Source organism: Rhodococcus sp. P4_B6, from assembly GCF_056402215.1.
This window is the reverse complement of sequence record NZ_JBFUHV010000046.1, coordinates 1-57,671: the sequence shown is the minus strand read 5'-3', so window position 1 is coordinate 57,671 and position 57,671 is coordinate 1. Positions and strand designations below refer to the sequence as shown.

45 protein-coding genes, 1 pseudogene and 1 riboswitch (1 of these 47 running past the window's edge) are annotated in these 57,671 nt (G+C 66.8%); of the genes and pseudogenes, 25 read left to right on the top strand and 21 right to left on the bottom strand.

Translation table 11 applies throughout. The features are described from left to right. From AC1DWT_RS22220 to AC1DWT_RS22195, 6 genes are all read right to left on the bottom strand, one after another. A protein-coding gene (locus AC1DWT_RS22220; RefSeq protein WP_206012524.1) for an NADP-dependent oxidoreductase crosses the window boundary here: on the bottom strand, window positions 1-459 show its 5' portion. Its footprint begins 432 nt before the window's first position; only the first 459 of its 891 coding nucleotides appear in the window; its start codon is at window positions 457-459; its stop codon lies off the left edge, out of view. Window positions 460-618: 159 nt separating this feature from the next. Next, on the bottom strand, window positions 619-1,809 hold the full coding sequence (locus AC1DWT_RS22215; protein ID WP_206012523.1) for an epoxide hydrolase family protein: 1,191 nt from the start codon (window positions 1,807-1,809) through the stop codon (window positions 619-621). A gap of 58 nt (window positions 1,810-1,867) precedes the next feature. Next, complete coding sequence (locus AC1DWT_RS22210) at window positions 1,868-2,503, bottom strand: VOC family protein (protein ID WP_241031260.1); 636 nt, start codon at window positions 2,501-2,503, stop codon at window positions 1,868-1,870. A gap of 74 nt (window positions 2,504-2,577) precedes the next feature. Next, window positions 2,578-2,886, bottom strand: coding sequence for a hypothetical protein (locus tag AC1DWT_RS22205; protein WP_095863832.1), 309 nt, complete (start codon window positions 2,884-2,886; stop codon window positions 2,578-2,580). A gap of 109 nt (window positions 2,887-2,995) precedes the next feature. Further along, window positions 2,996-6,274, bottom strand: a complete 3,279-nt coding sequence (locus AC1DWT_RS22200) for a protein kinase domain-containing protein (RefSeq protein WP_095863833.1) — start codon at window positions 6,272-6,274, stop codon at window positions 2,996-2,998. A 422-nt stretch (window positions 6,275-6,696) separates the two neighbouring features. Beyond that, complete coding sequence (locus AC1DWT_RS22195; RefSeq protein WP_072941321.1) at window positions 6,697-7,074, bottom strand: ANTAR domain-containing protein; 378 nt, start codon at window positions 7,072-7,074, stop codon at window positions 6,697-6,699. Between the two features lie 470 nt (window positions 7,075-7,544). Here AC1DWT_RS22195 and AC1DWT_RS22190 point away from each other — a divergent pair, with 470 nt between their 5' ends. From AC1DWT_RS22190 to AC1DWT_RS22130, 13 genes are all read left to right on the top strand, one after another. Beyond that, window positions 7,545-9,200, top strand: coding sequence for an ABC transporter substrate-binding protein (locus tag AC1DWT_RS22190; protein WP_241031259.1), 1,656 nt, complete (start codon window positions 7,545-7,547; stop codon window positions 9,198-9,200). Between the two features lie 3 nt (window positions 9,201-9,203). Then, on the top strand, window positions 9,204-10,166 hold the full coding sequence (locus AC1DWT_RS22185; RefSeq protein WP_072941319.1) for an ABC transporter permease: 963 nt from the start codon (window positions 9,204-9,206) through the stop codon (window positions 10,164-10,166). A 12-nt stretch (window positions 10,167-10,178) separates the two neighbouring features. Then, the gene (locus tag AC1DWT_RS22180; RefSeq protein ID WP_206012522.1) at window positions 10,179-11,060 is read left to right on the top strand and encodes an ABC transporter permease; all 882 of its coding nucleotides are present in this window, start codon (window positions 10,179-10,181) and stop codon (window positions 11,058-11,060) included. Further along, window positions 11,057-12,733 (top strand): dipeptide ABC transporter ATP-binding protein, encoded by a 1,677-nt coding sequence (locus tag AC1DWT_RS22175; protein ID WP_206012521.1) that lies wholly within the window; start codon window positions 11,057-11,059, stop codon window positions 12,731-12,733. Before AC1DWT_RS22180 ends, AC1DWT_RS22175 begins: the two co-directional genes overlap by 4 nt. Window positions 12,734-12,767: 34 nt before the next feature. Further along, entirely contained in the window at window positions 12,768-13,172 is a 405-nt protein-coding gene (locus AC1DWT_RS22170; RefSeq protein ID WP_072941313.1) for a rhodanese-like domain-containing protein, read from the top strand. Between the two features lie 176 nt (window positions 13,173-13,348). After that, on the top strand, window positions 13,349-14,584 hold the full coding sequence (locus AC1DWT_RS22165) for an acyl-CoA dehydrogenase family protein (RefSeq protein ID WP_072941310.1): 1,236 nt from the start codon (window positions 13,349-13,351) through the stop codon (window positions 14,582-14,584). A 177-nt stretch (window positions 14,585-14,761) separates the two neighbouring features. Next, entirely contained in the window at window positions 14,762-15,667 is a 906-nt protein-coding gene (locus tag AC1DWT_RS22160; protein ID WP_072941308.1) for a LysR family transcriptional regulator, read from the top strand. A 104-nt stretch (window positions 15,668-15,771) separates the two neighbouring features. Continuing rightward, window positions 15,772-17,115 (top strand): NtaA/DmoA family FMN-dependent monooxygenase, encoded by a 1,344-nt coding sequence (locus AC1DWT_RS22155; protein ID WP_206015908.1) that lies wholly within the window; start codon window positions 15,772-15,774, stop codon window positions 17,113-17,115. After that, window positions 17,112-18,302, top strand: a complete 1,191-nt coding sequence (locus AC1DWT_RS22150) for an acyl-CoA dehydrogenase family protein (protein WP_083395854.1) — start codon at window positions 17,112-17,114, stop codon at window positions 18,300-18,302. Before AC1DWT_RS22155 ends, AC1DWT_RS22150 begins: the two co-directional genes overlap by 4 nt. Further along, window positions 18,299-19,642, top strand: coding sequence for an LLM class flavin-dependent oxidoreductase (locus AC1DWT_RS22145; RefSeq protein ID WP_206012520.1), 1,344 nt, complete (start codon window positions 18,299-18,301; stop codon window positions 19,640-19,642). The genes AC1DWT_RS22150 and AC1DWT_RS22145 overlap by 4 nt, the downstream gene beginning before the upstream one ends. Next, complete coding sequence (locus AC1DWT_RS22140) at window positions 19,642-20,976, top strand: NtaA/DmoA family FMN-dependent monooxygenase (protein WP_206012519.1); 1,335 nt, start codon at window positions 19,642-19,644, stop codon at window positions 20,974-20,976. Before AC1DWT_RS22145 ends, AC1DWT_RS22140 begins: the two co-directional genes overlap by 1 nt. Before the next feature lie 29 nt (window positions 20,977-21,005). Further along, window positions 21,006-22,055 (top strand): aldo/keto reductase, encoded by a 1,050-nt coding sequence (locus AC1DWT_RS22135; RefSeq protein ID WP_206012518.1) that lies wholly within the window; start codon window positions 21,006-21,008, stop codon window positions 22,053-22,055. Continuing rightward, on the top strand, window positions 22,055-23,095 hold the full coding sequence (locus AC1DWT_RS22130; protein ID WP_179377682.1) for an aldo/keto reductase: 1,041 nt from the start codon (window positions 22,055-22,057) through the stop codon (window positions 23,093-23,095). The genes AC1DWT_RS22135 and AC1DWT_RS22130 overlap by 1 nt, the downstream gene beginning before the upstream one ends. Before the next feature lie 215 nt (window positions 23,096-23,310). On the opposite strand, the gene AC1DWT_RS22125 is transcribed toward AC1DWT_RS22130, so the two are convergent. Then, on the bottom strand, window positions 23,311-23,574 hold the full coding sequence (locus AC1DWT_RS22125; protein ID WP_241031258.1) for a WhiB family transcriptional regulator: 264 nt from the start codon (window positions 23,572-23,574) through the stop codon (window positions 23,311-23,313). Window positions 23,575-23,768: 194 nt separating this feature from the next. Between AC1DWT_RS22125 and AC1DWT_RS22120 the strand changes: the two genes are divergently transcribed. The 4 genes from AC1DWT_RS22120 to AC1DWT_RS22105 all read left to right on the top strand — a co-directional run bounded on the left by AC1DWT_RS22120 (window position 23,769) and on the right by AC1DWT_RS22105 (window position 29,332). Beyond that, on the top strand, window positions 23,769-25,187 hold the full coding sequence (locus AC1DWT_RS22120) for a PLP-dependent cysteine synthase family protein (RefSeq protein ID WP_206012516.1): 1,419 nt from the start codon (window positions 23,769-23,771) through the stop codon (window positions 25,185-25,187). A gap of 130 nt (window positions 25,188-25,317) precedes the next feature. Beyond that, window positions 25,318-26,631 (top strand): MFS transporter, encoded by a 1,314-nt coding sequence (locus tag AC1DWT_RS22115; RefSeq protein WP_420855133.1) that lies wholly within the window; start codon window positions 25,318-25,320, stop codon window positions 26,629-26,631. 150 nt (window positions 26,632-26,781) lie between these two features. Further along, complete coding sequence (locus AC1DWT_RS22110) at window positions 26,782-28,065, top strand: NtaA/DmoA family FMN-dependent monooxygenase (protein WP_477922214.1); 1,284 nt, start codon at window positions 26,782-26,784, stop codon at window positions 28,063-28,065. Between the two features lie 37 nt (window positions 28,066-28,102). Continuing rightward, entirely contained in the window at window positions 28,103-29,332 is a 1,230-nt protein-coding gene (locus tag AC1DWT_RS22105; RefSeq protein ID WP_206012513.1) for an aminotransferase-like domain-containing protein, read from the top strand. 239 nt (window positions 29,333-29,571) lie between these two features. Here AC1DWT_RS22105 and AC1DWT_RS22100 read toward each other — a convergent pair whose 3' ends face one another. After that, a complete protein-coding gene (locus AC1DWT_RS22100) occupies window positions 29,572-30,075 on the bottom strand; it encodes a GNAT family N-acetyltransferase (RefSeq protein ID WP_206012512.1) in 504 nt (167 codons plus the stop codon). A gap of 319 nt (window positions 30,076-30,394) precedes the next feature. Continuing rightward, window positions 30,395-30,508, top strand: a riboswitch (SAM riboswitch). 59 nt (window positions 30,509-30,567) lie between these two features. Between AC1DWT_RS22100 and AC1DWT_RS22095 the strand changes: the two genes are divergently transcribed. Together AC1DWT_RS22095 and AC1DWT_RS22090 are read left to right on the top strand one after the other, a co-directional pair. After that, on the top strand, window positions 30,568-31,650 hold the full coding sequence (locus tag AC1DWT_RS22095) for an LLM class flavin-dependent oxidoreductase (protein ID WP_241031257.1): 1,083 nt from the start codon (window positions 30,568-30,570) through the stop codon (window positions 31,648-31,650). A 23-nt stretch (window positions 31,651-31,673) separates the two neighbouring features. Then, window positions 31,674-33,044, top strand: coding sequence for an NtaA/DmoA family FMN-dependent monooxygenase (locus tag AC1DWT_RS22090; RefSeq protein ID WP_477922211.1), 1,371 nt, complete (start codon window positions 31,674-31,676; stop codon window positions 33,042-33,044). A gap of 197 nt (window positions 33,045-33,241) precedes the next feature. On the opposite strand, the gene AC1DWT_RS22085 is transcribed toward AC1DWT_RS22090, so the two are convergent. The 6 genes from AC1DWT_RS22085 to AC1DWT_RS22060 all read right to left on the bottom strand — a co-directional run bounded on the left by AC1DWT_RS22085 (window position 33,242) and on the right by AC1DWT_RS22060 (window position 40,932). Then, window positions 33,242-34,912 (bottom strand): ABC transporter ATP-binding protein, encoded by a 1,671-nt coding sequence (locus AC1DWT_RS22085; protein ID WP_206012510.1) that lies wholly within the window; start codon window positions 34,910-34,912, stop codon window positions 33,242-33,244. Next, complete coding sequence (locus AC1DWT_RS22080; RefSeq protein WP_206012509.1) at window positions 34,909-35,871, bottom strand: ABC transporter permease; 963 nt, start codon at window positions 35,869-35,871, stop codon at window positions 34,909-34,911. The genes AC1DWT_RS22085 and AC1DWT_RS22080 overlap by 4 nt, the downstream gene beginning before the upstream one ends. After that, entirely contained in the window at window positions 35,868-36,818 is a 951-nt protein-coding gene (locus AC1DWT_RS22075) for an ABC transporter permease (RefSeq protein ID WP_095863850.1), read from the bottom strand. Before AC1DWT_RS22075 ends, AC1DWT_RS22080 begins: the two co-directional genes overlap by 4 nt. A 74-nt stretch (window positions 36,819-36,892) precedes the next feature. Further along, window positions 36,893-38,521 carry an ABC transporter substrate-binding protein gene (locus AC1DWT_RS22070; RefSeq protein WP_477922209.1) on the bottom strand — a complete coding sequence of 543 codons (1,629 nt, stop codon included), beginning with the start codon at window positions 38,519-38,521 and terminating at the stop codon, window positions 36,893-36,895. 171 nt (window positions 38,522-38,692) lie between these two features. Beyond that, window positions 38,693-39,823, bottom strand: a complete 1,131-nt coding sequence (locus AC1DWT_RS22065; RefSeq protein WP_072941279.1) for an acyl-CoA dehydrogenase family protein — start codon at window positions 39,821-39,823, stop codon at window positions 38,693-38,695. Continuing rightward, window positions 39,820-40,932, bottom strand: a complete 1,113-nt coding sequence (locus AC1DWT_RS22060; protein ID WP_477922206.1) for a rhodanese-like domain-containing protein — start codon at window positions 40,930-40,932, stop codon at window positions 39,820-39,822. The genes AC1DWT_RS22065 and AC1DWT_RS22060 overlap by 4 nt, the downstream gene beginning before the upstream one ends. A 451-nt stretch (window positions 40,933-41,383) precedes the next feature. Between AC1DWT_RS22060 and AC1DWT_RS22055 the strand changes: the two genes are divergently transcribed. Both AC1DWT_RS22055 and AC1DWT_RS22050 read left to right on the top strand, forming a co-directional pair. Further along, window positions 41,384-42,757 carry an NtaA/DmoA family FMN-dependent monooxygenase gene (locus AC1DWT_RS22055; RefSeq protein ID WP_206012507.1) on the top strand — a complete coding sequence of 458 codons (1,374 nt, stop codon included), beginning with the start codon at window positions 41,384-41,386 and terminating at the stop codon, window positions 42,755-42,757. Further along, the gene (locus tag AC1DWT_RS22050) at window positions 42,754-44,040 is read left to right on the top strand and encodes an acyl-CoA dehydrogenase family protein (RefSeq protein WP_206012506.1); all 1,287 of its coding nucleotides are present in this window, start codon (window positions 42,754-42,756) and stop codon (window positions 44,038-44,040) included. The genes AC1DWT_RS22055 and AC1DWT_RS22050 overlap by 4 nt, the downstream gene beginning before the upstream one ends. Before the next feature lie 66 nt (window positions 44,041-44,106). Here the strand turns inward: AC1DWT_RS22050 and AC1DWT_RS22045 are convergent. From AC1DWT_RS22045 to AC1DWT_RS22035, 3 genes and pseudogenes are all read right to left on the bottom strand, one after another. Then, window positions 44,107-44,670, bottom strand: a pseudogene (locus tag AC1DWT_RS22045) (sulfite exporter TauE/SafE family protein); the annotation flags it as partial. A gap of 179 nt (window positions 44,671-44,849) precedes the next feature. Continuing rightward, window positions 44,850-46,217, bottom strand: coding sequence for an NtaA/DmoA family FMN-dependent monooxygenase (locus AC1DWT_RS22040; RefSeq protein WP_206012505.1), 1,368 nt, complete (start codon window positions 46,215-46,217; stop codon window positions 44,850-44,852). 34 nt (window positions 46,218-46,251) lie between these two features. Beyond that, complete coding sequence (locus AC1DWT_RS22035; protein ID WP_206012504.1) at window positions 46,252-47,481, bottom strand: LLM class flavin-dependent oxidoreductase; 1,230 nt, start codon at window positions 47,479-47,481, stop codon at window positions 46,252-46,254. Between the two features lie 380 nt (window positions 47,482-47,861). Between AC1DWT_RS22035 and AC1DWT_RS22030 the strand changes: the two genes are divergently transcribed. After that, a complete protein-coding gene (locus tag AC1DWT_RS22030; protein WP_206012503.1) occupies window positions 47,862-48,971 on the top strand; it encodes an acyl-CoA dehydrogenase family protein in 1,110 nt (369 codons plus the stop codon). A 30-nt stretch (window positions 48,972-49,001) separates the two neighbouring features. Continuing rightward, complete coding sequence (locus AC1DWT_RS22025) at window positions 49,002-50,066, top strand: LLM class flavin-dependent oxidoreductase (RefSeq protein ID WP_095863858.1); 1,065 nt, start codon at window positions 49,002-49,004, stop codon at window positions 50,064-50,066. Window positions 50,067-50,195: 129 nt separating this feature from the next. On the opposite strand, the gene AC1DWT_RS22020 is transcribed toward AC1DWT_RS22025, so the two are convergent. From AC1DWT_RS22020 to AC1DWT_RS22005, 4 genes are read right to left on the bottom strand one after another with little or no spacing between them, the layout of a single operon-like run. After that, window positions 50,196-51,227 carry an aldo/keto reductase gene (locus tag AC1DWT_RS22020; RefSeq protein ID WP_072941267.1) on the bottom strand — a complete coding sequence of 344 codons (1,032 nt, stop codon included), beginning with the start codon at window positions 51,225-51,227 and terminating at the stop codon, window positions 50,196-50,198. A gap of 47 nt (window positions 51,228-51,274) precedes the next feature. After that, entirely contained in the window at window positions 51,275-52,501 is a 1,227-nt protein-coding gene (locus AC1DWT_RS22015; protein ID WP_206012502.1) for an acyl-CoA dehydrogenase family protein, read from the bottom strand. Beyond that, window positions 52,498-53,469, bottom strand: coding sequence for an LLM class oxidoreductase (locus AC1DWT_RS22010; RefSeq protein WP_206012501.1), 972 nt, complete (start codon window positions 53,467-53,469; stop codon window positions 52,498-52,500). Before AC1DWT_RS22010 ends, AC1DWT_RS22015 begins: the two co-directional genes overlap by 4 nt. Before the next feature lie 29 nt (window positions 53,470-53,498). After that, window positions 53,499-54,743, bottom strand: coding sequence for an LLM class flavin-dependent oxidoreductase (locus AC1DWT_RS22005; protein WP_206012500.1), 1,245 nt, complete (start codon window positions 54,741-54,743; stop codon window positions 53,499-53,501). Window positions 54,744-55,216: 473 nt separating this feature from the next. On the opposite strand from AC1DWT_RS22005, the gene AC1DWT_RS22000 reads away from it, so the two are divergent. Next, window positions 55,217-56,149, top strand: coding sequence for a family 2A encapsulin nanocompartment shell protein (locus AC1DWT_RS22000; protein WP_072941258.1), 933 nt, complete (start codon window positions 55,217-55,219; stop codon window positions 56,147-56,149). Further along, window positions 56,121-57,671, top strand: a 1,551-nt coding sequence (locus tag AC1DWT_RS21995; RefSeq protein ID WP_477922202.1) for an aminotransferase class V-fold PLP-dependent enzyme, incomplete at its 3' end; no start/stop codon positions are given. The genes AC1DWT_RS22000 and AC1DWT_RS21995, both read left to right, overlap by 29 nt.

Genomic DNA, 57,671 nt, shown 5'->3' with positions numbered 1-57,671 from the left:
GGCGGCTCCGGCGACGAGCACGTCGGATCCCGGAGTCAACTGCAGAGCATCGACGGCCTGCATCGCTGTCAAGCCGGGTAGGGGTAACTGGGCAAGGATGGCCGGGTCGACGTTTTCGGGGGCACGGGCAAGGGACGTCTCCGGGAGGCAGACGAACTCCGACCATGTCCCGTTTCCGGTGACGGCCGACGTCGAGGCACCAATGACCCGATCACCGGGCAGAAACCGGCCGGCATTCGGGCCCGTCTGTTTTACGGTGCCCACCAGGTCGTATCCGAGCGTGAACGGCGCAGTTCCCTGAGGTGTGATCATCCCGCTACGAATCTTCACGTCCGCGGGATTGATCGCCGATGCTTCGAGGGCGATGAGTACTTCACCCTCACCCGGACTGGGGACTGGAATATTTCGCACCTGGAGCACATCGATGTATCCAGGAGAATCGAACTGAACAGCGAACATGGTTCATACCTATTCTTGTGTGAAACGAGACGATGTCGGGCTGTGGCGCAGAGAACGCACGGCGTGGCCGCGCAGCCGGGGCGACCGGGAGGCTCGCAGTGAGCCACCCGGTCGCCCGCGGCAGGACGTGGGCCGGTGCACACGTCYGACGGCGCTCGGCTATCGAAGCGACCGCAGGCCCACGCGAATCTCTTCAGCCAGGAGCTGTGGCTGTTCCCAGGCCGCGAAGTGCCCGCCCTTGTCGAGCTTGTTGTAGTGGACGAGGTTGGGATACGCCTTCTTCGTCCAACTGCGCGGTGCCTGATAGAGCTCGTCGGGAAAGACGCTCACGGCAACCGGGATGGAGACGCCCCTGGTGGCGAGGAACGCCGGGGACGTGAGTTCCCAATAGAGCCGAGCTGCGGACACCGCGGTGTTCGTCAGCCAGAACAGCGTGATGTTGTCGAGGACGTCGTCTCGCGTCAGGCCTTCGGGCTGTCCGGCGAAGGCCCGGGCGATCAGCTCCAAACTCTTCGCGTCGTGGTCGAGCATGAACGTTGCCAGTCCGACGGGCGAATCCGTCAATCCGGTCAGTGTCTGTGGGCGCGTCCCCATCTCCACGGCGTAGCCGATGTGCTGGTAGAAGAATGCCAGCTGGTCGGAGGCGGCCTTTTCGTCGTCGGAGAGATCGGACGGCAGTGGGTTGCCGGTGCGGAGCGCCTGATCGATCTCGGGTGGAACCACGGAAGCCATGTTGGTGTGAATGCCCACCAGTTCCGGCGGCGCCTGCAGAGCCATCAGTTCCGTGACGATCGCGCCCCAGTCGCCGCCTTGAGCCGCGTACCGCGTGTATCCGAGGCGCTTCATCAGCTCGATCCAGGCGCGTGCGATGCGGTCGAGGCCCCAGCCGGTGGTGGTCGGTTTGCCGGAGAACCCGTAGCCGGGCCCCGACGGAATCACCAGATGGAAAGCGTCCGATGCGTCACCACCATGAGCGGTGGGATCGGTCAGCGGTTCGATGATCTTCAGCTGCTCGATGATCGACCCGGGCCACCCGTGCGTGACGATGAGCGGCAACGCGTCCTCGTGCTTCGAGCGAATGTGAATGAAGTGAATGTCGAGCCCATCGATCTCCGTGATGAACTGCGGCAGAGCGTTCAGCTTCGCCTCGACCTTGCGCCAGTCATAATTCGACGCCCAGTACTGCGCGAGTGCCTGGCTCGTCGCGAGCGGCACGCCCTGCGAGTGATCTGCGACGGTCTCCTTGTCGGGCCACCGTGTGGCCGCGATGCGCTGGCGCAGCGCCTCGAGTTCGGTCTCGGGGAACTCGATCGTGAACGGCCGGATCGCGACTTCGGATGTGACAGACATGTGGGGTCCTTGCTGTGTTGATTGTTGGTGGAGAATGGCTTTTGGGTGGATCGGAGCGTTAGATGGGCAGCTCAGACCCGGCCTGTTCGGCGACCATGTAGGCGGCGTACCAGTCGGGCCAGTTCTCGTCGTACTGTCCGCCGTTGCGCTTCTCGTGTTCACCGTGGGCGATGGCCGCGCGGAAAAGCGCCTTCACCAGTTCGCGGTGGGAACTGAATGTTGTTGCGGCGGAGTCGATGCGGCCGGGCAGCCGGGTGGTGACTTCCTGCAACTTCCAGGTGTTGCCGTCGGGATCGTGGAAGCTGGCGTACGAGTTGTAGCTGGAATGGTCGGGGTCCGGTCCGGGGACCGGGCCGTTGGCGGTGTAGTGGAAGATGTCGCTGACATCGGTTCCGGCGGCGACCAGCTGCTGGTGGGCGGCGACGATGTCGGAGACGATCAGGAAGGCTGTGGCGGAGCCGGGTGCGGCGGTGGTCAGGTCGGTGCCGAAATGGATCGAGGTGGCGGCGCCTGGCGGGGTGAACTGGACGACGCCGGAGTCGGGCGGTGTGAAGTCTCGTCGCCAGCTGAGTTTCGTGTAGAAGTCGGTGGCGCGATCCATGTCGGAGACGGGGAGGACGAGGACCTCGAGTTTCATGTCGACGGTCGCGACCGTCGCGGTGGTGGTCGCCTCGGTGGTGCGGGTTTCGGTCATGCTCATTACTTCCTTCTGGGGATTTCTCTGGTGGGTGGTGACGGTGGGGTGGGGCGATCGACGGTGCAAACGCCCTACATCGGGGTGCTGCTGCTGTGCCAGCCGGCAAGGAGTGGGTCGCCGATGGTGGTTTCGGCGCGGCGGTCCTGCCTTTGGTCGCGTTGCCGGTCGTGCCGGCTCTGCTGCTGCATGGTGTTGTCGTGGTCGCGGGGAGTGCCATGTGCGGCGACGACGGCGACGGGGGTGGCGGCAGCTGTGGTCGCGGCTGCAGTGCCGGCGGGGATGACGCCGAGTGCGGCGGTGGCGACCGCGGCGGTGGCGAACCGCTTCCAGGAGGAGATGCTGGTGTGTGAGTTGTTCTGGTGGAGGTGCGTGCTGTTCATGCCGATAAGACTCGCAATTGCACGGCGCGTGTGACGGCGGTGATCTACGTGCTTCACTACCTGCATTTCCTACGCAGGTATGCCCCCGGTGGACCCAGCGGAGGCCGAACTACGGCTTTCGGGAATCGATGCTCTCCTCGCGGGCGATCCAGGCGGCAAGCTGCGCGCGGGATCGATGCCCGGTCTTCGTGAGGATGCGGTCTACGTGTCCTTCTGCGGTACGGGGCGAGATGACCAGCCGTTCCGCGATCTCCTTGTTCGTGAGTCCCTCCGCAACCAGCTTTCCCACTTCTTTCTCACGAGGGGTGAGCTTCACCTGCGCTGAAGGAGTGTCCTGCGCCGCCGGCTTGGACGTGCGCTTTTGCAACGCGAATTCGATCGACGCGAGGTGTTCGAGGCGTTCACCGGCCTGGGATTCTCGCTCGAACGCAGAGTCACCCAGCAGCTGACGGGTGCGATTCTCGTAACGAGTTCGTGTGCGGATCAACTCTTCGTTTCCGAAGAGCGGAGAGCTCCCCATCTCGCCACACAGAGTGCGCCCGATACCCAGCAGACGTGCGGATCGAGCGGGATTGCCTTCCTCGATCGCGATCCACGCAAGAATCTCGGTGCATGCACTCACACCCAACCAGTCGCTCAGTGACTGCTTCAGTTCGATCGCTTCTTTCAACGAATCCGAAGCTTGCGGGTACTTGCGCTGGGTCCACAGTGCGAGTCCGCGCGCCCACAGCGCCCATGACGTCGAGAACCGCTCCGGCAGCGCTTTGCCCTGGGCGATGGTTTCCTCCGCCGAAGCAAGGGATTGTTCGAGGTTGCCGGACAGGCAGTGCACGAAAGCCAATTGGGCGCCGCCCAACAGTGTCAGGGAGTTGACTTCCCCTGACTCGGCGTGGTGTGACATGCCGGCGGTGAGAAGCTCCAACGCTTCTTCGAGATTTCCGTCGATCTCCTCCGCCGCGCCTCTGAACTGAAGCGCAAACGCCTGGGCGGTTCGATCACCGACCGATTCCGCGACGTCGCTGCATTCCAGCAAGTAGCGCTTGGAGGTCGTGATGTCGCCCTGAATCATTGCGTACCAACCGATCACCCAGAGCGCTTTCGCCCTCTCGCGGCTCGGCTGGCGGTCGGCCTCCAAGGCCCGGGTCAGCCAGTACCGCCCGTCTCGTAGCAGGCCACTCGCGTTCCAGAAGAACCACAGCGAACCTGCCATCCGCAGACCGGTTCGGGCCTCGCCTGGGGTGGACAGGCAGTACTCCAGCGCCGACCGCAGGTTCGCACGCTCGTGCCGGAGGCGACGGTTCCATTCCAGCTGGCCCGATGCCAGTGACTGAGCCTCGCTGCGTTCCGACATCCGCAGGAAATAGTCGCGGTGATTCCTGTGCCACTTGTCCTGGTCACCTTGCTCGGCAAGTCTCTCGACCGCGTAATCCTTGATGCTTTCCAGCAACTTATATCGAACCGTGGATCCGGACTGAACGGTGGAAATGACCGATTTTTCGACAAGAGTGGAGATCAATTCGAGAGCATCCGGAACGATGTCCGGATCAGTGCACACGCTCTCGACTGCATCGAAATCGAAACCGCCCGCGAAGACCGACAGCCGCGCCCACAGGACTTGTTCCTCCGGCGAGCACAGATCGAAGCTCCAATCGATGGCGCCACGCAGCGTCTGATGCCGCACCGGACCGCCACGGTTTCCCCGGGTCAACAGATCGAACAGTGCGCCCTCCCGTGACAGGACGCGGTCGAGGGGAAGGGACCTGATCCGGACGGCTGCGAGTTCGATGGCCAGAGGGATGCCGTCCAGCCGCCGGCACAGACGGGCAACCCCCAGGCGGCTCTGGTCGTCGAGGGTGTATCCGGGGACGACGGATGCGGCGCGTTGCTCGAAAAGATCGACCGCCTCGGAATGAAAGCTCTTTCCGTCTCGTCCCTCGACGAGCTGAGCTTCATCTAGAACCGACATGGGAGGAACCTCGAACACGGCCTCACCCAGCACACCGAGCGGTTCCCGACTGGTTGCCAGGATCTGCACGCGGTCCGACCGCCGAACAATGTCGGCCGCGACTGTTCCGCACGCCTCGATCAAGTGCTCACAGTTGTCCAGGACGATGAGTGCATGCCTTCCACCGAGGAATTCGAAGAGGTAGTGAGTTCCATCCGCAGTCACTCCGTCTCGAATATCGAGCGCCTCGGCAATTGCGCTGACGACAAGTTCTGGAAGGGAGATCGCGGCGAGATCCACGAACCAGATGCCGTCGGCGTAGGTTCTGCGCACTTCCGAGGCGACGCGGCACGCCAGCCGGGTCTTCCCTACCCCTCCGAATCCCGTGAGTGTCACTATCCGAGAATCCGCGAGCCGCGCCTTGACCGCGGCCACTTCATTTCGGCGTCCGACGAAACTTGTCACTTCACGAAAGAATTCGTGCGCGGTGGGAACGGGTTGGTCGGCCGCCGCCACTTTCTCCTCGCGATGGCTGTCTCCCGGTTCGGTGTGCAGTGCCATCTCGTCGACGGGAAAATTATGGAGACGTTGGGATGCGCGGAGTTGCTGACCGAGTTCCGTGGCGGAGGGGCGGCTCGCCGGGGTACCGGACATGGCATGTTCGATGATCGTGCTGACGTCCTCGGGAATGCCGTGCTTCCGTGGGTCCGGAACGGGCTCGGCCGTGATCCTCAGGAACTGGGCTACCACCTGCTCCCCGCTGCGGCGTTCGAAGGCAGCGTGACCGGTCATCACAGCGAACAACGTGGCACCGAGGCCGTAGACATCGGCAGCAGCACTCGGAGGTTCGCCGGTCACCACCTCGGGGGCGGTGAACGCCGGCGAACCCGTCACGACGCCGGCGGTGGTTTCGAACCCGCCGGCGATACGGGCGATGCCGAAATCTGACAGGGCCGGCTCGCCGTAGTCGGTGATCAGGATGTTCCCGGGCTTGACGTCGCGATGAAGGATCCCGAGGCGGTGGGCAGTCTCGAGGGCACCGGCCATCTTCACCCCGAGCCGCAGCGCTTCGTCGAGCGGGAGCGGTCCGTCGCGCCGGATCCGCGTGTCGAGTGAGTCCTGGGCGTGGTACGGCATGACGATGTACGGCCGACCGCTGTCGGTGACGCCCACATGGAGGACATTGACGACATTGGGGTGTCCGGTCAGCCTGCCCGCCGCGCGCTGCTCACGCAGGAACCGTTCCCGGTTCTCCTCGTCGAGGTCCGCGGTGAGGACCTTGATTGCCACGGTGCGGTCGAGCGCCGCCTGGGTGCAGCGGTAGACGACCCCGAAACCACCGCGGCCGACCTCTTGTGCGTCCTCGAATCCGGCGGCTGCGAGGTCCATCGCGACCGATCCCGACGCGCCACGTTGCGTCGCGAAAGGATCGATGTCAGTCATTGACTACATCGATTCTTCCGGTCCGAGCCACTGTCGAAGAAATGCATCACTGCCGGCCTCTCGCGGATGTATCCAAGGATATCGCTGCAATGACGGTGGCGTTGCGAATGGTCATGCCTGTTTCACTAGCTGCGTCAACCCAGCGCTCAATCCGCGCGAGCACCTCCGCAAGCGGGTCGCCGGCATGCCCCGCTCCGGCAGTAGTTCGCATCCTCGAACCCGTCGCTTGTGAGGCCGGTCCGACCGCCTTCGGCCTATATCGGGCACGGGCCGCGGCAGAGGAACGCGGCCCGTCACCGCGCGTCGCAATATCGACACGCTCATCAACCAACTCTTGACGAAGTGCATGGCGCCGCCGGGGTAACTCCGCGGCGGCGTCCTATCTTGCCCACTTGACACATTCGCCTACACATCAGGTGTCATCACGGTCGAACCTGTGTCGCGAGGTGGGGGTGGTGGCGTCCCTGCAGACTGTCCATCCGCTGCGACGGACGACGGTGGTGCCCGGAGGACGGTCCGCGGAGTCCTTCCCACTCGGGGAATGCGACCGGCCTGCGACTCGTGAGGTGACCGGTGTTGCTGGTGAGATCGATCAGGCACCGGGCAGCGCCCTGCACGGAGAGGTGGTGCCTGCGCGCCACGTCGAGTAGTTCGTCGAAAGCCTGGGCATCGCTGTAGCCGCGTCTGGTGATCAGGACCGCCTTCGCAGTGGTCACGAGTTCACGGTCCGACGGCCCCCGGCGCCGGTCGAGGAAGCTTCGGGCGGACCGCACGGGGTTCGAGATCTCGGAATTCAACATCTGGCATCACCTTCGCCTACGACATTCCCCGGGTGGCGGAGTCGTAAACGGATAYGGTCGCATTCCCGTCCCCGTTCACCGAGGATGGGGATACAGATCAGCTCGACCGGGCACACTGCGGCCGCCGATCGTCGGCCGATCGTTCCCTTGAGCCAATCTTAAAGAACCTCGTAGTTCAGGTTGGTTGTTCGTCATTCCGGCACTGTGCACACTCAGCTGGTCACAGTTGTGACGAGTGTCGAGACGCGGAAGGAAGAACGTGATGAGCGCCCATGGCCCCCTGTTCTCCTCCGCTGCGTTCCACTGTTGTCGCTGATCTCGTGACCGGGCGCCTGCGGGCACCCGATTCGGAGTTCGTACCTCCGATCCCCTGATCGTCCCGTCCGCCCGACCGTCGTCGGGGTGGATTCGGCGCCACGCGCGTGTCTCGTCTTCCTTCCGTTCGTCCATGCATTGAGGAGTTCCGTCAGATGACCCGAAGATTCGTCGGCAGAGCAACAGCTCTGATTGCGGCTACGGCCGCCGCAGCACTGGTGCTCACCGGGTGCGCCGCATCCCAGTCGGTGGCCTCCTCGAACGTCGGAGGGGATCCGGTTCCCGGCGGGACCCTCCGGTTCGCCGTCCTGGACGCGCCGGCGAACCTCGATCCGCATTCCGGTAGCTCGTACCCGGAGTCGCTGATCACGAGCAACATCAGCGACAAGCTCGTCTATCAGAATCCCGAATCGGGTGCTCTCGAGCCCTGGCTGGCGACGTCCTGGGACGTCAACGAGACTCTGACGGAATTCACGTTCCACTTGCGGAACGACGTCACGTTCAGCGACGGCACGCCGTTGACAGCGGACTCGGTGAAGGAGAACTTCGACCTCCTCGGTTTCGGCAACAAGGAACTCGGTGTCGTCCCGGTATCCGCGTACTGGGGCGGGTACGTCGGCACGGAGGTGATCGATCCGAGCACCGTGAAGGTCACCCTCGACAAGCCGAGTGCCGGTTTCCTCCAGGGTCTCTCGATGTACTTTGCCGGGATCCTCGGGCACACGACGCTGCAGTTGAGGAAAGAGGACCGCGCGCTTCCACAGAACATCGTGGCGACCGGGCCGTTCGTCGTGACCGAACACGTGTACCAGGAGAAGACCGTCCTGCGGAAGCGGGAAGGATACAACTGGGCGCCGGCGAGCCGGGGGCACAACGGTGACGCCTACCTCGACGCCGTGGAAGTGCTCGTCATCCCGGAGGCCGGGGTCCGGACGGGGGCGTTGCGCTCGGGTGAGGTGGACGCGATCCTGGACGTCAACACGACCGACGAGGCGCCGTTGCGCGCCGAGGGCTACGAGATCGTTCCCCAGCTGATCCCGGGCCGCGATATCGCATTCGATTTCAAGACCGATCTCTTCCCGACCAACGAGCGTGCCGTGCGCGAGGCCGTCAAACTCGGCTGGAGCCGGGACGCGCTGGCGAAGACGGTACTGACCGACAGCTACCGGCCGTCGTCCTCGGTGGTCTCGGAGCGCGTGCCGGGATATGCGGACTTCAGCGATCGACTGGTCGAGAACCAGGACGAGGCGAAGCGGATCCTGGATCAGGCCGGCTGGAAGGAAGGCCCGGACGGTATTCGCGTCAACGCCGACGGCAAGCCGCTCAACCTGAGTCTGCTCGCCATCAACAACCTGGTGATCAACAAGCCCGCGTTCGAACTCATCCAGCAGGATCTGCGTGACATCGGTGTGGACCTGCAGTTGCAGGTCCTTCCCATCCCCGATTACCAGGCGGCGAGCAAGCTGCAGGGCAAATGGAACGTCCAGGTGTTCAATACCAGCCGATCGGACGTGGCGGTGCTCGAGCAGACCTACTCGCCGCTGTTCACGAACGGCGCCGCCATCACTGCGGACAACCCCGTCCGGCAGAAGGCGATCGACACGTTCCGCGCCGTCAACGAGACACTCGATCCGGCCAAGCGTGCCGCCGCGGCCGCCGCGGCGCAGGACTTCGTTCTCAACGAGGAGATCCTCAGTGTGCCGGTGTACAACCCGGCCCAGGTGACCGCGGCCAACCCGAAGGTCCACAACGTGGGCTACGAGGCACAGTCGCGAAACGTGTTCTACGACACCTGGATAGAGCAGGGCTGAACAATGGGACGGTACATCCTCGCCAAACTGGGTCAGTCCCTGTTCGTCGTGTGGGCGGCGTACTCGCTCACGTTCGTCCTGCTGTACGTGCTTCCGTACGACACCGTCGACCTCATGTTCGACCCGAGCGAGGCGGAACTGGTCAGTGACGCCGACAAGGACGCGGCGCGCGCACACTACGGTCTCGATCAGCCGGTGGTCGTGCAGTACGCCACGCGACTGTTCGGTGCGTTGCACGGGGACTTCGGGCATTCGGTGCGCACGGGGGAGAACGTGTGGTCGATGATCTTCGCGGTGTTGCCGCAGACGGCGATCCTCGCGGGTGCCGCACTGCTGCTCGCGGTGATCGTGGCGTTCGCAATTGCGCTGTCGGCGGCGTACACCCGCAGTTCGTGGCTGTCGCAGGCCATCGCGTCCCTCCCCGCGGCCGGTGTGTCCGTACCGGTGTTCTTGGTGGGGCTCGCGATCCTGCAGGTCTTCTCGTTCCAGCTGCGATGGTTTCCCCCCATCGGAAACGACGGCTTCGCCTCGCTCGTGCTGCCCGCCGTCACGCTGGCGATACCGGTGTCGGCGCCCATCGCGCAGCTGCTGCTGAAGAACATCGAACTCGGGTTGAACGCGCCCTACGTCACGGTGTCCGTCGCGAAGGGCGCCAGCCGGTTGTGGGTTCTGGTGCGCGATGTTCTCAAGAACGCGAGCCTGCCCGCACTGACGATTGCCGGACTCACCCTCGGGAATTTGCTGGCCGGCGCGGTGATCGTCGAGACCATCTACTCGCGTTCCGGCCTCGGCCGGCTAACCGAGACGGCAGTCCGCACGCAGGACGTGATGCTCGTGCAGGCGGTGGTGGTGTTCGCGGCCGTCGTCTTCGTGGTCGTCAATTTCGTGGTCGACATCGTCTATCCGCTGCTCGACCCGCGGCTGCGCACGCGGGTCCTGGCCGGCGCCGCCCCGGCGGCCGGGTAAGGAGGCACCACAGTGACCACATTCGATTTCCGCTCATCGGCCTCATCCACCGCCGACACCGCCGGCGACCGGTTCGTGCGGTTCGTGCGGTTCGTGCGGCTCGCGTCGACCGCACCGGGCCTGGTCCTGTCCTGGCTGGTGATCGTCACGGTCGTTCTCTGGGCGGTGGCGCCGGGCTGGTTCACGTCGTTCAGTCCCTACGACGGTGACGTCGACGCCAGCTTCAGCCCACCCGGTCCCGACCACCTCTTCGGGACCGACCGCCTCGGCCGGGACCTCCTCGCCCGCGTGATCTTCGGGGCGTCCACGACGCTCAGTGCGACGTTACTCGCGGTATTGGTGGGGTTCGTCGTCGGTTCGGTCGTCGGTCTGCTCAGCGGGTTCGTCGGCGGTCGCACCGATGCGATCGTCATGCGCTTCGTCGATGTGCTGCTCGCGATTCCGGCGCTCCTGCTCGCCATGACGGTGGTGACGGCACTCGGATACGGAACCTTCAATGTGGCGTTGGCGGTAGGGATCTCCGCGGTTGCGGCATTCGCCCGGGTGATGCGCTCCGAGGTGCTGAAGGTCGCCCAGAGCGACTACGTGGAGGCGGCCTACGGATCGGGAGCCGGCTTCGGTCGGGTCGTGGTCCGGCACGTGCTGCCGAACTCGGTCACCGCCGTGTTGTCGTTGGCTGCGCTCGAATGCGGTTCGGCCATCCTTGCCGTGGCGGCACTGGGCTTCCTCGGTTACGGAGCGCCGCCGCCGGAGCCCGAGTGGGGGCTCGCCGTGTCGGAGGGGCGCGACTACCTCGCCACCTACCCCTGGATCTCGATCCTGCCCGGCGTCCTGATCGCCGTGGTCGTGCTCGCCACCAACCGCATCAGCAAATCGCTAGGAGACCAGAGATGAGCGACGTCGAACAGGGGCACGGTCCACTGCTGCAGATCGACGATCTGCGGGTCAGCTACCGTACCGCTCGAGGGGCCGGGAAGACCGCCGTCGAGGGTGTGGGGCTGAGCGTCCACCCGGGTGAGTTCGTCGCCGTCGTCGGTGAATCGGGCTCGGGCAAGAGCACCACCGTCCATGCCGCGTTGCGGCTCCTGCCGTCGTCGGCGTCCATCGAGTCCGGCACGATCCACCTGGGTGGGCGGGACGTGACCCGGTGGAAGGACCGGCAGCTGGCACAGCTGCGCGGTCCGTTCGTCGGGTTCGTTCCACAGGATCCCGGCACCTCGCTCAACCCGGTGAAAAGAGTCGGGGTGCAGGTCCTCGAGGCGATCCGGCTGCACCGGAAGGTCGAATCGGGTCCGGCGCGGGAGTTGGTGCTCGAAAAACTGCGCCTCGCCGGACTGAACAGTGTCGAACGGATCTACTCGCAGTTCCCGCACGAACTCTCCGGCGGGATGAAGCAGCGAGTCCTCATCGCGATTGCCCTCGCGAGTGATCCGGCACTGCTGGTGGCGGACGAGCCCACGTCGGCGCTCGACGTGACGGTCCAGAAGGTGATCCTCGACCACCTCGCGGTTCTCCGCGACACCCTCGGGCTCGGCGTCCTACTCGTCACCCACGACCTCGGTGTGGCGTTCGACCGGGCGGACCGCGTGGTCGTCATGCGGCAGGGGAGGATCGTCGAACAAGGCGAGACACGGGAGCTGGTCGAGAATCCGGGGCAGGAATACACCCGGTCGCTGATCGCCGCGGCGCCGTCGTTCCGCAGCGCGCGCCTCGGTCCGTCACCGCTCGCGCTCGCGGCGCGCGCCGTGGACGACACCGCGGCTGCGGGCCCCGTCCTGGAATTGCGCGACGTGACCAGGCGGTTCACCGTCGGGTCGGGCTCGAAGGCCTCCGAGTTCGTCGCGGTCGACGGTGTGACCGTCGGTGTGACCGCCGGTTCCACCCACGCCGTGGTCGGTGAATCGGGAGCAGGCAAGTCCACACTCGCGCGAATCGCGGTCGGGCTCAGCCGACCGGACGCCGGCGAGGTTCTGCTCGAAGGCGACAGGATCGACGGACTGTCCCACCGCCGGTTCCGGCCGGTGCGACGCAGGATCCAGCTGGTACGCCAGAACCCCTACTCGTCACTCGACCCCAAGCTCAGCATCGAGCAGATCATCACGGAACCTCTGGCTGCGTTCAAGATTCGGAACAATCGAACCGAACGCCGCACACGGGTGGTCGAATTGCTCGACGCGGTGGCGCTCGACAGCACGTTTCTCCGGCGCAAACCCGTCGAACTGTCGGGCGGGCAACGGCAGCGCGTCGCGATCGCGAGGGCACTCGCCGCCGACCCGAGAATCGTCGTTCTCGACGAGGCGGTCTCGGCCCTCGACGTCTCGGTTCAATCGCAGATCCTGCAACTCCTCGTCGACGTACAGGCCGAATTCGGGCTGACGTACCTGTTCATCACCCACGACCTGGGCGTGGTGCGGTTGATCGCCGACGACGTCACCGTGATGCGCGGCGGGCGGGTGGTGGAGTCGGGACGTGTCGACGACATCTTCGGCGCGCCGCGCGAGGCCTACACCCGAAACCTACTGCACGCCGTACCCGGCGAGAACCAACTTCTCGCCGCTGCGCTCTGACATCCGGACAACCACCTACCGAAAAGGACATCACATGACCGACAACACCGACACCGCCGGCCGACTCACCCCCGCTCTCGTCACCCCGGTGCTCGCGGCCGCGGCCGTCAACGGCGGCGCCGTGCTCGTGGACGTGCGCAGCGACAAGGGGCGCGGAGAGAACGGCGAGGTCCCGGGAGCGATCGTTGCCGACCGCGACGCACTCGACGAACAGTTCGGACTCGACTCACCCACGAAGCACGCCGAGATCATCTCGCTCGACCAGCCGATCGTCGTCGTGTGCGGATCCATTGCGGGGTCCGGCCCGGTGGCGGAGGGATTGCTCGAGCGGGGCTTCCGCAACGTGGTGCACATCGACGGCGGGTTCGCCGCATGGAAGGACGCAGGCCTGCCCGCGAACGAGCCTGCACGGGCACACGGCGACGAGACGCGGATTTAGCGGATCTACACAAAGCGTCAAGGCTGATTGTGTTGATCGGCAACATGTCTCGATATGAGATGGGACGAGAACCTGGGCTTCCGGTCGTTCCCTTCGGGCCCGGCCGGTAGACCGTTCCGTCGGCCGTCACCCGTCCGGGTGACGGCGCTCGATCACGTCGTCCGAGGAGACCCTTCATGACCGCTGTTACCCTGACCGGCCGCGTCAGCGACCATTCCACCGCCGTGGACCGTTCCCTCCCGCGGTTCCGGGAGATCTTCGCGCGCATCGCCGCCGGCGCGGCGCAGCGCGAACGCGCCCGGGAGCTGCCATACGCGGAGGTGGCCGAGCTGTTCGCCGCGGGGTTCGGTGCTCTGCGCGTCCCGGTCGAGTTCGGTGGCCACGGGGCGACCCTGCCCGAGCTCTTCGAACTCCTCGCGGAGCTCGGGCAGGCCGATTCCAACATTCCGCAGATCCTGCGGGGGCACTTCACCACCGTCGAAATCCTCCGCAACCTGGACGACGGACCGGTTCGGGCCCACTGGCTGGAAAAGATCGGTGCGGGAGCGGCATTCGGCAACGCACAGTCGGAGCCCACCGGCCGGGGAACGTTCGACATCTCGACCACCGTCACCGACCACGACGGTGAGGCAGTGGTATCCGGCGAGAAGTACTACACGACGGGAACCCTCTACGCCGACTACATCCGGGTCGCCGTGACGGACGGCGATGCGCGGCGCCGTTTCGTGGTCGTGGCGGCCACCGCGGCGGGTGTCGACCGTATCGACGACTGGGACGGGATCGGTCAACGGCTCACCGCCAGTGGAACCACGAAGTTCGAGGCGGCACCGGTCGCAGAATTCGGCGAGTTCGGGCACCGCCCGGGATTCCTCGACCAGCAGTCCTCGTTCGTGCAGATCGTGCACCTGGCGACGCTGGCGGGGATCAACCGCAACGTGCGAGACGACGCAGTGGAACTCGTGCGCAGCCGCACCCGGACGAGTCTGCATGCGCCGTCCGATGCGGCGACGTCGGACTACGCGGTCCTCGGCGTGGTCGGGAAGATCGCGAAGAACGTTCTGGTCGTCGACAGCATCCTGCAGCGGATCGCGCAGGAACTCGAAGACGTCAACGCACGGTTCGCGGCCGAGGGGCCCACCCGCGACCTGTTCGCGGAGGTCTTCGTGAACACGTCCGCGGCGCAGATCGCCGTGATCGACGCGGTCCTGGACTCCGCCAACCTCATTTTCAACGCGGGTGGTTCCTCCGCGGTGCGAGAGGGACGCAATCTGGACCGCCACTGGCGGAACGCCCGCACTCTCGCCTCACACAACCCCGTGGTCTACAAGCCGACGGTCATCGGCGACTACCTGGTCAACGGCACCACACCCAAGTCGTTCGCCGACCGGTACGGCGAGCCGAAGAATTCTTGATCGCCGCTCCATCCCCGGAAAGTGCTTTGGCGTCGAGGATCGAGTGCGCGCGACAAGGTGTACTGAACAGAATCGTCGTGATCACAAACCTGTGCTGAACGGTCGCCGGTGGGCAGGATGGAATACGGTCGACCGGAGATCCCGCGCGACCGGCCGATCTACCCACGAGGACCACCTGTGTATGACATTCGACGGTTGATTCTGCTCCGCGACCTCGCCGAGCACACGACGATGACGGCTGTGTCCGAACTGCACGGGATCACCACGTCCGCGGTGTCCCAGCAGTTGAGGATCCTCGAGGACGAGGTCGGCGCGGTCCTGACCCGCAGAGAGGGGCGCGTGCTGCGTCTCACCCACGCGGGCCGGGTGCTGGTCGATCACACATCGAGAGTCGTTGCCGCACTGGAAGAAGCGGAGAGCGCCGTCGCGGCGACGGGAGAATCCGTCACCGGCGTCCTCACTCTGGCGACGTTCCAGACCGCCCTGACCCGGCTCGCGCTGCCGGTGGCCACGCGACTGGGTCGAGAGCACCGCGGATTGCGGGTGCGACTCATCGACGCGATGCCGGTCAATTCGGTGCCTGCCGTCCGGCAGCAGGAAGTCGATCTGGCGATCACCTACACCTACTCGTTCCGTGCACGCGACCTTCCCGCCGGTCTCGCCTCGGAGTTCCTGTTCGACGACCCACTGGTGCTCCTGGCTCCGACTCCGTTGCGGGAGCGCGCGAGGCAGCACGGGCTCGGCGCGGTCGCCGACGTGGATTGGATCGCCGCCTCCGACGGGGCACCCTCCATCGTGTCGGTGATGTTCGCGTGCCGTCAGGCCGGATTCACGCCCCGGATCGAGCATCGGTGCGGCAGCTTCACGGGGATGGCGGAAATGGTCGAAGCCGGTTTCGGGGTGGCCGTGGTCCCCGAGATGGCGGTCTCCGAGGCCCACCGGCACCTCGTCGCGTGCCCGGTCGCCAACGGCGCGCGGCAGATCGGCGTCACGTACCGTCAGGCGTCGATCGAGCGCCCCGCGGTGGCCGCGGCCATCAGGGCATTGCGGATGGTCGCGGGACCACTGCAGCTCGCGTCGTGAACCGTCTGCGGTCGTCCGACCCGGTTTGAGGATTTCTTAACGAATCTCTTAGCGTCACTGGCTTGTTCGCCTCACCTTCCCGCTCGATACTGAAGCACGTGACCATGAGTTCGCAACTGCACCTGAATATTTCACTTCTCACACCCGGGCACTTCCGCGGCTCCTGGCGGGTGGAGGGCAACAACCCCGGCGATTTCGTGGATCCGGCGCACTTCCGTCGTCTCATCCGGATCGCCGAGCGCGGACACCTCGACGCCGTTTTCGTCGGTGACAGTCCCGCGCTGTCCTCGGACATTCACCACGCTCCCGGCCTCGGTCTCGATCCTGTGGTCATGCTGGCCGATGCGGCCGCCGGAACGGAACACATCGGGGTGATCGCGACGGGATCGTCCACCTACAACGATCCCTACAACCTGGCCCGGCGATACCTGTCGCTCGACCATCTCACGGGCGGTCGGGCCGGGTGGAACGTGGTCACCACCCAGCATCCAGCGGCGTCCGCCAATTTCGGGTTCTCGGAGCCTCCCGATAAGGACGAAAGATATCGCAGAGCAGACGAATTCGTCGATGTCGTGGCCAAGCTCTGGGACGGGTGGGAAGCCGGCGCGATCATCGGGGACACCGAGAGCGGGCGGTTCGCCGACCCGGACCGGATCACTCCTCCCGGCCATCGTGGTCCGATCCTGTCGGTCGCGGGCCCGTTGCCGCTGCCGCGCTCACCACAGGGCATGCCGCTGATCGTGCAGGCAGGCGCGTCGGAAGGCGGCCTCGCCCTGGCGGGAAAGTACGCGGATCTCGTGTTCTCGGCAGCACAGACCGTCGACGTCGCGAGGAACCTCAGGACCGACATCCGCGGCAGGGCGGCGGCGAACGGGCGCGACCCCGACCGGGTCAAAGTCTCGACCGGTCTCATCACCGTCGTCGGCGGCACCGAGGCCGAGGCCCGGCGGCGCGAGGAGGAACTGCGCGAGACGATTCCGCTCGAGCCGGCATTGCGGCAGCTCGCGGGACAACTCGGTCTCGATCCTGAGCGGCTCCGGCTCGACACGGTGATCAGTGCCGACGATCTTCCGGGCACGGAGTCGTCGCTGCCCCGTTCGGCCGGATTCGCCGCGAGCACACGTGCACTGCTCGCCGGCGAACCCCTCACCGCACGGCAGTTGATCCACAAGTTCGCAGGAGGGGCGGGTCACCAGCTGGCCGTCGGGACCGGCGAACAGATCGCGGACCGGATCGAAGCATGGTTCCGCAGCGGTGCCACCGACGGCTTCACGATCATGCCGGGGGACGTGGGTACCGGCCTCGAGGCCTTCGTCGAACAGGTGGTGCCGCATCTGGTGAGCCGCGGACTCTTCCGCCCCGAATACACCCACCGCACTCTGCGGGGCAATCTCGGCCTCGAAGTGACCGAGACTGCCGGCCGCACCAGGAAGGAAAGCTTCACATGACTGTCGGAGTGACCGAACCCCGCACCACCGTGCGAGGACTCGACGAAAACCGATTCCGCGAGGTTCTCGAGTTCATCGCCTCCCGCGCCGAATACCACGACCTCACCGGGGAGTTCCCGTTCGACGCGTTCGATGCGCTGCGCCGGATCGGGGCGCAGTCACTGACGGTGCCCGAGCAGTTCGGTGGGGGCGGCGCCGGAATTGCCGAGGCCGTCGAGGTGATCGAGCGCGTCGGGGCGGCGGACCCGTCGGTGGGACTGATCCTGCAGTGGAATTACACCAACCACTTGACGCTCCAACGACCCGACAACCCGTGGCCCGACGACCTGAAGGCCGCCGTGTTCCGCACAGCGGTCACCGAGGGCGCCCTCATCAACGGTCTCGCGGTGGAACGCGAACTCGGCAGTCTGTCCCGCGGAGGCGTCCCCGCCACCACGGCCACCCGCCTGCCCGACGGCAGCTGGCGGATCGACGGCGAGAAGGCCTACGGAACGGGCATCTCGGGGCTGCACTGGTTCACCGTCACAGCCACCACCGCGGATCCCCAGCCGAAGGTGGCCACGTTCCTGTTCGACCGCCAGGCCACGGGCTGGCGGGTAAAGCAGACGTGGGACCACCTCGGGCTGCGCGCGTCGGACACGCAGACCGTGATCTTCGACAATGCCCGGATTCCGCACTCCCGGTTGGTGGATCTGCGCGACCCGAACGACGGCACCGGCAAGGTCCGCAGTGCAGGCAGGCAGGCGCTGCCCCTGCTCCTGGCCGCCAACTACAACGGGGTGTCGATCGCGACGAGGGACTGGCTGGTCCGGTACCTCCACACCCGAGTGCCCACCGCGCTGGGCGCGCCGCTGGCCACGGTGCCGCGCTTCCACGACCGCGTGGGGGAGATCGAAGCGCAACTGCAGACCAGCCGTGCACTGCTGCGGCACGCGGCGGCGGTAGTGGAGACCAACAGCGCCCTGCCCGCGTTGGCGAAGCACGTGGCGACGACGACGGCGATCCGGATCACCGAGTCAGCGCTCGACCTCACCGGGAACCCGGGACTGTCTCGCAGCAACCCACTCGAACGACACCACCGCAACGCCATGGTGGGCCGGATTCATTTCCCGCAGAGCGACTTCGTCGTCGCCAACCTCGGCAAGTCCGCCATCGCAGCGGGCGCGCCGGCCGAGGAGGAGCAGTGAGCAGGCACGTTCACCTCAACGTCAACATTCTCAACGCAGGCGTCTTCGGTGGGTCCTGGAGGTTTCCCGGAACCGATCCGCTCGCCTCCTTCGGGCTCGACCACTACATCGACATCGCCCGGAAAGCGGAGGCAGCCAGGCTCGACGCGATCTTCCTCGCCGACGGTCCGGCGATCCGGGAAGACCTGCGCTACCGGCCGTTCAACAGCCTCGAACCGTCCGTCGTGCTGGCCGCGGTCGCCGCTGCGACGGAGACGATCGGTCTGATCGGCACACTGTCCTCGACCTACAACGACCCGTACGACGTCGCACGGCGTTTCGCCACACTCGACCAGCTCAGCGGTGGCCGGTCGGGCTGGAACGTGGTGACCACGGCGGGCAGGGAACCGGCGCGCAACTTCGGCTTCGACGACGAACCCGACCACGCCGGCCGCTATACCCGGGCCGCCGAGTTCGTCGAGGTGGTGCGGAAACTATGGAACAGCTGGGAGCCCGACGCCCTGGTGGGCGACAAACCGGCATGGCGATTCGCCGACCCCGACAAGATCCACCGCACCGACCACCACGGCCCCCACTTCGACGTCGCCGGACCGTTGAACGTTCCGCGCTCACCACAAGGGGAGCCGGTGGTGGTGCAGGCCGGTGCATCGACGAACGGGCGGGCACTCGCCGCCCGAGTCGGTGAGGTGATCTTCACGGCCGCGCAGACGGAACAGGAAGCTGCCGAGTACTACCGAGACGTCAAGGCCCGCGCCGTCGGTTACGGGCGCAGGGCCGAAGACGTCGTGGTCCTGCCGGGCCTGTCGACCGTGATCGGCAGCACCGAGGCGGAAGCGCTGCGCCGCCGCGACCTACTCGCCGAACTCGTGCCGCCCGAGTATGCGCTCACCCGACTGGCGGGTCAGCTCGGCGTCCCCGAGGACGCGCTGGTCCTCGACGGGCCTCTGCCCTGGCACCTGCTGACGGCCGCGGACGAGGCAGGCGGCTCGCAGACGTTCTACAAGATCGCCGTCGGACTGGCGCAGCGCGAGAATCTGACAGTTCGCCAACTACTGCGCCGACTCGGCGGCGGCGCCGGGCACCGCATCGTCACCGGCACCCCGGAGCAGATCGCCGACGCGATCCTGGACTGGGTGGACAAAGGCGTCGCCGACGGGTTCAACCTGATGCCCGACGTGCTGCCCAGCGGATTCGACGATTTCGTCGACCATGTCGTCCCGATCCTGCAGCGCCGCGGCCGGTTCCGCACCGAGTACGAGACGACAACTCTGCGCGGGCACCTGGGCCTGAAGATCCCGGCTCACACCGTGCCGACCTCGACGGACCGGGTGGTGGCGTGATGGGCGGAGTCGACGGTCGCTCGCTGCACTTCCTCGTCAACGTCGGAAGCGCCGGATATCACCCGGCCGCCTGGCTGGATCCTGAGCTGGCACCGGAGTCGTTCATCAGTCTCGACCATTACCGCCGGGTGGCCGCCGTGGCGGAGCGCGGACTCCTCGACGGATTACTGTTCCCGGACATCCCAGTACAGCAGCCGGGCATCGCCCGCGGTCCCGCGGCCACACTGGACCCGATTCTGCTCACGAGCGCTCTGGCCGTGTCGACCGAACGTGTCGGGCTGATCCCGACCGCCACGTCCACACTGAATCTGCCGTACAACCTGGCGCGCAGAATTCTCTCGCTCGATCATGTGAGCGGCGGCCGGGCCGGGTGGAACGTGGTCACCACGTTCGAGCCGAACGCCGCCCGTAACTTCGGCATCGAACATCTCCCCGAGCGCGACGAACGCTACCGGCGTGCCGGCGAGTACGTCGAACTGACGAAGAAGCTGTGGGACAGCTGGGAAGACGACGCACTGATCGGCGACCAGGCGTCGGCACGCTTCGCCGACCCCGACAAGGTGCATGCCGTGGATCATCGCGGCGAGTTCTTCACCGTCGCCGGGCCCCTGAACGTCACCCGTTCCCCACAGGGCCGACCAGTGCTGGTGCAGGCGGGTTCGTCCGCTCAGGGCAAGGCTTTCGCGGCGGCCCATGCGGAGGCGATCTATGCCACCCAGTTCGGGCTGGGGCCGGCGCAGCAGTTCGCCCGGGAGATCCGGTCGGCCGCGACCGCGGACGGTCGCGACCCCGCCCAGATCCGAATCCTGCCCGGACTCGTCCCCGTCGTCGCCGGCACCACCGCGGAGGCGTCCGGCAAGTTCGACATCCTGCAGTCGCGCTTGCACCCGGACAGCGCCCCGGTGCGGGCACTCGCCCGGTGGCTGGGCTACCCGGACGAGGACCTGGACCTGGACGCACCGCTCCCCGAGCGGCTGTCGACACTGCCGGAGAACAGGGTCGGACCGCAGGGCTTCTTCGCGTCGCTGACCCGGTACGCCGCCGACACCGGGCACACCGTCCGGCAGCTCCTGTCCGAGTTCCTCGGTGGGCACCGCGTGGTGGTCGGTACTCCGGAGCAGGTGGCCGATCATGTCGAGACGTGGTGGCGGTCGGGCGCCGTCGACGGGTTCACCGTCATCCCGGCCGTTCTGCCCTCGTACCTGGAAGACTTCGTCGACCACGTCGTCCCGATCCTCCAGGCCCGCGGGCTCTTCCGCACCGACTACACCGGCCGCACACTCCGGAGCCACCTCGGTCTCCGCGAACCGATCAACACGTTTTCCCGCAGATGATTGCCCCGACAGAAAGCAGAAACCAGATCATGACGTACCGCCACCTCGGACGGACCGGTGTGCAGGTCAGCGCGCTCACGCTCGGCGCAATGAACTTCGGGTCCTGGGCGAACACCGATCACGAGGACGCCGCCCGGATCATCCACCGCGCGCTGGACGCCGGAATCAACGTCGTCGACACCGCCGACGTGTACTCGCAGGGCGAGAACGAGGAGATCGTCGGGAAGGCGCTGCACGGCCGCCGCGACGACGTGGTCCTCGCCAGCAAGTTCCACGGCCAGATCGGGTCCGACCCCACCCATCGCGGCAACTCGCGGCGCTGGATCTTCAAGGCGATCGAGGGCAGCCTCCGACGGTTGCAGACCGATCATCTGGACCTCTACCAGATCCACCGCCCCGACCCCGACACCGACTTCGACGAGACCCTCGGCGCGTTGAACGACCTCGTGCGGCAGGGCAAGATCCGCTACTTCGGCACCACCACGTTCGAGCCGCACCAACTGGTCGAAGCACAGTGGGCAGCCGACAGGCGCCACCTGCAGCGTCCGGTCACCGAGCAGCCGCCGTACTCCATTCTCGCGCGGGCCGCCGAACGCGCCACGCTGCCGATCGCCGAGAAGCACGGGCTGGGCGTCCTCACCTGGAGCCCGCTCGCCGGGGGCTGGCTGTCGGGCCGGTACCGCGCGGGCGAGACGGATGCCGCGGAGTCGAGCCGGTTGACCCGGCAGCCGCACCGCCACGACCCGGAGTTGCTCGCCAACCAGCGCAAGCGGGCCGCCGCCGAGGAACTGCAGAAGCTGGCCGACGACGCGGGCCTGCCGCTGATCCACCTCTCCCTGGCCTTCGTCCTCCAGCATCCCGCCGTCAGTTCCGTCATCATCGGGCCGCGGACCCTCGAGCACCTCGAGAGTCAGCTCGGCGCCGTCGACGTGAGACTGGGCAGCGACATCCTCGACCGTATCGACGAGATCGTCGCCCCCGGAGTCACGATCAGCCCGGCGGACGAGGGCTACCTTCCGCCGTCACTGACCGACGCGGCAACTCGCCGTCGCGCCACCACAGCGAAGGACGATCACTGATGGCACTGCAGGACTTCCGCGTCTTCGGACGCACGGGTGTGAAGGTCAGCCCGTTGACGCTGGGCACGATGAACTTCGGGGCCCGCGGCAAGACTACGCACGAGGACGGCATCCGGGTGATCCACCGGGCGCTGGACGCGGGCATCAACGTCGTCGACACGGCAGACACTTACTCGCGCGGGGAATCCGAGGAGATCGTCGGGAAGGCGTTGAAGGGCCGCCGCGACGACGTGTTCCTGGCGAGCAAGTTTCACAACGCCGTCGACGACAATCCACAGCATCGCGGCAATTCGCGTCGATGGATCACCGAGGCCGTGGAGGGCAGTCTTCGGCGCCTCGGCACCGACTACCTGGACCTGTACCAGGTCCACCGGCCCGAGTCGCACACCGAGATCGGCGAAACTGTCGGAGCACTCGACGATCTCGTTCGGGCGGGCAAGATTCGCTACTACGGAACCTCCGTGTTCTCGCCCGCGGAACTCGTCGAGACCCAGTGGGTGGCGGACTCCCGGAACCTGCAGCGCTCGTCGAGCGAGCAGGTTCCGTACTCGCTGCTGATCCGCGGCATCGAACGGGAAACCCTGCCGATCGCGCGCAAGTACGGGCTCGGCGTGATCACCTACGGTCCGCTCGCCGCGGGCTGGCTCAGTGGGAAGTACCGGATCGGTGCTCCGCAGCCGGAGTCGTACCGCACCGAACTGATCAAGGGCCGCTTCGACATCGACGCACCGGCCAACGCCCGCAAGCTCGCAGCCGCGGACGCACTTGCCGTGCTGGCGGAAGAACTGGGCATCAGCCTGATCCAACTGTCCTTGGCGTTCGTGCTGGCCCATCCTGATGTGACATCCGCGATCGTCGGACCACGCACCATCGAGCACCTCGACAGCTATCTGGACGCCGTCGATGTGACACTGTCCGGTGAAGTGCTGGACAGGATCGACGAGATCGTCCCGCCCGGAACGGTGTTCACCGAGCGCGACACCGGAAAGATTCCCGAGGCGCTGGCCCGGCCGGAGCTGCGACGGAGCCCCGCCGCGTAACACGACGGCCGGCGGAGGCCCCGCCAACGCGTCTCGAGGAGACGTCGTTGACGGGGCCATCCACCACGTCCGGTGTTCTTACCCCTCTTCTCGAACACCGCATGTCACCGCAGCCTCTCCCAAGACCGCGGCATACTGAACGTACTTGCTTTCCGGGGGCGGCGCACCAAATCAATTCTTTGCGAATATAACTCGGCTTTCGCGCTCAACGTAGCTCAGCGACCCTGTCGAGCGAGCCGTTCCCCCGGCGTCGTCGCTCCCCAGACTCCGTGCTGTTGGCCGGTGTCGAGCGCATACGCGAGGCATTCCTCCACCACCGCGCAGCTGCGGCAGAACTCCTTGGCGAGATCTTCCCGCTCGAAGCGCGCGTTCCTGCGTTCGGCGTCCGCCGGGAAGAAGATCTCCGCGTCCTCTTCATGGCAACGCGCCGACAGTCGCCACTGCCACAGCTCTGTGTCGTGACGCTGCAGTGTTGTCACCGGTGTCGACATCTTTTCGACTACCCCCTTCGGTCTCGGGTCGTCCCGTAGTACAGCCGATCGGCTGTCGCCGGAGAAGAATTCGAATCTCGAGGATGCGAAGATCCGATCGGCGTGACTCGAATCCTGTTGTTCGGCGACCGTCCTTGCCATGCTGATCGAGTGACACCGGCGCGGCCTCGAAAGGTAGACGCATGACCATCCTCGATCCACCCACAGTCGATGCTGCGAGCCTCGGCGTCTACGACTCGATCACCGATGCCATCGGCAACACGCCCCTCGTTCGGTTGAACCGGGTCACCGAAGGCATCTCCGCGACGGTGTACGCCAAGCTCGAGTTCCTCAATCCCGGCGGAAGTGTGAAGGACCGTGCCGCCCTGGCCATGATTCGCGCGGCGGAGGAATCGGGAGAGTTGCTACCCGCGGGCACCGTCGTGGAAGGCACGTCGGGCAATACCGGGGTCGGTCTGACGTTGGTTGCTGCCGCCCGGGGTTACCGTTCGGTCGTCGTCGTGCCCGACAAGACCAGCGCCGAGAAGATCGGGTTGCTGCGCGCGCACGGGGCGCAGGTGCATGTGACGCCCGGCGGACGGCCCAGTCATCATCCTGAATTCGTCCGCAACGTCGCCATTCGGCTCGCGGCGGAGATTCCCGGCGGCTGGCTCGCCGGTCAGTACGACAACCCGGCCAATCCGGACGCGCACCGCACCACGACCGGACCGGAGATCTGGCGTCAGACTCAGGGCCGGGTCACCCATTTCGTGGCGGGAGTCGGAACCGGTGGGACCATCACGGGGACAGGGGAGTTCCTGGCCGAGGTCTCCGGCGGTGCCGTGCAGACAGTCGGCGCGGACCCCGAAACCTCCGTGTACGGCGGGGGCGACGGCCGGGCCTGGTACATCGAATCCGTCGGCCACTTCCTGCACCCGCAGACCGAGACAGACGAGTGGCCGGACTCCTACCACCCGGACGTCGTCGACCGACTCGAGCGGATCACGGACGTCGAGGCCCTCACGGTGCTGCACCGCCTCGCCCGGGAGGAAGGACTCCTCGTCGGGGGTTCCGCCGGCACCGCGGTCGCCGCCGCCCTGCGGGTCGCGCGGACTCTCGGCCCGGACGACGTCGTGGTCGTGATCGTCCCGGACTCGGGCCGGGCGTACCTGTCGAAGTACTTCGACAACGAGTGGCTCGGACGGCTCGGCTTCCCGCTCTACCACGCCCCGAGCGGACCCGTCGTGGGTGACGCACTGGGTGGCCGGGGAATCGCACCCCGGACAGTGCCGTCGACCGTGACCGTGGCCGAGGCAGGTGACCTGCTCACGGACACCCCGGCGCTACCCGTCGTGCTGGCGCGCCCGGGTACCGGTCCGATCGTGGTCGCGGAGATCCTGGGGGCCGTCGGTCCCGAGGCTCTGTCGGACGCTCCGGACGACGACCCGGTCGGCGCGCACGTCGCTCAGCCGCTGCCCGTCGTGGGAGTCACCGAGGAGTTGTCGGTGGCAGTGCGGCGAATCGGCGGACACCGGGGGCCGGTGGTCGTGGCCGAGGCCGGGCGGGTGGTGGCGCTCGCAGACGCCGACGACATCCGCACCGCCGCGGGCGAGCATCGGTAGGCCGATCCTGACCGACCTCGACACAGCACCGGAACGCACCGATGCCGGACCGGCGCTTCGCGACACGGCGGGACGTCGGGAGGTGCTCGTCTGCGCCGCCGCCGGTTTCACCACACTCCTCGACTCCGCTGTGCTGGGCATCGGCTTGCCGGCCATCCGGTCGTCCCTCGATGCGGGGACGGCGGACGTGCAGTGGATTCTGGCGAGTTACTCACTGACCTTCGGTCTCGCCCTCGTCCCCGCGGGGCGGATGGGGGATCTGATCGGCCGGAGGCGGCTGTTCCTTGCGGGTTTGAGCCTGTTCGCCGTCATGGGCCTGGTCGGTGCCCTCGCCGCGGAGCCGTGGACTGTCGTTGCGGCCCGCCTCGGCCAGGGCGTCGGGGCGGGAGTGGTCAGTTCCCAGGTCCTCGGCATCATCTCCGACCGCTACTCCGGGCCTCGTCGAGTCAAGGCACTCGCGGCATACGGAACGGCCGGGGGGCTCGCCGGTTTCATCGGTCCGATCGTCGGTGGTGTGCTCCTCGGGGTCGGGGGTCCCGATTGGGGGTGGCGGCTGTTGCTTGTGCTGAACGTGCCGTTCGCGGTCGTCACCGTTGCGCTCGGCGCGCTGTTCCTGCGTCGTGACAGCCGCTCCCGGTCGGGGGCGACAGTCGATGTCGTCGGTCTCGGGCTGATCGCGGCTGCGACGACGCTTCTGCTGTTGCCGATGGTGTCGCACTTCGGGGCGACGCGAGCGGTGCTGTCGGTGTCGGGTTCGATCCTGGCTCTGGGGTGTTTCCGCTGGTGGGAACGGCGCTACGCGAGTCGCGGCGGCACGCCGGTGCTGTTGCCTGCATTGATGCGGGCACGTGGCTACACACTGGGTACGGCGGTCGCGTTGTTCTGGTTCGGCGCCCTCCTGGCGATGAACGCCGTGATGAGCCTCTATCTGATCGAGGGACTCGGCATCGCACCGCTGCACGCGGCCCTGGTGATGTCGGGAAGTTCGGTGATGATGGCGGTGACCTCGGCAGTCGGCTGGCGGGTGGTCGCCCGGTTCGGTCGCGCCGCGGTGGTGGGTGCCATCGTCGCGGAACTGTTCGTGGTCGCCGGATACGTGCTCGCGGTCACTGTGCTGCCGCGGACGTCGGTGCTCGCGGTGGTCGCCGCGCTGGCGGTTCTGTCCGGGGTCGCGAGCGGATTCGTCGACGCCCCCAACCGTGCGATGACGCTCGAGCATGCGCCGGCCGGTGTGAGCGGCGTGGCCGTGGGATTCCTGCAGCTGTCGCAGCGGTTGTCGGCGACCGTCAGCCTCGCCGCGGTGCCCGGCCTGTATCTCGGAGTCCTGTCCGCGGACGCCGGGAACTACGGCCGTGCGATGGCGGCGGGGCTTGCAGTGTGCGCCGGAATGCTGTTGTTGTCGTTGGCATGTGCCGTCCGGGACGGCCGCAGGAGACGAGAATGACGGTTCCGTGGCCCGGCCGTCGGCGCTGCAGCATCGGCCGCTTCGGATCGGTGCGAGACAAACTCTTGTAGGTCGGCGGGGCGGCTTGGAGACTGAGGACAGCTTCTGCGTGATTCAGCCCGCCGCACAACGACAATGGAGCACAGAATCGTGTCAGCACAATCCRCACGCCGGCAGATCCGGCTCGGCCTCCTCACCAACCCGCCCGGTAACGGTGCCCGCGGGCAGATCCGTCCCGGTGACGTTCGGCATCCCGGCCGCGTCCTCGACCATTACATCCATCTCGCCCGGACTGCGGAAGCCGCGAAGTTCGACGTCCTGTTCGCTGCCGACGGACTGACCTCCGACACCGAGCTCGGCACGAAACCGGAACCGCTGACACTCTTCTCGGCGGTCGCTGCCGTGACGGACCACATCGGGCTGGTCCCGACGGTGTCGACGACGTTCACCGCGCCGTTCAACCTTGCGCGACAGTTGCAGTCGCTGGACCACCTCTCCGGTGGCCGCGTGGGGTGGAACGCGGTGACGTCGGCTGCGGGGGAGCGCAACTTCGGCGACGCACCGCTGCCCCAACACGAGGCACGGTACCGGCAAGGACTCGAACATGTGTCCGTTGTCCAGGCGCTGTGGAACTCGTGGGTCGACGACCAGTCTGCTGTCCCGATCGACCACCGCGGCGAGTTCTACACCGTCGAAGGGCCCCTTCCGCTGCCGCCGTCCGCACAGCACCAACCGGTGCTGTTCCAGGCCGGATCGTCCGACGACGGCAAGGCGTTCGCTGCCGCGTTCGCGGAGGGCGTCTACACCGCGCAGCAAACACTGCGCGGAGCGCAGCACTTCTCTCGCGACCTGAAGGCCCGGACCGCGGCAGCGGGCCGCGACCCGGCGAACATCCTCGTCCTACCCGGGATCAGTACAACGATCGGCGGCACCGAGGACGAGGCCACGCGGATCGACGACGACCTGTTCGAGCAGCACTACAGTGATGCCTCCCGCACCGCGCTCGAGGGTCAACTGGCCGGCGTCGACCTGTCCGGCCTCGCGCTCGACGACACGATTCCGCCGTCGTGGCTGCCACCGGTCGCATCGGTACAAGGCAGGCAGAGTCGGTACGGTGTGTTCCGCGAACTGGCGGTGGACGAACGCTGGACGGTTCGGCAGTTGATCACACTGCAGCAACGGTCCGCAGGTCACGGTCGCGCTGTCGGCTCACCCGAACAGGTCGCGAACAGGCTCGAGCAGTGGTTCGTCGAGGGCGGTGCCGACGGGTTCATCGTCATGCCCGGGCAGGGTCCGGGCGGTGTCGAGGCGTTCACCGAGCATGTCGTCCCGATCCTGCAGAAGCGCGGACTGTTCCGCACCGAATACGAATCCGCCACGCTTCGAGGGAATCTCGGCCTCCCCGCGATTCCGGACCGCGTCCTCGCTGCGTGATCCGTCGTACACTCCCGCCCACGAAGGAAGTTCGAACATGACGAGCCTCACATCCTCTCCTCCGTCCTCGTTGTCCCGCTTGATCACTCGCCCGCTCGAAGCGGGTGGGTTCGGACCGCCGCCGGACTCGCTGCAACCCGACGCGATCCGCCTGGTGGGAGGGGTCCCCGCCGACGAGGCGCTCCCGGTGAACGAACTGGCGGCCGCGTTCGCCGTCGCCCTCGCGACACCCCCGACCGGAGCTCGGGCGCTGCAATACTCGGTCGCTCCAGGCATCGCCAGCCTCCGCGAGGGGATCGCGGGGCGGGAGAGCGACGAGTCCGGTCTCGTCGATCCGGACCGGGTGGTCGTCACCAACGGTGCCCTGCACGGACTGAGCCTGGTCTTTGCCGCACTACTCGACCCCGGCGACCTGGTGGCCGTCGAGAGCCCTACTTTTCCCGTTGCGCTGCGGGTGCTCGACCACTACGGTGCCCAGGTCCTGCCGGTACTCAACACCGGCGGCCGACTGGATCTCGACGTCTTCGAGGGCCATCTGCAGGCGGGGCGGATCCCGAAGCTGTTCTACGTGATCCCCGACTTCCACAATCCGACCGGCACGACCCTCGCAGCCGAGGACCGGCTGCGGCTGGTCGCCCTCGCCGAGCGCTACGGATTCGTCGTCCTCTCCGACAATCCCTACCGCGAACTCCGTTTCCGGGGCACGGCCGTCCCGGACTTCCCGCTCGACAGCGACCGTGTGGTGCGAATCAATACCTTCTCCAAGACCCTCGGACCAGGGCTCCGACTGGGATGGGCTGTCGCCCCGTCCTGGCTCCAGGCCGGACTGTTGCGGTTACGCGCGAACCTCGATCAGCATCCATCGTTGGTGACCCAGTCCGCCGTGGCGCATCTGCTCGGTCGGCCAGGACTGTTCGACGGCATCGTCGCGAACGCCCGCACCCTCTACCGGGAGCGAGCGGATCTGCTGGCCGACGTTCTCACCACCGAGGCGGGTGACCTGGTGTCGATTCCGCAGGCCGAGGGCGGAATCTTCGCTTGGGCGACGGTGACCGACCCCGGCATCGATCTCGCGGAGGTCCGTGCCGCCGCGAACGCGCTGGGCGTCGACTTCTCCTCGGGCCGCTACTTCGATCCCGCCGCGAGCGGACTGTACGCACGGAGCCTGCGCTTGGGCTTCACGAACCAGAGTGAAGACAACCTCCGGCTCGGGGCGCAGCGCATCGCCAAGGCCGTCCGTGAGATCCACTCCGCGCCGCTCGCCTGATCCACATCTCTCACGTCGAAAGGAACCGCGATGACCACTGCCGGACGTCGGGCCCTGATCCTGAACGCGGGAATCAACAGCACCGGCTACAGCGCGAAGTCGTGCCCGCCGGAGCGAGGGCGGACACCGCCTGGTGCGGGCGGGCGCCCGGCTCGATCACTATCCCCAGCGGACCCTGCGCGAGCGATTCGATCTGCCGTTGGGGGGAGTACACCCCAGCTCACGTGAAGGGGGTTCTCCTATCCGAACACCTTCTCGAAGCAGTTCGAGAAGGGCAAGGCCTCATACGGGGAGAAGATCGGAATCCTCGAGTAGCCACTCTTCTCGTACAGCCTGACCGCGTCGGGCTGCCGGTCACCGGTCTGGAGAATCAAGCGGGGTCGCCTCGCCTCTCGTGCCGCATCCTCGACCGCGCTCAGCAGCGCGGTCGACACACCGGTACCACGGTGCTCTTTGACGACGAACATCCGCTTCACTTCGAGGTCGTCGCCGTTCCAGCGCAGGGCCGCGTGGCCGACAGCACGTGGCTCCGCAGCCTCGATGTCGCTGACGTACACCAGGATAGTGACGTGCACCGATTCCGGATCCACGGCATTGGTGGTAGCACGAACAGCATCCGACACTCGGTCGGAATATCGAGGACCGACTTCTGCCGCCATAGCCGCCCGCAACGTCACCGCGTCGGGATCGGACCACTGGGCTGTGCGGACGACGAACTCGGTGCGCGTGGCGCTTTCGGTCATGACAGTATCTCCATACACGTAGATTCGACGAACCACAGTGCCATGGTGCCGACGCGTCGGTCGATGGTTGAAATCAGTGCAACCTCAATGCCATCCGACGATTGAAACTCTTCCATTTGGAGCGCGATTGGGCTAATGGCCCGATGTCGCATCGTTGCGCCGACGGTTCTCCAACGCGGATGGCGTGTCCCGTCAGGTGAATTTCAATCACCGAGAGCGTAAAGCTTCGCACGGTCCCCGTCGTGAGCTATAGGAACCGTTGAGCATGTTGTGACGGTGCGCTTTTCGGTCTCACGTGCCGTGATACATTCGTGTCGACGGTCATGAGTACCAGCATCGAGCCCTGGCTTGCTGGTCGGCAACCCTCCCGCGCGGCGGGGTGCTCCAGGTGACGACCCGGCGGAATCGACAACTGATTCCGCAAGCGCGCAAGGAGTCCGTGGACCCTGGGTCTCCGGTGCGCGTCCGCACTCCTTCGAAAGGACTTTCGTCGTGGTTCGAGCGCCCCAACCGCTACACCTGGCAGTCGAGATAGATGGCGCGGGAGGTCATCCCGCCGCGTGGCGTGTGTGGGGGCGCCCGCCTGCGGATGTGCTCTCTCCCCGGGTCCTCAGGTCGGTCGTGGACACCGTAGAGGCCGCCGGTTTCGCGCTGGTCACCATCGACGACCGAGTGGTGCCGGGGGAGGGCGCGTACCCGGTGGGACGGTTGGATGCTGGGACGCGTGCGTCGTTCGTGGCGACGACGACGGCCAGTTACGGGGTGGCGCCGACGGTGCAAGCCCTCACCACCGAACCGTTCCATCTCGCGACGCAGCTGGCCAGCCTCGATCACGGCAGTCGGGGTCGCGCGGCATGGGTGGTCGGCTCGGACAACTCCGCGGACGTCAATGGTGCAGTCGGATTCGAGCCACGTGCCCCCGAGGCCGTACAGCGCGAGGTCCGAGACGTCATCGAGCTCGCCCGGCAGCTGTGGGATTCGTGGGAGGACGATGCCGTGATCCGCGATGCCGCGACGGGTCGCTACCTCGATCCCGACAAGGTGCATCACGTCGGGTTCGAGGGCGAGTTCTTCAGCGTCGTCGGACCGCTCATCACACCCCGCTCACCGCAGGGTCAGATAGTCGTCGTGGGAGCTGCGGAACTGGGGGTGACGGATCTACTCGACGTTGTGCTGCTGTCCGGTCGGGATGTGACCGAAATCGGGACGTCGGCGACAGGACAGCAGGCCGTGACCCTCGCCGATGTCGAGGTGATTCTCGATACGAAGACCGAGTCCGCGCAGTCCCGCCTTGCCCGCCTCGATGGGTATTCGCCGTGGCCGGACCGAGGACGCCTTCGATTCGCGGGTTCGGCACGGGACTTCGTCGACCTGGTGCGGTCCCTGGCGGACAAGGTGGACGGTGTCCGGATCCATCCCGCCGTCGTCACCACCGATCTCGCCGTTCTGGTTGACGAGGTCCTTCCCGTATTGCAGGAGTTGTCACTGCACCGGATTCCGAAACCGGGCTCGACGTTGCGGGAGACGCTCGGATTACCTCGGCCGCTCAGCCGCTTCACATCGACCACCAACTAGCCACGACCAGGCAGGAGTTTGCCATGTCCACTCCGGACACCGGAGCGCCGTATGATGCCGACGCGCAGGTCCACCTCGGTGTTTTCTACCCGGGAATCGGCCCGCAGACGGTGTGGGAAGATGCCAAGGYCCCCGATCAGGTATCCCCGGAAACCTTCCTGCGGGTTGCTCAAACCCTGGAACGGGGCTTGTTCGATGCGTTCTTCCTCGGCGACGGCCAGCGTGTGCGGGAGAACCGCGGTGCGGCACTGGCCACCGACATTGCAGGCCGTCCCGACGCCATCACTCAACTGTCGGCGCTTGCTGGGGTGACCAGCCGGATCGGACTCGTCGCCACGCAGAACACCACGTACAGTCTGCCGGTCGACCTTGTGCGGCGGCTGGGAAGCTTGGATGTCCTGTCCGACGGAAGGGCGGGATGGAACATCGTCACCACCGACAACGCGTGGACCGGCGAGAACTTTCGGCGTGGTGGATGGCTGCCGCACGAACACCGCTACGAGCGGGCCACCGAACTCGTCGAGTTGGCCAAGGAATATTGGGCCGCGTGGTCGCTCGCTGATGTCGCCACGGACGCCCGCCAGGACAGTTGGCTGCCCGCCGACCGATCTGCGGTCATCGCGCGGCACAGTGACCTTCTGCAGGCCACTGCGATCTCCACCGTTCCGTCGAGCAAACAGGGGCGGCCGGTGTTGTTCCAGGCCGGCGATTCCGTCGGCGGCCGTGAGCTGGCGGCCCGTCATGCCGACGTCGTGTTCTCGGCGAACAACGAGTTCGACGCGGCCGTTGCCTACGCACGCGACCTCCGGGCGCGACTGTCCGCCCACGGCCGGTCCACGGATTCGCTCCGAATCCTTCCCGGTGTCACCGTGATCATCGGAGACACGCCCGAGGACGCCGACGAGAAGGCTCGGTGGCTCCGCGAGAACGCCTACAACCCGCACCGGGCTATTGCATTTCTCGAACACTATTGGGGGCAGGATCTTTCGGCATACGATCCCGACGGCCCGTTGCCGGACATCGACCCGGTCGACGGAGAACTCGATCCGTCGCGCGGGACGTTGGCGATCGCGGACCGCACCGGCAAGCTCGATCAGATCACCCAGTGGCGTGCACTGGCCGCAGAGAAGGGGCTGTCCATCCGGCAGCTTGTCCTCGAAGTGGCCCCGAACTCGCGGTACCTGGCCGGGACCGCCGGCCAGATCGCGGATCGCTGGGCGTACTGGGTGCGACATCGCGTCGTGGACGGATTCAACGTCAACCCGTACCACCTGCAGGATTCGATCGACGACCTGGTCGACAGACTCGTACCGGAATTGCAGGAACGCGGGGTTTATCGAACCGAGTACACGACCGAGACTCTGCGCGACCACCTGCGCTTGCCTTCCGTGTAAGGCGGTATCGAGGGTGGCCCGAGCGTGTCAGGGCGAGCGATGGGCAATTCACCGCTGGACCCCGCGGCCACCCGTCGTCCGGGTTCGGATGCCCATGGCGGGCATTCCTCGTTACCGGGGTGGAACCCCCGACCAGCGGCCTGTTCTAGTGCGGCTGCGCCGCCTGTGCGTGGGTGTGAAATCCCTGGATACCAAACTCAGCCACGGATGCGGAGCGCCTCGGTGCCCGGCACGGAGTCGACGAGCCGGCGTGTGTAGTCGTCCGCGGGGTCGTCGAGAATCTGTGCCGTCGGACCGGATTCGACGACGGTCCCGTGACGCATCACCGTCACCGTGTCCGCGATCAGCCGCACGACTCCGAGGTCGTGCGTGATGAACAGATAGGTCAGCGAGTACGCGGCCTGCAGGTCCACGAGCAGTTGCAGGATCTCCGCCTGTACCGACACGTCGAGCGCGGACACCGCCTCGTCCAAAATGACGATCTCGGGGTTCAGGGACAGGGCGCGAGCGATCGCGACGCGCTGCGCCTGCCCGCCGGAGAGCTCCCCGGCCCGGCGGGAGGCGTACTTGCGGTCCAGTCGCACGCCGTCGAGCAGTTCCTCGGCGATCGCGTGCCGCTGCCTGCGGTCGATGTCCTTGCGGTGCACGCGCAGCGGCGCGGTGATCAGGTCGGCGGCCGAGAGCCGGGGATTCAGCGAGGAATACGGGTTCTGGTACACGAACTGCAGGCGCTTGCTCAGCTGCTGGCGGCTCCAGGTTTCGCTCTGCCCGAGGAGGGTGACCTCGCCCTCGTCGGGAGTGCGCAGGCCCGCGACGATCCGGGCGATCGTGGACTTGCCGGCACCGGACTCGCCGACGAGTGAGTGCGTGGTTCCGGTCGCGACGCGGAACGAGACGTCGTCGGCCGCGACCACCGGTTCAGTGCTGCTGTGCGCGGCGTGGAACGTCTTCGACACACCCTTCACCTCGATCGCGTACTTGGCGGAGGTGCGTTCAGCGGACGAGTGCGGAGTGAGCGTGCCGACCCGAATCGGTCGCGGCTCCAGGGTTCCGACGTGCAGACCGGGAGCGGCGTCGAGGAGCCGCCGCGTGTACGCATCTCTCGCGTGGTGCAGGAGGGTGTCGCTGCGGCCCTCCTCGACGACGACGCCGCTGCGCATCACCACAACGCGGTCGGCGCGTTCGAGCGCGACCCCGAGGTCGTGGGTGACGAGCAGGATGCCGATGCCCAGTTCGGTGCGGAGCCGGTCGAGGTGGTCGAGGATCTGCTTCTGCACCGTCACGTCCAGCGCGCTGGTCGGTTCGTCGGCGATGAGGAGCTCCGGCTCGCCGGACAGGGCGATCGCGATGAGCACCCGTTGCTTCATGCCGCCGGACAGTTCGTGCGGGTACTTCGCGTAGATGCGGGACGGATCCGGAAGGCCCGCCAGTTCCAGGAACTTCAGTGTCTGTGACTTCAGGTTGTGCCGCTGCGCCGAGGTCGTGAACGGAAGGAGGTGGCTCTTTCCGAGTCGGTTGCGCAGCGCGTCCTCCAGTTGCTTGCCGATCGGTTTGACAGGGTTGAGCGAAACGCCGGGATCCTGCGGGACGAAGCCGACATAGCTGCCCCGCAAGCGGGCAAACTTGTTCTGGCTCCACCCGGCGACGTCTTTGTCGCCGAGCAGGATTCGACCGCTCACCCGGCTGGTGCGTGGCAACAGGCCGATCGATGACCGGATGAGGGTGGACTTGCCGGAACCGGATTCGCCGACGATGGCGACCAGTTCACCGGCCTGCACGTCGAGGCTGATCCCGGAGACTGCCTTGGTCGCGCTCCGGCCGCGGCCGGAGTACCAGATCTCGACGTTCTCGAAAGACAACAGTGTCATCGGATGCCTCCGTCGCGTTGCAGTTCACGGCTGATGCGGTTGCTCGACAAGACCACCGCGAGGATGACGAAACCGGGGAGCAGAGCGATCCAGGGAGCGACTGCGAGGAGGTCACGGCCCTCGGAGACCAGCAGGCCCCATTCCGGTTCCGGTGGCGGAGCACCGAACCCGAGGAAGCCGAGCGCCGCAATCGCCAGGATCGAGGCACCGAACTGCAGCGGAACGAGGGAGACGACCGAACTGAGCGAGTTCGGCAGCACGTGGTGGGTGAGGATGGTGAGTCGCGGAGTGCCGATGCTCGCGGCGGCCTCGATGTAGTCGGCCTGGACGACACGCAGCACCTCGGCGCGCATCACCCGGGCGAAGTTGGCGACTGCGGAGACGCCGACGGCGATCGCCACGTTGATGGTGCCGTATCCGAGGGCGGAGACCACGACCATGGTGAGTAGCAGGCCGGGAACCGAGAGGAGGACGTCGACGACACGCATGATGACCAGTTCGACCGCGCCGCCCACGAATCCGGCGATCGCGCCGAGGGCGGTGCCGATGACGAAGGCGATGGCGACGGCGAGGAGTGTCGCACTGAGCGTGATCACCGCGCCGTGCACGGTCCGTGAGTAGATGTCACGGCCCAGACGGTCGGTGCCGAAAAGGTGTTCGGCGCTGGGGCCGACCAGGATCGCGGTGGAGTCCGGGAGGTACGGGTCCTTCGAGGTGAACAGTCCGGGCACAAAGCACCAGGCGACGGCCAGGGTGACGACCAGCACCGCCAGAACGAGACCCGGGCGGGACACGAGCGAGGGAAGCGCCCCGAACCGTCGGCGTGGCGGTGCGTCCGGTGAGTCGACCGGTGGCGGGAGGAGGAGGGGTGGTGTCGCGTCGAGTTCCGGGACGGCGGCCGGGACCGGGTCGGCCACCGGTGGCTCGGCCACGAGCGTGCGGTCGCTGTCGATCGTCATACGGACATTCCTTCGCGGGCGGCTTTGAGTCGAGGGTCGATCAGGGGATAGGCGACGTCGACGATGAAGTTGACAGTGACGAACGCGAGGGCGACGAACATGACGACGCCCTGGACGACGGGAACGTCTTGCGCGCGGACCGCCTGCTCGGTGAGTCGTCCGATCCCGTTGCGGGAGAAAATCGTCTCGGTGATGACGGCACCGGCGAGCAGTTCGCCGACGATGATGCCGCCCTGGGTGAGGGCGGGCAGGCTGGCGTTGCGCAGGACGTCGCCGTTGATCACCGTCGCCTTGCGCAGGCCCTTGCTGAACGACGTCAGCACATAGGGCGAGCTGTATTCGGTGGTGAAATTGCGCAACAGCAGTTGGGCGATGGGGCCGGCGACGGGGATCGCCAGCGCGAAGGCGGGGAGCACGAGCCCGTGCAGGCCGTCGCGGCTGATCGGAGGGAACCAGCCGAGCTGGAACGAGAAGACCCGGATGATGATGAGGCCCAGCAGGAAGCTCGGGAACGACACCAGCAGCGGCGGCAACCCGGCGATGAAGTTCCGCAGCCACGGGGACTCGATGTAGGTGGCGACCCAGGCGACCGCCAGCGCGATGAGCGCCGCGATTACCAGCGCGGCCACGGCCAGCACGACGGTCTTCGGGAGGGCCTCGGCGATCGCCGTCACCACCGGTTTGCCGTTCTGGACGGAAGACCCGAAGTCGAGATGCAGTGCGGCCCAGAGTCGGGCGAGGTACTGGACGAATACGGGGCGGTCGAAGCCGTACTGCTGCTCGATCTGCGCGTAGGCCTCGGGCGAGATGTCGTTGCGCTCTTCGGGGTTGAAGAGCAGTTCGACCGGGCTGGCGGGCAGCGTGTACAGCAGGATGAAGGAGGCGGTGAACGCGCCCCACACCACCACCAGGCTTCGTCCCAGTTTCAGGAGGACGTAGCGTGCCATGGAAATCCTTTGCGAGTGTGTGTCTACACGGCGTCCCGGGCCGGTCCGTAGGGGACCGACCCGGGACGGGTTGATCAGCTCTGGTCGATCCAGGTGCGGAGGAAGTGCAGCCGGCTGGTGGCGTCGAGGTCGATATCGTGGACGCCCTTCGACGCGGCCACCTGTGACGGCTCGAACACCGGGTCGTACAGAACGTACTCGTCGAGGACGAGTTCCTGCGCCTGTTCGGTCAGTGCGGCCCGCTGCGTCGGGTCCAGCGTGGACTCGAGTGCTTCGAGCGTGTCGGCGATCTTCTGCCGGTCGGGGAAGTCCGCGGGGATGCGAGCGGAGTTGCCCCGGTCAGGGTTGAAGTTGACGTTCAGGATCGCGGGATCGTTGCGGCTACGGTTGGTGTTGATCAGGTGGTATTCCTTGTTGACCTGGTCGGTCGGGATGTTGCTTGCGTCGAACTGGAAGTCGAGGTCGACGCCGATCTCCTTGAGCGACGCCTGGATCGATTCGTACGTGTATCGGCTGTTCGGGACCAGATAGTGCCCGGTCGCCTTGAGCGTCAGCTTCTTTCCGTCCTTCTCCCGGATGCCGTCGGCCCCGACCTTCCAGCCGGCCTCGTCGAGCAGCCGCTTGGACTCCTCGAGGTCGAACTTCAACACGTCGTCGGTGTAGTCGGTCGATCCTTGGACGTGTGCGGCGAGTACGGACTTCGCCTGCCCCTCGGACGGAGCGAGAACGGTGTCCTTGAACCCGGCGCGGTTGGTGGCCCGCACGATCGCGCGGCGGACGTTGATGTCGTTGGTGGGCTCGAGGCTGGTGTTGATGTTCCAGCCGAGATTGAGTCCGGCGATCGTCCGCGAGGTGATATCGAAGCCCTGCGCCTCGAGGACCGTCTCGTCGGTGGGGAGGATGTCGAACGCAGCCTGTACCTCTCCGGACTGCAGTGCGCCCGTGCGCACGCTCGCTTCGGGGATCGTCACGAACTCGACCTTGTCGAGGTAGGCCGGACCCTCGTGGTTGAGGCCGGGAGCGCCCCAGTTGTAGTCGGCGCGCTTGGTGAGCACCGTGCGCTCCTTGGGCGCGTACTCGGTCACGACGAAGGGGCCGGTGCCGACGATGTTCGTCGGGTCGAGCCGCTGCTCGGCGTTCGACGAGAGGGTCTTCTGGCCGATGATGCCGGGCTGGTTGTTGCCGGAGTACGAGATGAACTGGAGGAAGCTGGCCGACGGGGACTTGAAGACGATCTTGACGACGTTGTCGCTGACGACCTCGCTGCCCTGGTAGGACTTCAGGTGGGTGGCGCCGTTGGGCTTGATGCCGAGCGCCGGATCTCCGAAGACGTACTGGTCGAAGTTCTTCTTCACGATGTCGGCGTTGAACGGGGTGCCGTCGCTGAAGGTGACGCCCTCACGCAGCGTGAACGTGAATTCGGTGTTGGTGTCGTTGACCTCCCAGGCGGTGGCCAGCCAGGGACCGATCTCGCCGGTCTCCGGATCCTGCCAGGTCAGTTTGTCGAAGACACTGTTGCCGTAGTTGCTGGCCGCGAAGGACGTGTTCAGGTGTGGGTCGAGCGACTCGGGGGAGCTGAGAAGCGCGATCCGCAGGGTGCCGCCGCTCTGCGGATCGCCGCTTCCGGTGCCGCCCGCAGCGTCGACGGTGCTGCTGCATCCGGTCAGAGCGAGGACACCGGTCAGTGCGAGAACGCCGAACACGCCTCGGAATCRTCGGCGGCGCTCGCGCACCGGCCGTGGGGCGTGAACTGTTGTTTCCATGGGCAGGAATATATGGTCAAAGTGACTGGCGGGCACGATATTAAAGCGCAGTGAATCTAACGGCAATCGCGTGCGGCGACTCCTCTGCGTGCCGTGCCACGCCACAGGTTCTCAGTGGTGTGCCGCTGCCGCGATGTGTGCGAGCTGGGCTGCCCGCGAGTGTTCGTTCTGGCTCTGGATCTGAAGGAACTGCGCGGAACGGGCGTGCAGCGCAGCGGTATCGGTGTCGAGAATCCCCGATCCCGCCCGTGAGACGGTCAGTGCCCGGGCGATCTCGTGTAGCGAACGGAGTACCTCGACCTTCAGCGTGAGCCGGTCCTCGAAATACTGCGGGCCTTTCGGATCCGATGCCGCCCGATCGGTCAGGGAGTAGGCCAGTGCCCGATAGCGGGCGAACTGCGGTGCCCATGCCTGCGCTACTGCGACGGCCGCATCAGTGCCGGAGGCGTCCAATTCGTCGAGGATCGCGCGCGCCACCCCGAACACCTGCGGCCTGACGTCGCTGACGATGTTCTGATCACGGTGATTCCATTCGGATCTCGGGGTGCGTTTGACGATGTTCGACTCGGCGACGAAGGCTCCCTCGAAAGTGACTCGCCACGTGCGGCTTCCGTTGGCGGCGACGAGACCCAGCGGCTCGGCGCGCAACCGCTCGTCGTCGGCCGGGATCAGCGCGAGCAGCTGGGTCTCGGTCGTGGGGTCGATCGCGGCGACGGACAGCAGGGTGTTGAGCCCCCAGCCGCTCACCCAGGACACCGTGCCGGTGATCGTCCATCCGCCGTCGACCGGGGTGGCGCGGACATATCGGGTGGGGTAGTGCCGGGCGTCGCTGACCGCGGTCCCGGTGAGGATCTCCCCGCGTAGCACCCGCTCACCGAGTTCGCCGATCGGCTCGCCACTGTCGGCCAGATCGGTGAAGTGGACGATCAACCCCGTGTGCTGTGCCCAGGCGAGCCACGTGTTGAAGTCGCCGTAGGCGAGGTGCTCGTGGACCCGGCGTTCGGCGGCCTTGTCCAACTCGGCGCCACCGAACCGGGCCGGGGCCAGATGGTTGAGCAGCCCGAGGCGCCGCAGTTCCTCGACGGTGTCGGCGGTGAGGCCCTCGCGGTCGGTCTGCAGAGCCCGGGGTGCGAGCGTGTTATACGCGAAGTCCCGAACCTGCGCCACCAGTGGGAGCTCGTCGGCGGCGTCGACCCGGTCGGCGCTGCTCGCGTCGATAGACACGTCCAGGGTGGAGGTCATCGGGCGATGCCCGACTCGAAATCGTGGAGCAGCAACGCGATCTCGAATCCGCGGCGCTGGAGCCAGTGTGAGACGACCGCGGCGCGGGCACCGGTGAGGTCGTCGATCAAGACCACGCGCGCGCCGCGCACGGCGATGGTGCGGTAGGAGACCCCGAGCAGCTGTCCCCCCTCGGACGTGATCGATCCGGGTACGTGCCCCTGCTCGAACTCCTCCGGCGTGCGCACGTCGAGAAGGTACGTGGTGCGGTCCGGGTCGGCCGCCCACGCCTGCGCGGTCTCGACGTCGATGCGGGGGAACGTGTCGTTGGCGGTGATGGTCTCCACACGCTGTGCGGCTGCCTCCCGCGCGGCGTTGTCGACCGGTGCATAGACGGCGGTCGCGCCGGTTTCCAGCTCGAGGTTCTCCTCCTTCCACGCCCGGGTGCCGTCGTGCAGGTAGGAAACCTTGTTCGGGACACCGGAGTCGATGAGCGTCTGGGCGCCGATGATCGCGCGTGGCAGGCCCGCGCAGGAGACAACGACGTGGGTATCGGGGGAGGGCACGACGTTCGCGAACCGCAGCAGCAACTCCGCGCCGGGCACGCCGACCGCGCCGGGGACGTGGCCGGCGGTGAACTCGGGCAGGGTGCGGGTATCGATGACGACGACGTCGGCGCCCTGGTCCTCGAGGGTCTTGAGTTCGGCGGCGGACACCGAGGGGGTGTCGCGTTCGTCGCGGATTCCCAGAGAGAAGTCCTTGCCGGGGACGTCGAWGGTCGGCAGGTCCTCGGTGCCGTTCCGGGTCCACTCGGGGATGCCGCCGGCGAGGACGTGCACCTCGCTGCGCCCGGCCTCGGCGAGGCGCTCGGCGAGGCGCTGCGCCACGCCGTCACCGCCGTCGACGAGGACGGTCCGTACGACCGCGCGGGGCACGTACCGGTCGATCTCGGCCTCGAGGCGGTCTGCGGGAATGTTGGTGGCGAACAGCGGCGACGCGTAGCCGACCTCGTCACTCGGTCGGATGTCGAGGACGGCGAGTTCCGCATCGTCGGCCAGCCACAGCCGGAGGGTGTCGACGTCGATGGTCTTCTCGACGGTGGAGGCCTTGTCGATCGATGAAGTGCTCACGGAGTGTTGCCCACCTTCGCTGGTTAGCGGTTGGAATGATTCGCGGCGCGGCGGCCGATGGCCACACCGTAGCCCGGGTATCGGGCGCCGACGGTCATGAGAGCGATGCCCGAACCGTGCGCCCGCCCGTGACCCGCACCGATGCGCCGAGTTCGGAAATGAAATCACGCTGGTTCCAGTGTTGTCATCGGCTGGACGCGTAACGCGAAGGACCGGCGAGAAACACACTGTCCCATCAGTGTTCGGTATTTCAACCACTGCGATCGTATTCGTTGACGGGACCGGCGGTGAGTCGGTCAGATGGGAGGGACGCTGTGCCCCACGCTCGCCGACCCTGCGGCGAACCACCGGCGGCCCCCGGGGCGGCGCCCACTCGCGCCCAGCTGAAAGTGCTGCGGCGGAGTCGCATTGATGCTGCACCTATCAACATCCATCGAACGGAGGATTCGACATGAGCACCGGAACCGACACGCCGGCACGGCGACCACAGCGGAGGTTGACGCTCGCGGCGTCCATCGTCGGTGCCGGTGCGTCCAGGAAGGCGTGGAACTGGCCCGGCACCACGTGGAATCGTTTCGCGGACTGGGAGCACTATCGGCGGTCCGCCGAGATCGCGCGATCGGGAACCCTCGACGCCGTGTTCGTCTCGGATCATCCGGCGCTGCAACGCACCGCCGACAACGGGCCGAGCCACCTGTTCGACCCGATCGTGCTGTTCTCGGCTATCGCGGGTGCGATCCCGGACATCGGCTTCGTGCTGACGGCGTCGACGAGCTACAACTCGCCGTACAACCTCGCCCGCCGACTCGCCAGTCTCGACTCCATCGCGGGTGGACGGGTGATCTTCAACGCCGTCGCCAACTTCAACCCCGACATCGCCGCGAACTTCTCGGCGGACGAACTGCTCGACCGGGAGGACCGCTACCGCAAGGCCGACGAGTTCCTCCGGGTCGTCAAGGAACTGTGGCTGTCCTGGGACACCCCGGAGGGACCGGAGCCCACGGGTCCGCTGTGGGACGAGACGACGGCGCGAACGATCGACCATCACGGCGAGTTCTTCGACGTGCGTGGCCCCCTCAACGTCCCGGTCGGTCCGCAGGGACACCCGGTGATCTCGCAGGCAGGCGCCTCCGCGCAGGGTATCGACTTCGCAGGCAAGCACGCCGAGATCGTGTACGCGGCGCTGCTGGGGAAGCAGGCGGCACTCGACTACGCGGCCACACTCGACGCTGCCGCCCGCAGGCACGGCAGACCCGCCGACAGCATCCGGCTCTTTCCCGGCGTCAACGTGTACCTCGGCGACACCCGAGAGGAAGCGCTGCGTCGGCACGAGGTTTTCAGCGGCGCCGGCAGCGAGGACGATCTGATCGCCCGCTTCCTCGAGCAGCAACGCGTACTGAACCCGGCGTTTCCCCGGTCCGTCGACGTCGACCGACCGCTGAAGGCAGAATGGTTCGAGCCGCAAGAGGACCAGACCCGCCCTGTCGGCTTCAGCAGGGCGGTCCAGGATCTGGTGCGCACCGAGGAACCCACCACCCGGCAGATCATCCGACTGGTCGGTGGCGCAGGGGGCCATCGACTCGTCATCGGGACCCCCAAGGAGGTCGCCGACGCGCTGATCGACTGGTGGGCGGCCGGGGCCGTCTCCGGCTACAACGCCCACTTCCCCCTGCTGCACGACGATCTGGAGCGCTTCGTGCAGCAGGTGGCCCCGATCCTCCAGGCCGAGAGCGTGTTCCCGACCGAGTACGACTCGCCGACCATCCGTGGCCGCTTCGGCCTTCCCGACCCGCGCACCGCCCATTCCACCCAGGAGAACCGATGACCACCGATCTTGCCGTCGAACCCGTGAGTGCGAGTGCCCGCCCCACCGACGAGGAACTGCTCGCCAAATACCGCCCGGTGTTCGCGCGGATCGCCGAGGGGGCGCTCGAGCGGGAAACGAGTGGCCGCCTCGCCCTCGAGGAGGCCGGGTGGCTCCGTGAGGTGGGGTTCCCCGCGGTGCGGGTGCCGCGGGAGTTCGGCGGCGACGGTGCCAGCCTGCGACAGCTCTACCTGCTCGTCATCGAGCTCGCGGCCGCGGAATCGAATCTGCCGCACGCCCTTCGGGTGCACTCGCGGTTCGTGGAGGACCGCTGGCGCGAGCGTCACACCCCGCGTGGGCAGGAGTGGCTGCGCCGCATCGGTGACGGCATCGTGTTCGGCACCGCGGTCAGCGAACGGGATGGCACGTTCCAGAAGCCCGCGACGACGCTGCGCGAGGTGGACGGCCGCCTGGTGGTGAACGGCACCAAGTACTACAGCACCGGCGCCCTCTACGGGGACTACCTCACCGTCGCGGTGCTCGATGAGGCAGGCGACCGGCACACCGCCGTCGTCAAGGCCGACGCCCCGGGCGTCGAGCGCATCGACGACTGGGCCGGGTTCGGGCAGCGGGCCAGCGCCAGCGGCACCACCGTCTTCACCGACGCCGAGGTGGAGGGACTCGGTTTCCTGTTCCCGCCACCGGGCGGCACCGCCGGGCACCTCGCGCACTTCCAGCGGACGCACCTGGCGACGATCGCCGGCATCGTCCGCCGGGCGACGGACGAGATCGCCGACTTCGTACGCCGCAGGCACCGCACCTACCCGCAGGCGAAAGCACCTGTTGCCGCAAAGGATCCGCTGATCCAGCAAGTCGTGGGCCGTGCCGACGCCGCCGCCTACGCGATCCGCGCCACCGTCCTCGATGCCGCCGCGTCACTCGATGCCGCCGCCGAAGCCCGGTACGCGCTGACCATCACCCCGGAAGCGGAACGCACCCCGAAGGGGGAGGAGGAGGCCGTGGCGCTGGAATTGAAGGCGGAGCTGGACGCGTACCGGGCGCAGTCCATCGTGCTCGAGCTCGGGTTGAAGACGACGACGGAGATCTTCGAGGTGGGCGGTGCGTCCGCGCTGGACTGCAAGTATCAGTTCGACCGGCACTGGCGCAACGTGCGAACCCTCGCCTCTCACAACCCCCTGATCTACCGCGAGCAGCAGCTCGGCGACTATGTCCTCAACGGCACCCCGCCGGCATTCCTGTCGCCCGAGGGTGCGTCGGTGATCGGCACGCCGCCCGCGAGCTGATCTCGGGTTTCGGACCACCACGACGGTGCGGGTTGGGTTGGGCGCACTATGGCAGTGCGGGTTCGGGACTGCCCCGACCCAGCCTGCGTTGACACCCTGCGTCCCCAGGCTGAACAGGAATCCGAGGCTTGCCGCAACGGCGATGACGAACTCGCTCGTGTCGATCGATCCGATTACTTTCCGTGGTTCCAGGCGGCCGCTGGCGAGAATCGCCGGGGTGCCGACGGGACCCCAGCCGCCGCCTCCGGTCGCGTCCACGAATCCCGCGACGAGTCCGAGTGGGGCGAGGAAACGTTTGCGGAGCGGTTTCCCGAGTCGGTCGTGGGGGATGCCCTGGAACGTGAATCGGATGAGGATGTACAACCCCAAGGCGAGCAGGATCAATGCCATCACCGGTGCCGCTGCTTCGGTCGACAGATTCGACAATACCGTCGCGCCGATGAATGCGCCGATCGCTCCGGGAAGGGCGGTCCTTCGTACCACCTTCCAGTCGACGTTGCCGAATCGCCAGTGGGACAGACCTGAGATCAGTGTGGTTCCGATTTCGGCGAGGTGAACGGTGGCCGAGGCGGTCGCCGGATTGATGCCGATGGCGAGTAGCAGGGTGGTCGTGGTGACGCCATAGGCCATTCCGATGAGCCGAGTTGGAATTTGCCTGATCGAATTACTTGTAGTTCTTCGATTTGAGGGATCTGGCACGAAAGTGCCAGTGATTCTGCAGGATCCGCGGAGAGCGTGTGTCGCTCGGGGGTTCCACCCGGCCCCGGAATGATTGCGAAAGTGTCTGTGCCGAACAGCCATACACTCTCCTACGCCTGCGTGGCTGCGGAGATCCGGTCGTGCGGCACCGGCAGGCCGAGGTTGTCGCGTAACGTTGTTCCCGTGTACTCGGTGCGCAGCACGCCCCGGTCCTGTAGCAGCGGCGCCACGTGATCGACGAACTCGTCGAGGCCGGAAGGCACGAGGTGGGAGCCGATGATGAATCCGTCGGAGCCGTCGTTCTGCACGAACGCATCGATCTTCTCTGCGACCTGTGCGGCGGTGCCGACGATCGGGCCACGTTCGAACTGGTCGATGACGGTCTCCCGCAAGGTGAGCTTGTTCTCCTCGGACACCGCTCGCAGTCTTGCGACGGTCTCGAACCGGTCCTGGTACGTGAATGCGCGGCCCTGGATGATCGGTGGCGCGTCGGGATCCGGTTCGATGCCCGGGACGGGTCCGTCGGGGTCGAACGCGGAGAGATCGCGGTTCCAGATCTGCTCGAGCAGGATCAGCGCGGTCTGGCCGGTGACCTGCTGGTTGCGGACCTCATGGTACTTCTCCCACGCCTCGGCCTCGGTGTCGCCGAGGACGAAGCTTGCCGAGGGGAGGATCTTGATGTCGTCGGCGTTCCGCCCGAACGAGACCGCACGGGCTTTGATGTCGCGGTAGAACTCAGCGGCCTCGGGCAGCTTCCCGTAGGGCGAGAAGATCGCGTCGGCGTTGCCTGCCGCAAAATCGCGCCCCTGCGGCGACACGCCGGCCTGCAGCAGGACCGGTCGGCCCTGGGGGCTGCGCGGCACTGTGAACCGGCCGCGGATGTCGAATTGACTGCCGTGATAGTCGAAGGTTCCGGCGCCCGGACGGCGCAGGAAGCGGCCGTCTTCCTTGTCGGCCACGACGTCGTCACCGCGCCACGAATCCCACAGCTGCCGCACCACTTCGAGGGTCTCCTCGGCGCGCTCGTAGCGCTGCGAGTGGTCCAGGAACCCACCGCGTCGGAAGTTCTGACCCGTGAATGCGTCGAACGACGTCACCACGTTCCACGCCGCTCGACCACCCGACAGCTGGTCGAGCGACGCGAATTGCCGCGCGAGTTCATACGGCTCGTTGAACGTGGCGTTGATGGTTCCTGCCAGTCCGAGGTGATCGGTGACGGCGGCGAGGGACGCGAGCACTGTGAACGTGTCGGGGCGGCCGATGATGTCCTGGTCGAAGATCTGCCCGGCGCGCTCGCGCAGGGCGAGACCCTCGGCGAGGAAGAAGAAGTCGAACTTGCCGCGCTCGGCGGTCCGTGCGGTGTGTTCGAACGAATCGAACTCGATCTGGCTGCCCGCCCGGGGATCCCACCATGCGGTGTGGTGGTTGACGCCGCCGAGGTAAGCGCCGAGGATGGCCTGCTTCTTGGGTGTGCTCATCGGAACATGTCCTTGTCTGAAGGGTCGCGGGGTCTCAGGCGGCCGGGGTTCCCGTGGCGTACCGGTTGGGAACGTCGGTGGGTAGGCCGAGTAACCCGCGCAGGGAGGTGTCCGGATACGCGGTGCGGAACAGGCCGCGTTGCTGCAGGATCGGCACCAGCCGGGACGACACGGCGTCCAGATCGTCGACCGCGACACCCGGCCGCAACCGGAAGCCGTCGAATCCCAGCTGCTGCCATGCCGCGAGCCGGTCCGCGAGCTCGTCCGCGGAGCCGGTGAACACGGCGGCGTCCGAGGCGAACTCGATCCCGGCGAGACCGTCCAGGCGATGCAGCCGGGCTGCCCCGGATTCGCGGTCGTTGTCGAGGAACACCACCAGGTCGGCATAGACCCGGAGCGGCTCACCGGTGCGCCCGACCCGTTCGGACGCCGCGGCGACATCGGCGAGAACTGACTGCGCGTGGACGTCGTCGGCCGGGGTGACGAACACGAGGTCGGCACCGCGTGCCGCCAGTTCGTACGGCAGTGCCTGGTGGGCGAGTGCGGTGACCACCGGCTGCCCCTGCGGCGGTCGCGGTGTGATGGAGGGGCCGCGGACGCTGAAGTAGCGACCCTCGAAGTCGATGTAGTGCAGCTTGTCACGGTCGATGAACCGGCGGGTTTCGACGTCGCGGATCTCTGCGCCGTCCTCCCAGCTGTCCCACAGCCGGCGGACGACCTCGACGAAGTCGCCGGCCTCGTCGAACAGGTCGACCAACACCTGCGGCAGCGTGCCCTCCGCGATGGCCGCCCAGTCCTGCTCGGTGAGTTCCGGGACGGTGCGGCGGCCGAAGTGCGCGGCCTCATCGGCGTGCCCGGACACCGTGACCTGCCATCCCGCGCGACCGCGGGAGGTGTAGTCCAGGGTCGCGATGCCTTTCGACACGTGGAACGGCTCGGTGTGCGTCGTGGTGATCGTCGGGATCAGGCCGAGGTGCCGCGTGAGCGGGGCGATCCTCGCCGCGACGAGGTGCGCGTCGATGCGCGCCCGGACCCGGTCCACGGAGTCGGCCGCGTCGGGTGGGTGGCGATTCACCGGTGCCGCCAGACTGTCCTCGATGGTGACGAAGTCCAGCAGGCCGCGCTGCGCGACGGCAGCGAGGTCGGTCCAATAGGCGCCGGTGAACAACGCGTCCGGGTGCGAGTTCGGCTCGCGCCACGCGGCGGGATGCCAGCCCGCACCGTCGAGGGCGGCGGCGAGATGCAACGGGGTATTCGAGGTCATCGACGAAGTCTCCAGTCTCGGGAAGAGCAGTGACGGTGAAACGGCTCGGTCGCACCACGAACCAAGGGGTCTCTCGGTCGCTCCGGATGGTCGCGTGCGAGCCTACGGTTCGTCGTCTGTTCGAGCGCCCCTTTACTTCAGCTCGATCGAAACCTCGGCAGCCGAAGGTGCAGTTGCGCTGCATGTTTCCGATCGGGACGAATTAATGTCCGATCGCATCGAACTGTCCCACGTCAGGCCCTGTTTCTCGTCGTGGAGGACGGAGGCGGTGACCGAGCGACGGTGACAACCGGGGCTATTCTCTCGATGTCCGGATGCCGGCCACCGTCACTCGTCGCGTGCCAGGCATCCCTCTGGGACCGAAGTAGGGAAGGGGCGACATGACAGCGGCGAACACGGCCGTTAGTGCGGCCGAATCCGTGACCGCCGCAGACCGCCACCCATTTGTCGCTCGGGTGCGGGAGTACGCCGAACGAGTACTGCGCCCCGAAGCCCTGTCGACCGACCGTGACGGAGTCACCGGAGAAGTTATCGCCGAACTCGCTGCGCTGGGGCTCCTGAACCATCAAGCGCCGCGGGAATACGGTGGCCTCGACATCGACCGCAACACCGATCGCCGCCTGCACGAGATCATCGCCGGCGCGTGCTTCAACACGTGGCTCGTCTGGGCTCAGCACGCGCCGATGGCCGAGCGAATCGTGGAATCCAGGAAACCGGGCGAACCGGTGTCGGAGCTCGCCGAGCGAATTCTGCGTGGCGAACTCGTGCTCGGTGCCGGAGTCAGCGACGTCCGGAGGTTTCCCGACCATTACATCGCGGCGGAAAGGGCGAGCGGCGGCTGGATCTTCACCGGCGCCATCTCCTGGGTCAGCGGGTGGGGGCTCAACAACGCCCTGACTGTCGCCGCGGTGGAAAGGCAGACGGAGACCGTGGTCACCGCGCTCGTGCCGGTGAGCGACCGCACGCACAGCGTCGGCCCGCTCCGACTCGGCGCCGTCGCCGGCAGCAAGACCGCGCGGGTCGAGCTCGACGACGTGTTCGTACCCGACGAGCACGTGCTCTCCGCCCAATCGCTGGAGACCACGCGGTTCAATGACATCGGCACGGCGAGCGACGCACGCGGTCACCACTTCGGGCTTGCAGAAACAGTCCTCCGAGAGTTGGAGCAGTCCGGACACCCGCTCGCCCAGGACGTGGCGGCGACGTGGCGGCCACGCATCGCGCGGATTCGGAGCACCGCGTACGAGCTGTCCGATGAGGCCATTGCCGCGGGAGGCGGTCCGCATCGGATCGGCGAACGCCTCGCGACCAAGGTCGCCAGCGGCGAGGCGTTGTCCACGATCACCCGAGCTCTGCTCATAGCGCGGGCCGGTCGGGGACTGAGTGGCGACGACACGGCGCAGCTCCATGCACGGTCGGCGCTCTTCGTCCTGGTCCAAGGACAAACCACCGACGTTCGCCGAGCCCAGCTCGCCGAACTCGCCCGCTGATCACCACCACCGAACAGGAATCACCATCCCATGAGTCTCGAATTCCTCTGGTATATCCCGAATCAGGTGACGCCGGGACACCGCGGCGAGCCCGTCACGGTCGACCACAACAGCCTCGACACCCTCACGGCCCAGGCGGAGGCCCTGGAGGAACACGGCTGGAAGGGCGCATTGATCGGCACCGGTTGGGGTCGCCCGGACACCCTCACCGTCGCCACGGCCCTCGCTGCCCGGACGTCGACGTTCGAGCCACTCGTCGCGGTTCGGCCCGGGTATTGGACCCCGGCTCACTTCGCCTCCGCTGCAGCGAGTCTCGACCACCTGTCCGGTGGCCGGGTCCGGGTCAACATCGTGTCCGGGAAGGACAACCTGGGAGCGTACGGCGAACGCGAGAGCGACCAGGCCGCCCGCTACACCCGCACCAAGGAGTTCCTGCAGCTCGTCCGGAAGCTGTGGACGGAGGAGAACGTCACCTACCATGGCGAGCACTTCCAGGTCACCGACTCCACGGTGCTGCCCCGGATCGCGCCGCGCGGAGACCGGCTCCACCCGAAGCTCTACTTCGGTGGGGCCTCCGACGCCGCTGAGCGGGTAGCGGCCGCCGAAGCCGATGTCCAACTCTTCTGGGGCGAACCCCTCGAAGGGGTGCGGGAACGGATCGAGCGCCTGCGGGCGCTGAGTGAGGAACTCGGCCGAGAGCACGCACCGCTCGAGTTCGGTCTGCGGATCACCACCCTCGTCCGGGACACGACCGAGCAGGCCTGGGCCGAAGCGGAAGCGAAGGTAGCGGAGATGGCGAAGAACCAGGGTGCACCGGCCCAGAACCCGCACCGCCAGACCGCCGTGGGACAGCAGCGACTCCTCGACCTCGCTACTCGCGGCGAGGTGCTCGACGACAATCTGTACACCGCACCCGGCAAGTTCGGTGGCGGCGGCGCAGGCACCACCTGGCTGGTCGGTTCCCCGGAGGACGTCGCGAAGTCGTTGCGCAAGTATCAGGACCTCGGCATCACCCATTTCGTGCTGTCGGACACCCCGTATCTGCGGGAGATCGAACGTCAGGGCACTCAGCTGCTGCCGCTACTGGGGGAGTGAGCGCGGAAGCGCTAGCCAGAGGGGGGAACGAGCCTGGCGTTCACTGTCGCCCGCCCGAGCCGATGCCGCGGTTGTCGCAGCATCGGCCCGGGCGGGCTTTTCAGTTGTCGTCTGCCGAAATCTGCTCGGTCAGAGCTCGAGCCCCGTGCCGTGCACGCCGTGTTCCTCTATGAGCGCCAGTTCGTCGTCGGTGAGCGCCGGGAAGTTCAGGGCGGCGATGTTGTGGTCGAGTTGCTCGGTCGAACTCGCCCCGATCAGCGCCGACGTGACCTCCGGCCTGCGCAGTACCCACTGCAACGCGAGCTGGGCGAGTGACTGCCCGCGGGCCTCGGCGATCTTGTTGAGTTCGGCGGTGCGCTGCCGGTACGTCTCGTCGATCACATCCGGCGTCAGGAATGAACTGTTCTGCGCCCGTGCGTGTTCGGGAATCGTCTCCAGGTACTTGTCGGTCAGGAGGCCCTGCGCCAGCGGCGAGTACACGATGAGCCCGAATCCGTCCTGGTGGGCGGTGTCCAGCAGGCCGTTCTGTTCGGGGCGCCGGTCGTAGATCGAGTAACGCGCCTGGTGGATGAGCAGCGGGACACCGGCCTGGCGGAGCAGTTCGGCGGCCTCGTGGGTGCGATCGGGGAGGTAGTTGGAGATGCCGACGTAGAGCGCCTTGCCCTGCTCCACCGCGCTGACCAGTGCACCGACCGATTCTTCCAGCGGCGTGCTGAGGTCGGGGCTGTGGTGGTAGAAGATGTCGACGTAGTCGGTGCCGAGGTCGCGCAGACTGTGGTCGAGCGAGGTGAGGATCGACTTGCGCGAGCCGCCCTTGAGATAGGGGCTCGGACCGATCGGATTGCCTGCCTTGGTCGACAGGATGAGTTCGTCCCGGTAGGGCGCGAGGTCCTTCGCGAGAACCCTGCCGAAGTTCTGCTGGGCCGCGCGGTGCGGTGGGCCGTAGCGGTCGGCGTTGTCGAAGTGGGTGATCCCCAGGTCGAATGCGTGGAGGATGATCTCCCGCTGGGTCGCAAAGGCGTAGTCGCTACCGAACTTCTGCCACAGGCCGAACGAGAAGGCAGGCAGATCGAGGCCGGAGTTTCCGGAGCGACGGTAGGGGACCTTCTCGTAGCGGTCCTCGGCGGCGGCGTAGGTGAGGTCGAAGGGGCTGGCGGTCATCGGTGTCGACTCTTCCGTTCTGATCGGTTGTTGTTGTGGGTCGGTGGTCAGAAAAGGCCGGTGGTGGGTGGTTCCTCGCCGGTCAGGTGGTAAGCCCCCGCGATCGCCTGCTTCCACTGCCGCGGGTTGTGATTGGCGGCCGTGCGCGCGTTGCGCCAGTGCCGGTCGAATCCGAGGTCTCGATTGGTGATGGAGCCACCGCCCACGTCGAAGAGCAGTTCCGCAGCCTCGAGCGCGGACTCGATTGCGATCGCGCTCGCGTGCGCGACGTGAACCGCGGCAGCAGCACCGGCGGTGCGTGCGGCGGGCCCGGTGAGTCCCCGGACATCTTCCAGTGTCTCGGCTGCCAACAGCACGACGGCCCGCGCCGCCTGGGCGCGGCCTGCGATCTGCCCGATTGTCTGCCGCACATAGGGATCCTCGACGCTGGTGTCCGCGGAGCTGTGCTTGATCGGCCGGGCCTTCTCCCGCACGTACCCGACCGCGTCGTCGAGGGCTCGCGCGGCCACCCCGGCCTGTATCGCCGCGAGATAGAACTGCGCGAAACTGCCGGTCCACGGGTTGTCCGGCTGGGCCCGATCGGGGAAGGTCACTTCGTCGTCGGACACGCGCACGTTCGTCAGACGGGTCGTACCACTGGCCGTGAGCCGCTGGCCGACGGCGTCGAAGTCGTCGAGCCGCTCGACCCCCGGGCGGTCGACGGGAACCGTGAAGCGAACCACCGTGCCGTCCTCGGCCAGAGCTTGTGACGAGAACCAGGATGCGTACAGCCCACCGGTCGAGTAGTACTTCTCGCCGTCGACCACCCAGCCACCACCCTCACGCCTGGCCGTGGCGTTCACCTGTCCGCTTGCGCCTCCGGTTCGCTCATTGCTCGTTCCGGCGAACAGATCCCGGTTGCGCAGCCGCGTCAGAATCACGTCGCGGTGCGGCAGATCGGGCCGACTCGATATCTGCTCGGCGACGAGGAAACTGCTGCGCAATGCCTGCGCCACACTGGAGTCGGCGCGCGCCACTTCGATGACGACGTCGGCCACATCACGCAGCGAACCACCAGCACCACCGTCCTCCCGGGCGACGCCGACCAGCACGATCCCCGCGTCGGCGAGTGCACGGACCTCGCCGAAAGCGTAGTCGCGCGCCTTCTCCCGCGCCCCGGCGGTATCGCCCAGACGGCGCAGGACGGGGCGGACTGCAGCGCGGATACCCGCCACGGTGAGTCCGGAGACCGATGTCGCTTCGATCGACTCGTGTTCCGGGTACACAGCGGTCATGACAACGCCTCCACGGTGTCGCGCAGGCCGAGGGATGCCCGCAGCGTCGGTCCTGTCGAGGCGGACAGCAGCGGCACGAGCGTGCGTACCGCGGCCAGGACGCCGTCGACCCCTCCGGTGGGTACCAGCTCCACAGCGTCCAACTTGTCGCGGTCGATCCAAGCGGCGAGCTCGTCGGCCAGTGTGCGTGCACTGGCGCCGGCGGACAGCGTCACACCGACGCGCCCGATGAGAGCGACGTCCTCGCGCTTTCGGCCGGCCTGCTCGAGGCCGGCAGTCAGAGCGAGGTCTGCGCCCGCCGACTGCCCCCGATCGACGACCACGGCGTCGGCGGACCGTGCCACTGCCGCCCAGCCGAGCACGTCCAGGTCGGCGGCGACGACGACCGGGCGTCCCTCCAGGGACGATGGGCCGTCCAGTGGCCCCGCGACTCGGTAGAAGCGGCCTTCGTGGTCGATCGCCCGGATCAATGCGTCGTCGACGACCAGTGCGCGTTCCTGGTCCCCGATCAGCGCGTCCCGGGGGAAGGATTCCCACAGGCGCGTGAGGATCTGGGCGTATTCGGACCAGCGCTCCACTGGAGCGGCGGCGACCGGGTCCGGCACGGTGGCCGCACTCACCTCGTCGCCTGCGCCGGGGCGCAGGACCACACCGACCCGGCCGGCGGTGGCGCGGTCGAACGACAGGACGCGCCGAGCCACGTTGTACGGCGCGTTGTGGGTCGTCGGCACCTCCACGAGGTAGCCGATGTCGCCGAACCGGCCGGCGAGATACGCACCGGCCACGCTCGGGTCGATCGCTCGACGGCCACCGGCAGTGTCCAACAGGCGCAGCGCGGCGACGCCGGCCTCCCGCGCCGCCTCGGTGACCGTGACCGCCGCGGCCGGCGAGACGGGGTCGAAGCGGTCGGGCTCGGCACCAGCGCGTGCGTCGCCGACGGCGAGGTCGATCAGGATCGGGGTACTCATGTGTTGCCTCTTCTGGTTTCTGAGACTGTTCAGGGAGCGGCTTGGAGAGGTCCGCGGTCCCACACCCCGGCCGGTAGGTCGGGGACGTCGAGACCGAGGTGGTCACGCAGGGTCGTTCCGTCGTACTCCGTGCGGAAGAGGCCGCGCCGCTGCAGCTCGGGGATGAGGTGGTCGGCGAAATCGTCGAAGCCGGAGGGCAATACGTCGGGCATCACGTTGAACCCGTCTGCGGCGCCGTAGTGGAACCATCGCTCGATGTCGTCGGCGACCTGCTCGGGGGTGCCGACCACGATTCGGTGCCCACCACCCCCCGACAGCTTCTTCAGTAGCTGTCGCAGGGTCGGGTTTTCCCGGTCGATGATGTCCTTCACGACCCGGTAAAAGGTCTGTGACCCGCCGGCCTCGTCCGGTTCGGCGAGCAGCTCCGCAGGAATCGGTTCGTCGTCGGCAAGCCCGTCCAGCGAGAAGCCGAGTTGTCCCGCGAGCCGGCCGCGCGCGTAGGCGTCGGGGAGCAGGTCGTCCAGCAGCTCGCGCCGCTCGATCGCCTCGGCCTCGGTACTGCCGAGAACAGTCGACAGTCCAGGCAGGATCACGATCTCGTTCGGGTTCCTGCCGAAACGCCGGGCACCGTCGCGTAACTCTGTGCGGAAAGCCTTCGCCTTCCGAATGTCCTGTTCGGCGGAGAAGACGACCTCGCCGACGCGCGATGCCAGCTGCTTGCCGTCGCTGGAGCCTCCCGCCTGGACGACGACCGGGCGACCCTGGGGTGAGGGGAATTCGGTTCTGGCGGCCCATGCGGCGACGACCTGTTCCACGAATTCTGCTGCCCGCCGGTAGCGGAGGCCGTGGTCCGGCTCACCGGTGCGTCCGAAGTTGCGCGCGGCGATCGGCCCCGCCGTCGTGACGACGTTCCAGCCGAACCGGCCACCACTGAGGTGATCGAGGTCGCCGAGTCGTCGGGCGAGCTCGACAGGATCGTTGTAGGACGATGACAGCGTCGCAATCAGCCCGATCCGCTCGGTCTGTGCAGCAACCCGCGCCAGTACCGTGGTCGGCTCGAGGTTGTTGCCTGTCCGGTGCGTGATACTCGGGTCGAGCGAAGGTCCGTCAGCAAGAAATACTGCGTCGAGCTTGGCGGCCTCCGCCTTCTTCGCGATCGAGGTGTAGTGGTCGATCGTGTAACTGGCCAGGCCGTCCGTCGCTGGGAATCGCCACGATCCACCGAACACCCCGGCGTTGAGGATATTGACGTTGATGTGAAGCCGGCCGCTCACTCGGTGGTCCTTTCATCGATGACGGGTGTGGATCGATCGGATCACTGTCGTCGAATGGCCATGGAATGGGAATGGTTCGAATCGTGCAGATTCACTGGAAAGAGTCTTAAGCCCGCACCGCGCCGGTCGCATGGTCCTCGATTCCGCGGTCGACCAGAAGTGGCTGTGGAACGACGTGCTGTGGCAGCGGAACGTCTACCAGCGGTGGTCGGACCGGACTTGTGGCACTCGCCTACGCTTCGTGTCCACTGACACCAGTACAGACCTGAACTGAAGGGAAGCTCACAGCGGCGAGGTCGCGAACGAAAAGGGGCCGCGGGCCGCCCCCGGTGCAAGGCCCTGCGCGCGACGATTCTGTTCGTACACCGATCGTCGAGTCGTCGGAAAGCGGGGTCGATTCCCCCAGGTAAAGGGCCTAGGATTGGGACCTGTCGGGCGGCTGTCCGGCGCTTACGCTCGGGCAGGAGTGGCCGATGACGAATGCAAAACCGCAGCCGATGGCATTGGGTGATGATGCCGCGCGCACTCTGGCGAATGCGACCAAGTCCATTCCGCAGATGGAGTCGATCACCCCACGGTGGTTGGTGCACTGCCTGAGCTGGATCCCGGTGGAAGCCGGTATCTACCGGTTGAACCGGGTGGTGCATCCGGAGTCGGTCGATATCAAGTGTGACAACTTCGACGAGTCCCCGCTGCCGGAGACGTTCGTCGATTACGAGAAGGAACCGCGGGAGTATCGGCTCAAGGCCGTGCACACCATTTTGGACGTGCACACCAGGGTGTCCGACCTCTACTCGAGCCCGCACGACCAGATCGCGCAGCAGCTGCGGCTCACCATCGAGGCGATCAAAGAGCACCAAGAGGGCGAGCTGATCAACAGCCCGGACTACGGGTTGATCGCGAATACGGCGAAGAAGCAGAAACTCTCCACGGTCGGTGGGCCCCCGACGCCGGACGATCTGGACAACATGATCGCCAGGGCGTGGAAGGAGCCGGCCTTCTTCCTGACCCATCCCGAGGGGATTGCAGCGTTCGGCCGGGAATGCACGCGCCGCGGTGTACCGCCGCCGACCGTGAGCATGTTCGGTTCCCAATTCGTGACATGGCGGGGCATCCCGATCATCCCTTCGGACAAGGTCAAGGTCGAGGGCGGGAAGACGAAGTTCCTGCTGATCCGAACCGGCGAGTCCCGCCAGGGCGTGGTCGGTCTGTACCAGCCGGGCCTGGCCGGCGAGCAGGGGATGGGCCTGTCGGTGAAATTCATGGGAATCGACCGCAGCGCAATCGCGTCATATCTCGTCTCGCTGTACTGCTCGCTCGCGATCCTGACCGACGACGCTATCGCCTTGCTCGAGGACGCGGAGGTGGACAAGTTCCATGACTACGCCCCCTCATACCGGAAGTGAGCCGGACGACCAGCCAGGTTTCGGCGGATGGGAACTGCCCGACGAAGCGACGTTGAACAGGCTGGCCGGCGAATATTTCTCGCGCCTACCGGGGTCGGGTGCCGCCGCGTCACCGGCAGCTGCCGCGACAGACGGCGCGAGTCAGCCGGGCCAGGTGCCGGGCGCGTCGCTGGATACGGTCACCGTTCCCCAGGGCTTCGAGAGCCAGGTCCCCGTCGCGCCGGCGTCACCGACCGGCCCGCCGGGCGGATCATCCGCGAATAGCGCCGCAACGTCGTATGGCGCCACCCCAGCCGAGATCGCGGCGCCGTGGATAGACGAGGGTGTCTCACCGTCCGAACTGACCACCGAACTCCCAGGTGTGTCCACGGACGCCCCTGCATCGTCGTCGTTCTACTTCCTCGACCCACCGAACGGTTATCGGCCCGGGTCGGGCGGTGTCGACACGAGTCGCGGGTACACGATCCCCGTCTCGGCACAAGAGATTCCCGCGGTGTCCGATCGGGCGCGCGCGTCGATGTCCGCCCCATCGTCCTCCGACGTGGGAGCACCGAGCTTCTACTTTCTCGACCGAGGCACGGCAGGGGCCGACACTGCGCCGCAGATCGGACGGGCCGGGCCGCACGGACCCGCCGTGGCGGATGCGCATCCCGGATTCGACGTCAACGCGGTTCGACGTGATTTCCCGATCCTGGGCGAACGAGTAAATGGATATCCGTTGGTGTGGTTCGACAACGCCGCCACGACGCAGAAACCGCAGGTGGTGATCGACCGGATCAGCTATTTCTACGAACACGAGAATTCGAATATTCATCGCGCCGCACACGAATTGGCTGCGCGTTCGACCGATGCCTACGAGCAGGCACGGCAGACGGTGGCACGGTTCATCGGTGCCTCGTCGGCGGAGGAGATCGTCTTCGTCCGCGGCGCCACCGAGGCGATCAACCTGGTGGCGCAGACGTGGGGACGTAAGAACATTCGCGAGGGCGACGAGATCGTGATCGCGCATCTCGAGCATCACGCGAATATCGTCCCGTGGCAGATGCTGGCGTCGGAGACGGGCGCGGTGATCCGGGTGATCCCGGTGGACGACTCGGGGCAGTTGATGATGGGGGAGTACACCAGGCTGCTGTCGGACCGTACGAAGCTCGTGGCCGTGGCCCAGGTGTCGAATGCGCTGGGCACGATCACCCCGGTGCGCCAGATCACGGAAGAAGCGCACCGTGCGGGTGCGATCGTCTTGGTCGACGGCGCGCAGTCGGTGCCGCACACCAGGGTCGACATGCAGTCGTTGGACCCGGATTTCTTCGTCTTTTCCGGGCACAAGATCTTCGGCCCCACGGGGATCGGCGCGTTGTACGGCAAGTCCGACGTACTGGCGGATACCCCGCCGTGGCACGGCGGGGGGAACATGATCACCGACGTGACCCTCGAGCGGTCCACCTATCAGCTGCCACCAGGGAGGTTCGAGGCCGGTACCGGAAGTATCGCCGACGGAGTGGGGTTGGGTGCTGCCATCGAG

Bases quoted from the DNA above. Each gene is read 5' to 3' on its own strand.
- AC1DWT_RS22130 (WP_179377682.1), top strand. From the start codon at position 22,055: ATGGCACTGCAGGACTTCCGCGTCTTCGGACGCACGGGTGTGAAGGTC.
- AC1DWT_RS22135 (WP_206012518.1), top strand. From the start codon at position 21,006: ATGACGTACCGCCACCTCGGACGGACCGGTGTGCAGGTCAGCGCGCTC.
- AC1DWT_RS22055 (WP_206012507.1), top strand. From the start codon at position 41,384: ATGAGCACCGGAACCGACACGCCGGCACGGCGACCACAGCGGAGGTTG.
- AC1DWT_RS22085 (WP_206012510.1), bottom strand. From the start codon at position 34,912: ATGACACTGTTGTCTTTCGAGAACGTCGAGATCTGGTACTCCGGCCGC.
- AC1DWT_RS22195 (WP_072941321.1), bottom strand. From the start codon at position 7,074: ATGTTGAATTCCGAGATCTCGAACCCCGTGCGGTCCGCCCGAAGCTTC.
- AC1DWT_RS22140 (WP_206012519.1), top strand. From the start codon at position 19,642: ATGGGCGGAGTCGACGGTCGCTCGCTGCACTTCCTCGTCAACGTCGGA.
- AC1DWT_RS22215 (WP_206012523.1), bottom strand. From the start codon at position 1,809: ATGTCTGTCACATCCGAAGTCGCGATCCGGCCGTTCACGATCGAGTTC.
- AC1DWT_RS22175 (WP_206012521.1), top strand. From the start codon at position 11,057: ATGAGCGACGTCGAACAGGGGCACGGTCCACTGCTGCAGATCGACGAT.
- AC1DWT_RS22075 (WP_095863850.1), bottom strand. From the start codon at position 36,818: ATGGCACGCTACGTCCTCCTGAAACTGGGACGAAGCCTGGTGGTGGTG.
- AC1DWT_RS22185 (WP_072941319.1), top strand. From the start codon at position 9,204: ATGGGACGGTACATCCTCGCCAAACTGGGTCAGTCCCTGTTCGTCGTG.
- AC1DWT_RS22120 (WP_206012516.1), top strand. From the start codon at position 23,769: ATGACCATCCTCGATCCACCCACAGTCGATGCTGCGAGCCTCGGCGTC.
- AC1DWT_RS22200 (WP_095863833.1), bottom strand. From the start codon at position 6,274: ATGACTGACATCGATCCTTTCGCGACGCAACGTGGCGCGTCGGGATCG.
- AC1DWT_RS22105 (WP_206012513.1), top strand. From the start codon at position 28,103: ATGACGAGCCTCACATCCTCTCCTCCGTCCTCGTTGTCCCGCTTGATC.
- AC1DWT_RS22150 (WP_083395854.1), top strand. From the start codon at position 17,112: ATGACTGTCGGAGTGACCGAACCCCGCACCACCGTGCGAGGACTCGAC.
- AC1DWT_RS22000 (WP_072941258.1), top strand. From the start codon at position 55,217: ATGACGAATGCAAAACCGCAGCCGATGGCATTGGGTGATGATGCCGCG.
- AC1DWT_RS22035 (WP_206012504.1), bottom strand. From the start codon at position 47,481: ATGACCTCGAATACCCCGTTGCATCTCGCCGCCGCCCTCGACGGTGCG.
- AC1DWT_RS22050 (WP_206012506.1), top strand. From the start codon at position 42,754: ATGACCACCGATCTTGCCGTCGAACCCGTGAGTGCGAGTGCCCGCCCC.
- AC1DWT_RS22020 (WP_072941267.1), bottom strand. From the start codon at position 51,227: ATGACCGCCAGCCCCTTCGACCTCACCTACGCCGCCGCCGAGGACCGC.
- AC1DWT_RS22065 (WP_072941279.1), bottom strand. From the start codon at position 39,823: ATGACCTCCACCCTGGACGTGTCTATCGACGCGAGCAGCGCCGACCGG.
- AC1DWT_RS22010 (WP_206012501.1), bottom strand. From the start codon at position 53,469: ATGAGTACCCCGATCCTGATCGACCTCGCCGTCGGCGACGCACGCGCT.
- AC1DWT_RS22170 (WP_072941313.1), top strand. From the start codon at position 12,768: ATGACCGACAACACCGACACCGCCGGCCGACTCACCCCCGCTCTCGTC.
- AC1DWT_RS22205 (WP_095863832.1), bottom strand. From the start codon at position 2,886: ATGAACAGCACGCACCTCCACCAGAACAACTCACACACCAGCATCTCC.
- AC1DWT_RS22210 (WP_241031260.1), bottom strand. From the start codon at position 2,503: ATGACCGAAACCCGCACCACCGAGGCGACCACCACCGCGACGGTCGCG.
- AC1DWT_RS22100 (WP_206012512.1), bottom strand. From the start codon at position 30,075: ATGACCGAAAGCGCCACGCGCACCGAGTTCGTCGTCCGCACAGCCCAG.
- AC1DWT_RS22190 (WP_241031259.1), top strand. From the start codon at position 7,545: ATGACCCGAAGATTCGTCGGCAGAGCAACAGCTCTGATTGCGGCTACG.
- AC1DWT_RS22025 (WP_095863858.1), top strand. From the start codon at position 49,002: ATGAGTCTCGAATTCCTCTGGTATATCCCGAATCAGGTGACGCCGGGA.
- AC1DWT_RS22015 (WP_206012502.1), bottom strand. From the start codon at position 52,501: ATGACCGCTGTGTACCCGGAACACGAGTCGATCGAAGCGACATCGGTC.
- AC1DWT_RS22040 (WP_206012505.1), bottom strand. From the start codon at position 46,217: ATGAGCACACCCAAGAAGCAGGCCATCCTCGGCGCTTACCTCGGCGGC.
- AC1DWT_RS22080 (WP_206012509.1), bottom strand. From the start codon at position 35,871: ATGACGATCGACAGCGACCGCACGCTCGTGGCCGAGCCACCGGTGGCC.
- AC1DWT_RS22165 (WP_072941310.1), top strand. From the start codon at position 13,349: ATGACCGCTGTTACCCTGACCGGCCGCGTCAGCGACCATTCCACCGCC.
- AC1DWT_RS22030 (WP_206012503.1), top strand. From the start codon at position 47,862: ATGACAGCGGCGAACACGGCCGTTAGTGCGGCCGAATCCGTGACCGCC.
- AC1DWT_RS22155 (WP_206015908.1), top strand. From the start codon at position 15,772: ATGAGTTCGCAACTGCACCTGAATATTTCACTTCTCACACCCGGGCAC.